This is a genomic window from Nocardioides sp. zg-1308 (assembly GCF_013155375.1).
Taxonomy (GTDB): Bacteria; Actinomycetota; Actinomycetes; order Propionibacteriales; family Nocardioidaceae; genus Nocardioides; species Nocardioides renjunii.
The window spans coordinates 1-57671 of record NZ_JABJQY010000001.1 but is presented as its reverse complement, the minus strand read 5'-3'; the positions used below and the strand labels follow the sequence as shown (position 1 = coordinate 57671).

Genomic DNA, 57671 nt, shown 5'->3' with positions numbered 1-57671 from the left:
CGAGGCGGCGCGCCACGACGCCCTCAAGCGGGTCGACGTGGCCCTCGCCAAGTTGCACGAGTCCGACGCCACCCTGGCCGCGGTGGCCGAGGAGCTCGGCCAGCACGGGTCCCAGGCGCGAGCCGCCAAGGGGGAGGCCGACCGGCTCGAGCGGGCCATCGTGACGGCGCGCGAGGCGCGCGAGGCCGACCTCGCCGGCCTCGCCGAGCTCGAGGCCCGGCTCGCGGCGGCCCAGGACGTGACCGACGAGGAGCCCGACACCTCCGACCGGGAGAAGCTCGCCGACGCCGCCCGCGAGGCCCGTCAGGGCGAGATGGACGCGCGCCTCGCCCTGCGCACCGCCGAGGAGCGCGCCCGCGCGCTGCACGGCCGCGCCGACTCGCTGCTCCGCGCCGCCCAGGCCGAGCGTGAGTCCCGCGCCCGCGCCGCCGAGCGCCGGGAGCGGCTGCTGCGCGAGGGACGTGCCGCCCGGGCGGTCGCCGTCGCCGTCCGCGTGGTGCTGCACCAGCTCGAGCGCTCCGTGATGCTGGCCGCCGACGAGCGCGCCGCGGTGGAGGAGTCGCGCCAGGGGAGCGAGCAGCGCCTGATGACGGTGCGCACCCGGCTGCGCGACCTCGGCCGTGAGCACGACGAGCTGGTCAGCTCCGTGCACCGCGACGAGATGGCCCGCACCCAGCAGCGGATGCGCATCGAGCAGCTGGAGGAGCGCGCGCTCGAGGAGCTGGGGCTCGACCCCGACGGCCTGGTCGCTGACTACGGCCCGGCCAACCCCGTCCCGTTCAGCGGCGAGGTGCCCGAGGGCGAGGAGGCGCCCGAGCCGGCGCCGTTCGTCCGCGAGGAGCAGGTCAAGCGGCTGCGCAGCGCCGAGCGGGCGCTGTCGATGCTCGGTCGGGTCAACCCGCTCGCGCTCGAGGAGTTCTCCGCGATGGAGGAGCGCCACAAGTTCCTCACCGAGCAGCTCGAGGACCTCAAGCGCACCCGCAAGGACCTCCTCGACATCGTCCGCGAGGTCGACGCCCGTGTGGAGCAGGTCTTCACCGAGGCCTACGCCGACGTCGAGAAGGCCTTCGACCAGACCTTCGCCCGGCTGTTCCCCGGCGGCGAGGGACGGCTCGTGCTCACCGACCCCGGCGACATGCTGGCGACCGGTGTCGAGGTCGAGGCCCGCCCGCCCGGCAAGAAGGTCAAGCGCCTCTCGCTGCTCTCCGGTGGCGAGCGCTCGCTGGTCGCGGTCGCCTTCCTGGTCGCCCTCTTCAAGGCGAGGCCGTCGCCGTTCTACATCCTCGACGAGGTCGAGGCCGCGCTCGACGACACCAACCTGGGCCGCCTGCTGCAGATCTACGAGGAGCTGCGCGAGAACTCCCAGCTCCTCGTGATCACGCACCAGAAGCGGACGATGGAGGTCGGCGACGCGCTCTACGGCGTCACGATGCGCGGCGACGGCGTCTCCGCGGTGATCTCGCAGCGGCTGGAGCGCGCCACGACGGCCTGAGCTCTGGCAGCATGGCGCCATGTCCTGGGCCTTCCTCGCCACCGCGCTGGTCATCGTCGCCACGCCCGGCACCGGCGCCGTCTTCACCATCGCGGCCGGTCTCGGCCGCGGACCGAGGGCCGCGGTCGTCGCGGCGCTGGCCTGCACCGTGGGCACGGTTCCGCACCTCGTCGCGGCGCTCACCGGGCTGGCGGCGGTGCTGCACGCCAGCGGCGTGGCCTTCGCGGTGCTGAAGTACCTCGGCGTGGCCTACCTGCTCTGGATGGCGTGGAGCACCTGGCGGCACCGTCGCGAGCCGATCACCGGCACGGACGAGCGCCCCGGCTCCGCCTGGAGCGTGATGGCGTCCGGGATCACCCTCAACCTGCTCAACCCCAAGCTGACGCTGTTCTTCTTCGCGTTCCTGCCCCAGTTCGTCCCGGCGTCCACCCCCCACGCCACCGGCCGGATGCTCGTGCTGAGCCTGGTCTTCATGGCGCTGACGTTCCTCGTCTTCGCGGCCTACGGCGTCTGCGCCGGGCTGCTGCGCGAGCGCGTGCTGGCGCGGCCCCGGCTCGTCGAGCGCATCCAGGGCTTCTTCGCCGCCGCCTTCGCCGCCCTCGGCCTCCGGCTGGCCTTCGAGTCGCGCTGAGCCACCTGCTCGGTGCGGCCGCCTGCTAGGCCGCCTGCTCGGTCCGGCCACCTGCTCGGGCCCGCCGACCCGGCTGGGAGGATGCGCGGCATGCCTCCTGAGCTGCCGACCCGGGCCGACTACGTCGCCTGGCGCACCGCCACCACCCGCTGGCGCGACGACGACGCCTACGGACACCTCAACAACGCCACCTACTACGAGCTGTTCGACACCGCGGTCAACGCCCACCTCTACGAGGCGACCGGCGTCGACGTCCGTGCCCTGCCCCAGATCGGGGTAGTCGCCGAGACCGGGTGCCGCTACTTCCGCGAGATCGGCTTCCCGGAGCCCGTCGAGATGGGCCTGGTCGTGGACAAGGTCGGCACCAGCTCGGTCGTCTACCGGATCGGGTTGTTCCAGGGGTCGTCCGACGAGGCGGCGGCCGAGGGGCGCTTCGTCCACGTCTACGTCGACAACTCCCGCGGCGCCGGGGACCGGCCGGTGGTCCCGATGCCCGACGTCGTCCGCGCGGCCGTCGTACCGCTGCTGCGGGAGGCGTGACGCCCGCCACGGCGACGCGCCGAGGTCCCTCGCCGGTGCCGGTCCGGCGGTCGGGGTGTGTCACGGTGGAGGTCCCTGCTCGAACCACCTGCTCGGACCACCTCGGAGGATCCCCGTGCTCGCGATCGTTGTGATGATGACCATCGGCGTGCTCGTCGCCGCTGCCGTGGCCGTCTACGTCGCCTACCCCCACCGTGGCGAGGAGATGCCCGTCGCGCCGCAGCTCGGCAGCGCGATGCGCAAGGGTGTCGACACGCTCCCGACGCTGGAGGACAGCGAGAGCCGGCAGTGAGCCGTCAGTGAGCCGCTCGTGACGCGGCCTCCGCCTCGTGGCGACCTCGGCGCGGCACCGCCGCTGGAGGGGCGGGGCCACTAGCCTGCCGACGTGACCGGTTCACGACCGGAGGTCCCGGTGAGCTACTGCGCCGCGTGCGACGCGATGGTGCACCGGCCGTTCCGCCCCGGCCCCGACGGGCGTCCCGGGGCGACATGCCCGCGGTGCGGCGGCCTGGAGCGGCACCGGTTCCTCTCCCTCCTGCTCGGGACGCTCGCTCCGCGGCTGCGCGACCTCGACCTGGTGGTCGAGATCGCGCCGTCGAAGCAGTCGACGCACCTGCTCGAGCGGCTGGGGGCGCGGAGGCGGATCAGCCTCGACGCCGGCTACGACGCCCGCGAGGTCGACGCCCTGGCCAGCATCGACCGGCTGCCGCTGCGCGACGGATCCGTCGACCTGCTCGTCTGCTACCACGTCCTCGAGCACGTGCCCGACGACGGCGCGGCGATGCGCGAGGTCGCCCGCGTGCTGAGTCCTCGCGGCATCGCGCTGCTCGAGGTCCCGATCAGGGTCGGTGTCGCGACGGAGGAGGACCTCGGGTGCTCGCCGGAGGAGTGCAAGCGCCGCTTCGGCCAGCGCGACCACGTCCGCTGGTACGGCGACGACTTCGACGACCGGCTCTCGGCCGCCGGACTCTCGTCGGTCCGGGTGACCCCGCCTGCGCTCCTGGGCGAGGCGGCCGTGCGGTGGTTCAGGCTGATGCCGCACGAGGTCGTCTGGATCGCGGGTCCGGGGCGGGGGACGGCCGCCCCGATGGTGGCCGGCGCGACCGCGTCGGGGCTGACCGCGGCCCTCGACGCCCTGCTCGCCGAGCTGGCGCACGTGCAGGACGGGTTCGAGCGGGCCCGCGCCCGCGGTGACCGCCTCGCGGCCACGCGCGACGCCCTGCGAGCCCGGCTCGAGGAGGTCACGCCGCGGCGACGGCACCGGGTGATCACCCGGCTGCAGCGCCTCACGCGCCTCTGAAAGGATGGCGCCATGGGTGACTGGCTCTATCTGATCATCGGCATCGCGGTCGTCGGCGTCATCACGCTCGCCGGGCTGCTGACCTCCGGGCGACGCCGTGGCGTCCAGCCGCCGGCCGGCGGCACGGACGTCATCGTCCCGCCCCCGAGCGACACCGACGTCGCCACCGAGGCGCCACCGGAGCCCGCGGTCGACACCACCGGGACCCTCGTCGAGGAGCCCCCGGCGATCGAGAAGCCGGAGAGCACGGCCTCGCGGCTGGTGCGCCTGCGGCAGCGGCTGTCGCGCTCGCAGGGCGGCCTGGGCAAGGGCCTGCTGGCGCTGCTGAGCCGTGACCGGCTCGACGAGGACACGTGGGAGGCGATCGAGGACACGCTCCTCACCGCCGACGTCGGCGTCGCCCCCACGCAGGCGTTGGTCGAGCGGCTGCGCACCCGGCTGCGGGTGGAGGGCGGCCAGGCGCTGGACACCCGGGCGGTGCTGCGCGAGGAGCTGATCGAGCTCGTCGGCACCGACATGGACCGCCGCGTCCAGGTGACCGGCACCGACGGCCGGCCCGGCGTCGTGCTGGTCGTGGGAGTCAACGGCGCCGGCAAGACCACCACCGTCGGCAAGATCGCCCGCATCCTCGTCGCCGAGGACCTCACGGTGACCCTCGGTGCGGCCGACACCTTCCGCGCCGCGGCCGTCGACCAGCTCGCGACCTGGGGCGAGCGTGTAGGCGTCGAGGTGGTGCGCGGCCCCGAGGGCGGCGACCCCGCCAGCGTCGCGTTCGAGGCGGTCAAGCACGGCACGGAGAACGGCATCGACACCGTCCTGGTCGACACCGCCGGCCGCCTGCAGAACAAGGCAGGCCTGATGGACGAGCTCGGCAAGGTCAAGCGCGTCATCGAGAAGCAGGCACCTGTCACCGAGGTGCTGCTGGTGCTCGACGCCACCACCGGCCAGAACGGCCTGATCCAGGCCCGGGTGTTCAGCGAGATCGTCGACGTCACCGGCATCGTCCTCACCAAGCTCGACGGGTCCGCCAAGGGCGGCATCGTCGTGCAGGTGCAGCGCGAGCTCGGCGTACCCGTCAAGCTCGTCGGACTCGGCGAGGGGCCCGACGACATGGCCCCCTTCGACCCCGCCGCCTTCGTCGACGCGCTCCTGGGCTGAGGGGCTGGGCGCTCGGCTGCTCCGCGGGCCGGACACGTGTCCGAGATGTTGCCCCGGGCGACCTCGGGCGAGGGCCAGAAGTCGGACACGTGTCCGCGACGCGGCCCCGGCCGACCCGGGCGAGGGTCACATCTCGGACACGTGTCCCAGCCGCCGCCCCAGGCGACCCCGGGCGAGGGCCACATCTCGGACACGTGTGAGGCGCCCCGGCCCCCGGCTCAGCGGCGGGCGAGGAGGAGGCGTACGGCGTCGTCGATCAGCGTCTCGGCGCGCTTGTCGAAGCTGTGCTCGGCGATGATCCGCGTCGCGATGCGGCGGCGGGTCTCGTTGTCGGGGAAGGCGTCGTAGGGCGGCTGCACGAGCCGGGCGAGCTCGTGCTCGTTGTCGAAGGGGAGCACCAGCCCGGAGAAGGTCTCCTCCAGGCCGTCGATGCGGTCGCTGAGGATCCGGGCACCGCACGCCGCGGCGTCGAAGAGCCGGTTGGAGGCGAAGCTGTCGCGGCGCATGTCGAGGTGGTGGTCGTTGAGGACGATGCCGGCCGAGGCGTAGAGGACGCCGACCTCCTCGTTGGCGACGCCACCGGACGCGATCTGGTCGCGCTCGACGAACTCGGTCCAGTCGTTGCCGTGGAGGGTGAGGTCCGCACCGATCGCGAGCGCGCTGCGCACGGCGTAGCGGTAGACGCCGCGCGAGTTGCCGACGAAGAGCAGGGCCGGACCGGTGTCGGGCTCCGCGCGGTCGGGGTGGAACCACCGGGTGTCGGTGCACTGCAGCAGCGGCTGGATGGGAGTGCCCCACTCCCTGGTCATCCGCGCCGACCAGGTGGTGCTCGCGGCGTAGACGAGGTCGAACCCGGCGACCTCCTCGGGCGCGAGCATGTCGGGGTGGCTGATGATCCACTCGACGTTGAGGAGCCCCGGACGCGGCGCGACCCGGTCGAGGCCGCGCAGCACGAGGAGCACGTCGTCGAAGTCGCGTGAGTCGCGCTCACGGGCGTCACGGCGGTCGACGGCCACGTGCTGCCCGCGGCGCTCGAGCGCGTCGGCCAGCGAGCGGGCGAAGTAGGTGTCGCCCCACCGGTCACCGCGCTGGGCGGCCGGCGCGGCGATGTCGACAGCCCACCGCAGGCGGGGCGGGGACTCGCGGATGCCGTCGACGGGGCGTACGACCAGCTCGGGCACCAGCACGGAGGGGGCCGTGCGGTCCTCGGGGTCGGCCGAGACCCGGCGGTTGCGCTGGTCGGTCACCTCGAGCCCGGCGCGGAGCAGCAGGTCGGGGGCCCGGTCGTCGTGCGCCCCGGGCACGCCGTCGGGCAGCGACTCGACGGACGCGCGCAGCGAGCCCATCGCCCCGATCAGCTCCTCGTCGCCGGCGTAGGGGGTGCGGGAGGTGATGACCGTGTCGGGCACGACCACCGACCGGCCGAGGCCGGCCCGTTCGGCCCGGAGCCCGAGGTCGGTCTCGGCGAGCACGGAGTGGAATCGCGGGCTGACCCCGCGCAGCGCCACGGCGGTGTCGGTGCGCAGCGCCACCAGGGGTGCGGCGGGGGCGGCCACGGTGCTCTGCCCGATGCGTACGGCGTCGCTGGTGGGCAGGCCGGCCAGGAACAGCTCCGGGTGCGGGTTGCCGCGGCTGAAGCGCGCGCCGGCACTCAGGACGACGCCGTCGAGGTCGACGACCAGCGGCTGCGCCGTCGCGACGTCCGGCTGGCGCACCACCTCGGCGAGGCGCTCGGCGATCGGCTGCCGCGGCGGCATCGCCTCGGGCCGGACCAGCAGCACGGTGCTGCCGGCGGCCTGCGCGATGCCGGCGTTGAGGGCCGCCGACATCGACACGGTGGCGGGGACGGAGACGAAGCGCGCCCCGGCGATGACCGCGGCGACGCTGGCAGCCAGCACGTGGTGCGCGCGGCGCAGCCGGACGCCGACGAGGATCAGCTCCGAGCCGTCCCGGGGCACCGAGCTGAGCCACTCGACGGTGCGTCGCGGCTCGGGACCCACCGGCAGCACGTGGCTGACGAGGTCCTCGGAGGTCTTGCGCGCCGCGACGGCGTCCCAGTCGACGAGCTGGCGCTCGAGGACGGCGGAGCGCCAGTCGTCGCCGAAGCCGTGGGGGACCGGGTCGGGCCGCCGGAGCACGGGTACGTCGACCGGCAGCGGCTCCTGGTCGCGCGTGAGCCGCAGCAGCAGGTCGCGCTCGACCGACGCGCCGAGGGTCTCGTCGAAGCCGCCGACGTCCTTGATGGCCGTCCGCCTCAGCAGGGCGGTGGCCAGGTCGACCGGGCGGCCGCCGACGAGCTCGAGCCGGGAACGGCCCACCGCCCCGACGCCCGCCAGCACGGCGGAGGAGCCGGAGTGGTGCGCGTGGGCGAGGAGCTCCTCGAGCATCTCCGGCAGCCACTCGCGGCCCAGCGGCAGGAAGGCGACGTGCTCGGCGGTGCTGTGCTCGAGGGCGACGTTGAGCGCTTGGGCGTGCCCGCACCGGCCCTCGCGGACCACGGTGACCCGGTCGTCGAAGGCGGCGACGCCCTGGAGGACGGCGGCGGTGTCGTCGAGGGAGCCGCGGTCGACCGCGACGAGGTGCCAGTCGGTGAGGGTCTGCGCCTGCAGCGACGCGACGGTCTGGTGGACCAGGGGGCCGGCGTCCTGGGCCGACATCACGACCGTCACGGCGGGGGAGGTGGTGAGCCGATCCGGCAGGGCGGGGGTGGGGCCGACGAGCTCGGGCCGCTCGAGGACCACCTCCGCGCGCCAGTCGGCGGCCGCGGCGATCGCGGCGGCGCGGTAGGTCGCCCAGGACACCTTCCGCGGCAGGATGCGGGTGGGCAGCGGCGTACCGCCGCCGGAGACCGAGAGCCAGTAGGACAGCGCGCCGTAGGGGTGGTGCCGGGCCTCGGGGTAGGCCGCGAAGATGATCCGCGGGTCGACCAGCGGGTGCGGCGAGATCCGGTTGCGGCGGCGCCGCTCGGAGACGTACCACAGCACCGGGTGCTGGCCCAGGCGCTGCCACGAGCGCCGCCGGCCGATCCACTGCGCCTCGAAGAGCGGGTGCGGGGAGACGTCACCGGCGGCCACGGCGGCACGCGCCGCCTCCTGCACCGTGGCGAACGTCGTGCCGAGCTGGGCGGCCACGTAGTCGGTGTCGACCAGCCCGGACGCGACCAGGACCTCGGTCGCGTCGTCGAGCCTCACCTGGTGGCGACGCTCACCGCGCATCGGAGTACCTCACGCGGGGGAACAGCGGCTCGAGGGCCAGCGGGGTCGGCAGCAGCCGCTCGGTGTCGCGCAGGGGGTAGTACTGCGCGGTCTCCTCGAGGAACTCCCGCACGCCGGCGAAGCGCTCGGGGAAGCGCCGCTCGCACAGCTCGAGCAGCCGCTTGGCGTCGAGGTTGTAGGGGTCGTAGCGCAGGGTGTCGATCTTGACGTAGGGCAGCCGGGCGTTGTCGAGGACCCGGTCGGCCAGGCTCCGCGCCGGGTTCCACGGCTCGTTGGCGCGCTCGCGCCACTCGCGGACCTCGGCGCGGGTGCGGGGGAAGTGCGAGCGGTGCGCCGCCCACCACCGCATCCGCTCCCGGGCGATGCGCCGGTCCTCGCTGGTCTCCACGAAGTAGGTGTCGGAGATGAACCCGGCCTCGTAGAGCCGTCGCGACATGCCGACCTCGTAGCGGCGGATCACCTGGCGCCGCTTGGAGATCGGCTCCATCTCCTCCCAGAAGGTGGTGAAGGCCCGCGAGCCCACCACCCAGGGCCGGAAGGCGATGAAGAACGACTGGATGTGCGGCGCGACGCGCTCGGCGCCCGTGAGCCCCCAGAAGTCGCACGGCCGGGTGTCCATCTCCGCGAACACCGGCGCGTAGGAGTCGAGGGCGAAGACGTAGGTGTCGTTGCACACCACCACCTCGTCGTACGCCGTGAGGTCGCCGGCCGCGTCGAGGCCGACCTTGTAGCTGAAGAAGTCGTAGCCGTAGTTGGCGCGCTCGACCACCACCGCGCGCTCGGACAGCCAGGCGCGGGCGGAGTCCTGCAGCTGGGCGGTCGTGCAGACCAGCAGGGTGTCCACCGAGGCGGCCAGCGCCTCCACCTGCCCACGCACGTGCGGTCGCAGCTCCCCGGCGACGTCGTAGTGCGCCATCACGGCCAGTCTGGACACGGCCGAACCCTAACAAGGCGGGCTCCCGGGCAGACCTGTTCACACACCCGTAACACGACGGCCTATTCCGTTGCCTGCGCGCAACATCCGTCGCGGCCCCGCGAAACCTCCTCGCCGCAGGCTTCCGACGAACGAGTGGACCCCTGCATGACACCGGCGTCATGGCCCAGGCGGACCGCACCCGTACGTTTCCTGGAGGTTCTGTGGACGGCTATTACGCCTTCATGCTGGTGGCGACTGCCTTCGTCCTGATGATGACGGTGCCCGCACTGGCCCTGTTCTACGGCGGCATGTCCCGGTCGAAGTCCGTGCTCAACATGATGATGATGTCGTTCATCGCGGCCGCCATCGTCGGCATCCTGTACGTCGCCGTCGGGTGGTCGATGGGCTTCGGCGGGGACGGCACCTTCTTCGCCAACCCGTTCGAGCTGCTGTGGCTCGACGGCGTCACCACCGACAACTACATCTACGTCATGTTCCAAATGACGTTCGCGATCATCACCGCAGCGCTGATCAGCGGCGCGGTGGCCGACCGGCTCAAGTTCTCCGCCTGGCTGGTCTTCCTCCCGCTGTGGGCGGTCATCGTCTACTTCCCGATGGCCCACATGGTCTTCAGCTGCACCGACGACTCGCTCATCTGCGGCCGCATCGGTGCCCAGGACTACGCGGGCGGCACGGCCGTCCACATCAACGCCGGCGTCGCGGCCCTCGTGCTGGTCCTCCTGCTCGGCAAGCGCATCGGCTGGCCGCGCGAGCAGATGCGCCCGCACAACCTCACCCTCACCATGCTCGGCGCGGGCATGCTCTGGCTCGGCTGGTACGGCTTCAACGTCGGCTCGATCGTCTTCGGCACCACCTTCGACGAGGACCCCGACGCCTTCCTCTCGCAGTTCTACTCCGAGACCGGCCGCACCTTCGCCAACACCACCCTGGCCACCTTCGCCGCGATCCTCGGCTGGCTGCTCATCGAGCGCCTCCTGCACGGCAAGGCCACCTCGCTCGGTGCGGCCTCCGGCATCGTCGCCGGCCTGGTCGCGATCACCCCCGCCGCGGGTGCCGTCGACATCGGCGGCGCGGTGGCCATCGGCGCCGTGGCCGGCGCGGTCTGCGCCTGGGCCGTCGGCCTGAAGTACAAGCTCGGCTACGACGACTCCCTCGACGTGGTCGGCGTGCACCTCGTCGGTGGCGTCATCGGCACCCTGCTCATCGGTGTCTTCTCCACCGCTGAGGGCGCCGGCGGCGTCGACGGGCTCATCAACGGCGGCGGGTTCGGCTCGCTGGGCGACCAGACCCTCGGTGTCCTGGTGGCCGTCGTCTACTCCGGTGTCCTCACCGCCGTCATCGCCCTGGCCATCAAGTACACGATCGGCCTGCGCCTCGACGAGGAGGACGAGGTCAACGGCATCGACCTCGTCGCCCACGGGGAGTCGGCCTACGACCTGCACAGCGGCACCAGCGGCGGCAGCAGCAGCGTCCTCGCTGCCTCCACCGTCCCGGCCGCGACGACCACCAAGACTGAAGGAGCCAGCGCATGAAGCTCGTGACCGCGGTCATCAAGCCGCACAAGTGGGAGGACGTCCGCGAGGCGCTCGAGACCTTCGGCGTCGCCGGGATGACGGTGTCCGAGGTGAGCGGCTACGGCCGTCAGAAGGGCCACACCGAGGTCTACCGCGGTGCCGAGTACGACATCGCGCTCGTGCCCAAGATCCGCATCGAGATCGTCGTCGACGACGCCGACTCCGACGACGTCGTCGGGATCATCGTCAAGACCGCGCAGACCGGTCGCATCGGCGACGGCAAGGTGTGGGTCAGCCCGGTCGAGACCGTCGTGAGGGTCCGCACCGGCGAGCAGGACGCGTCCGCGCTCTGATGGTGCTCGTCTCGGGACCAGCCGCGTGAGCGCAGCAGGACGACAGACCAGGGCCACCTCGGCCGACGAGCTCTGCCGCGAGGCGTACGCCGCCTCCGGCGGGCCCGCCTCCGGGGTGGCCCTGGTCGCCGTCGGCGGCTACGGACGCGGCGAGCTCGCGCCGCACTCCGACCTCGACGTGGTGCTCGTGCACGACGACGACGTCGAGATCGGTGAGCTGGGCAGCTCGCTGTGGTACCCGCTGTGGGACTCCGGGCGCCGCCTCGACCACTCGGTGCGCTCGATGAGCGAGGTGCTCGAGGCCGCGGCCGACCTCCGGGTGGCGCTCGGCCTCCTCGATGCCCGGCACCTCGCCGGCGACCCCGGCCTGAGCCTGCGGCTGCGCACGACCATGCTGGCCGACTGGCGGCGCCAGGCCCGCACCCGGCTGCCGGACCTCCGGGCGATGACCCGCAAGCGCCACGGCGTCACCGGCGAGCTCGCGCACGTGGCGGTGCCCGACGTGAAGGAGGCCGAGGGCGGCCTCCGTGACGCCGGCGTGCTCAAGGCCATCGAGGCCAGCTGGCTGGTGGACGCCTCGACGCCGGCGCTCGAGACCGCGCGCCTGATGCTGCTCGACGTCCGCGACGAGGTGCACGACCTCGCCGGGCGGCCCAGCGACCGGATCGCCCCGGAGATGTGGGGCCCGCTGGCCGAGCGGCTGGACCTGGCCGACGCCGAGGCCGCCCAGCGCCACGTGCGCTCCCTGGGCCGCCGGATCGGCCACCTTTCGCGCCTGGCGTGGCGGCGCACCGACGCGGTGCTGGTCCGCCCGACGGGGGAGAAGGGGCGTCGCACGCCCGCCCTCGAACGCGTCGCCCCCGGCATCGCCCTCTCGCGCGGCGAGGTCGTGCTGGACGCAGGCACCCGGCCGGGTGACGACCCGACCCTGCTGCTGCGGGCCGCCGCGGAGGCGGCCGGGCGAAACGCCGTGCTGGCGCCCACGACCGCCGCCCGGCTGGTCCGCGAGGGCGCGGAGCTCCCGGTGCCTTGGCCGGCGCCCGCGCGCGACGCCCTGGTCCGGCTGCTCGCCAGCGGCCCCGCCCTGCTGCCCGTGTGGGAGACCCTCGACGAGGTGGAGGGCATCGCCACCTTCCTCCCCGAGTGGGAGCAGATCCGCCTGCTGCCCCACGCCTCGGCCATCCACCGCTTCACCGTCGACCGCCACGTGGTCGAGACCTGCGCCGAGGCGGGCGCGCTGATCCGGGGCGTCCGGCGGCCCGACCTCCTGCTGGTCGCGGCACTGCTCCACGACATCGGCAAGGGCTCGCTCCACGACCACTCGGTCGCCGGGGAGCCGGTAGCCCGCAAGGTCGTCGCCCGGATGGGCTTCACCGACCTCGACTCCGAGGTGGTGGCGTCCCTCGTGCGCTGGCACCTCCTGCTGGCCGACCTCGCGACCACGCGCGACCCGGACGACCCGGCGACCACCGCGGAGCTGCTCACGCACGTGCCCGACGCCGCGAGCCTGGAGCTCCTGCGCGCCCTCACCGAGGCCGACGCGCGGGCGGCGTCGCCCGCCGCGTGGACCTCCTGGCGCGCCTCGCTGGTCGACCGTCTCGTGTCGCGCGCCGCGCACGCGCTCGGCGCCGAGATCGCCCACGTCGTCCCCGTCGAGTCGCTGCCGGTGCCGGACGTCGTACGCCGCGAGGCCGGGGCGGTGTCGGTCGAGATCACCCCGCACGAGGTGGGCGCGACCGTCACGGTCATCGCCGCCGACCGCGTGGGGCTGCTCGCCGCCGTTGCGGGCGGGCTCGCCGCCATGCGGGTGCCGGTGCACGCCGCCCGCGCCTGGTCGCAGGTCGACGGCGAGGGGGAGTGGGGCGTCAGCGCCTGGGAGGTTCCCGACGCCTACCTCGACCCCGCCGTGGTGCGCGAGCGGATCCGCCGGGTCGTCGAGGGCACCCAGCAGCTGCCCGACCTCCCGCCCCGGCGGGAGGACGAGCTGCCGCCGATCGTGGAGGTCCGACCGGACGCCTCGCGCGCCTCGCTCGTGCTCGAGATCCGCACCTCCGACCGTCCCGGCGTCGTCCACCGGGTGCTCACCACCCTGGCCGGGCTCGGGCTCACCGTCGCCTCCGCGCACGTCTCCACGCTGGGCCCGCAGGCGGTCGACGTGTTCTACGTCCAGGAGGTGGGCGGGGTGCGCCCCTCGGAGGAGAGGGCGGCGGCCGCGGCCCACGCCGTCCGCACCGCGCTCGGCGGCTGAGCCGCGCTCCGCCCCGTGTGGCCGTCGAGGCTGTCCGGGCGGGGTCGGGCCGTTAGTCTTGGTCGTCGTACCACCCCTGACTCCACCTCTGACGACAGCCCTGACTCAGCCACCGATGCGAGGGACAGACCCACACCGTGTTCGCCACACTCTCCGACCGCCTTGCCGACACCTTCAAGAACCTCCGCGGCAAGGGCCGGCTCTCCGAGGCCGACATCGACGCCACCGCGCGCGAGATCCGCATCGCGCTGCTCGAGGCCGACGTCGCGCTGCCGGTCGTCAAGGAGTTCGTCGGTGCGGTGAAGGAGCGGGCCCGCTCCGAGGAGGTCAGCGGCGCCCTCAACCCCGCGCAGCAGATCATCAAGATCGTCCACGACGAGCTCGTCACCATCCTCGGCGGCGAGACCCGGCGGCTGCGCTACGCCAAGTCCGGCCCCACCGTGATCATGCTGGCCGGCCTCCAGGGCGCCGGCAAGACGACCCTCGCCGCCAAGCTCGCGCTGTGGCTGAAGGACCAGGACAAGACGCCGCTGCTCGTCGCGGCCGACCTGCAGCGGCCCAACGCCGTCCAGCAGCTCCAGGTCAACGGTGAGCGCGTCGGCGTCCCCGTCTTCGCCCCCGAGCCGGGCAACGGCACCGGCAACCCGGTGGACGTCGCGCGGGCCTCCATCGAGGAGGCCAGGCGCCGGCTCCACGACGTGGTGATCATCGACACCGCCGGCCGGCTCGGTGTCGACGAGACGCTCATGCAGCAGGCCGCCGACATCCGCGACGCCGTGCAGCCCGACGAGGTGCTCTTCGTCGTCGACGCGATGATCGGCCAGGACGCGGTCACCACCGCGCAGGCCTTCCTCGACGGCGTCGGCTACGACGGCGTCGTGCTCACCAAGCTCGACGGCGACGCCCGCGGCGGTGCGGCGCTCTCGATCCGCTCGATCACCGGCAAGCCGGTCATGTTCGCCTCGAGCGGCGAGAAGATGACCGACTTCGACCTCTTCCACCCCGACCGGATGGCCTCGCGCATCCTCGACATGGGCGACATGCTCACCCTGATCGAGCAGGCGGAGAAGGCCTTCGACTCCGAGCAGGCCATGAAGGCCGCGGAGAAGCTCGGCACCAAGGGCGGCTTCACGCTGGAGGACTTCCTCCAGCAGATGATGCAGATCCGCAAGCTCGGCTCGATGACCAAGATCATGGGGATGCTGCCGGGCATGGGGCAGTTCCGCGACCAGCTCGAGAACTTCGACGAGCGCGAGATCGACCGCATCCAGGCGATCATCCAGTCGATGACCCCCGCCGAGCGGGAGAACCCCAAGATCATCGACGGCTCGCGCCGCGCCCGCATCGCCAAGGGCTCGGGCCGCCAGGTCAGCGACGTCAACCAGCTCGTCGACCGCTTCTTCGAGGCGCGCAAGATGATGGAGCAGATGGCCCGCGGCGGCGGCGTGCCCGGGATGCCCGGGATGCCCGGGATGCCGGGCCTCGGCGGCGGCAAGCGCTCCGGCGGTCGTCAGCCGGCGCAGGCCAAGGCCAAGAAGGGCAAGAAGCGGGTCTCCGGCAACCCGGCGAAGGCGGCCCAGCAGAAGGCGGCCGAGAAGGCCGCCGCGAGCGAGAAGGCGGCCAACCCGTTCGGCAACCCCGACGGCGCGGACATCGACTACGAGAAGGCCGCCGAGCAGCTCAACCTCCCGAAGGACTTCTCCCAGTTCCTCAAGTGAGCTCGGTCCTGGTCGTCGACGGCGCCAACGTCGTCGGCTCCGTTCCCGACGGCTGGTGGAAGGACCGCGCCGGCGCGGCCCGTCGCCTGCACGAGCGGCTGCTGGTGGGCGACACGTCGTACGACGAGGTGGTGCTGGTCCTCGAGGGCCAGGCCAAGGCGGGCGTGAGGGCCGGCCGCGACGCCCACGTCACCACCGTGCACGCGGCGCGCGACGGTGACGCCGAGATCCGGTCGCAGGCGAGCCGCGCGGCCGGGCGAGGTGCCCACGTGGTCGTGGTGACCGCGGACCGCGCGCTGGCCGCCAACGTGTCCCCGGCGCAGGTGCTCAGCCCCTCCTGGCTGCTGGACCGGATCTGAGCGGAGCCGGTCAGTCGCCGGCGGTGACCATCGCGACGGCCATCGTCACGGCACCGACCACCTCCGCGCGCTCACCCAGGCGGCCGGGGCACACCTGCAGGGCCGCGGCGGTGGCGGGCTGCGCGTAGCGGTCCACCGCGCGGCGTACGCCCTCGACGACCGAGGCGGCACCGCCGAGCGGCCCGCCGATGACGACCATCGAGGGGTTGAGGTGGTTGCTGAGGTCGGCCAGCGCCCGGCCGATCGTGGCGCCCGCGTCGGACAGCACGCGGCGTACGCCGGCGTCGCCGGTCGCCTCGAGCTCCAGCACGCGGGCGATGGTGAGGTCCTCGTCGTGGGCCGGCTGCAGGACGTGCAGGAGGCGCCGGGCCGAGACCCGTGTCTCCAGGCACCCCCGGTTGCCGCAGCGGCACACCTCCCCGTCCTCGCCGATCTGCACGTGGCCGAGCTCGCCCGCCATGCCGGTGGCACCGCGGTGCACCCGTCCCCCGAGGACCAGCCCGGAGCCCACGCCGCTGGCGAGCTTGACGTAGACCACGTCGTGGTGGCCGCGGGCCGCCCCGTGGCGGACCTCGGCCAGGGCGCCGAGGTTGGCGTCGTTGTCGACGATGACCGGCGCCTCGATCCGGCGCCCGAGCTCGGCGGCGGGGTTGATGCCGCGCCAGCCCGGGAGGATGCCGGTGCTCACCATGCTGGTCTCCCGGTCGATCGGTGCCGGCACGCACATGCCGGCGGCGTGCACCTGGCTCGGGTCCAGTCCGGCGTCGGCCAGCGTGGAGCGGATCATCGCGGCCGCCAGGTCGAGCGTCGCGGGTCCGGCGGCATCGACGTCGACGCGGCGCACGGACTCGGCCAGGACGTCCCCCGTCGGCCCGGCGGCGGCGACCCGGACGTGCCCGTGGCCGATGTCGACGCCCACCACGCCGCCGGGGGGAGTGGCGAGCTCGACCAGCAGGGGCGGCCGGCCGGAGCCGCCCTTGTGGGCGCGGCCGACGGTGGTCTCGCGGACGTGACCGGCCTCGAGCAGCTCGGTGACCAGGCTGGAGACGGTGGAGGCGGACAGGCCGCTCGCGCGGGCCAGCTGCGCGCGGCTCTGCGGGCCCTCCGTCACGAGGTGGCCGAGGACGGTCCGGCGGTTGGCCCGGCGGAGGTCGTCGAGCGAGCCGCCGCGGGTGCGGACCGGGTGTGCGGGCACGGCCACCTCTTCCTGCGGGCTCCGGACGAAAGAGGGCCGGGACGCCGTCTTTTCGGCATTGACGCGCACTTTAGCGGCTTCCTACGTTCCGATGTGACGGGCGTCACCTCGACGCTCTCGACTCGGGCAAGGGAGCACCCCATGGCACAGCACCGTCCACGTCCATCCGGACGACCTCGTCGTACACCTCACGGCCGCGGCGTCGTCGCCGCGCTCGCGACGGTGACGCTCGCCGCCGGCCTGCTCGGCAGCGTCCCCTCCGGCGCCACCGCACCACCGACCGGCGCGTCCGCCGGGGCCATCGGCGTCCGGCTCGCCGAGGCGGGCGCCGAGCTGCTGCCCTACCAGGACGCGACCCTGCCGACCCGCCGGCGGGTGCGCGACCTCCTCGGGCGGATGACCCTCGCCGAGAAGATCGGCCAGATGGCGCAGGCCGAGCGGGCCGACGTCGCCGCCGACCCCGCGATCATCACCGAGCTCGGGCTCGGCAGCGTCCTGTCGGGTGGCGGCTCCGTGCCGACACCCAACACCGCCGAGGCATGGGCCGACACCGTGGACAGGTTCCAGCAGGCGGCGCTCGAGACGCGTCTCGGCATCCCCCTGATCTACGGCGTCGACGCGGTGCACGGGCACGGCAACCTCCTCGGCGCCACCGTCTTCCCGCACAACATCGGGCTCGGCGCCACCCGCAACCCGGCGCTGCTCGAGGAGATCGGGCACATCACCGCGATCGAGACCCGGGCCTCCGGCCCGCAGTGGAACTTCGCGCCCTGCCTGTGCGTGGCCCGCGACGACCGCTGGGGCCGCACCTACGAGTCGTTCGGCGAGGACCCGCGCCTGGTCGAGAGCCTGGCGACCGTGATCGACGGCCTCCAGGGCGAGCCCGGACAGCTCGACCAGCCGGACCGGGTGCTGGCCACCGCCAAGCACTTCGCCGGGGACGGGCTCACCGACTGGGACACCGGGGAGGGTGACTACACCCTGGACCAGGGCATCAGCCGGGTCAGCAGGCGCGAGTTCCGGCGCCTGGCCCTGTCGCCCTACCCGGCGGCGATCGACCGGCACCACGTCGGCAGCGTGATGCCGTCCTTCTCCAGCGTCGACTGGACCGAGGACGGGATCGGCAACCCGCTGAAGATGCACGCGCACGAGGAGCTCCTCACCGACGTCCTCAAGGGCGAGATGGGCTTCGAGGGCTTCGTGATCTCCGACTGGCGCGCCATCCACCAGATCCCCGGCGACCTGGCCACCCAGGTCACCGCGTCGGTCAACGCCGGCGTCGACATGTTCATGGAGCCCGGCTCGGGCACCGAGCCGGCGTTCCGCGAGCTCATCACCACGCTGACGCAGGTCGTCGAGGACGGCCGGGTCACCGAGGAGCGCATCGACGACGCCGTCTCCCGCATCCTGACCGCCAAGTTCGAGCTCGGCCTCTTCGAGAAGCCGCTGACCGACCGCTCGCTCATCGACACGATCGGCAGCCCGGCCCACCGCGCGGTCGCCCGCGACGCCGTCGCCCAGTCCCAGGTCCTGCTCCGCAACGAGGGCCGTACGCTCCCGCTGTCGTCGCGCGAGTCGCGCGTCTACGTCGCCGGGAGCAACGCCGACAACATCGGCAACCAGGCCGGCGGCTGGACGCTGACCTGGCAGGGCGGCTCGAGCAACGTCATCCCCGGCGACACGGTGCTCGACGCGATCGAGGCGCAGGCCACCCGGCCGGTGACCTTCAGCGAGGACGCCTCCGCCCGGGTGCCGCGCGGCGCCGACGGCGTCGTCGTCGTGGGGGAGACGCCCTACGCCGAGGGGTTCGGCGACGTCGGTGGACCGGAGTGGGCCTACGACCCGGCCGACAACGGCGTCCCGCGTCCCGAGCAGACGATGCGGCTCTCCGCGGCCGACCAGGAGGCCGTCCGCACCGTCTGCGACCGCGCCGCCACCTGCACGGTGCTCGTGGTCTCCGGCCGTCCGATGGTGATCGAGCCCGACCTGCTCCGCCGCATCGACGCGCTGGTGGCCTCCTGGCTGCCGGGCAGCGAGGGCAGGGGCGTCAGCGACGTGCTCTTCGGTCGCAAGCCGTTCACCGGCCGCCTCCCGGTGTCGTGGCCCCGGTCGGTGCACCAGGAGCCGATCAACGTCGGCGACGCCGACTACGACCCGCTGTTCCGCTACGGCTTCGGCAGGCGCACCCGCCCCTGACCGCTGTCGCGCCCACGTCCGTGGCCCGACCCGTGCGGGGTCGGGCCACGGTCCTGTCCGCCCTCGCCCGTCCGACCCGACCGTCCACGGCCCACCGTCGCTAGGGTCGGATCCATGCCCCACGAGCCCGCCCAGCGCTTCCGCGGACCGGTCCTGCCCGACGGCGAGGCCCGCGACCTCTACGTCGTCGAGGGCAGGATCACCCACGAGCCGCAGCCCGGCGCCGAGACGGTGGCGGAGGGCTGGATCGTGCCCGGGCTCGTCGACGCGCACTGCCACCTCGGCCTCGACGACTTCGGAGCCACCGACGACGCGGCCACCGAGCAGCAGGCCATCGCCGACCGCGACGGAGGGGCCCTGCTCATCCGCGACGCCGGCTCGGCGGCCGACACGCGGTGGATCCAGGACCGCGACGACCTGCCCCGGCTGATCCGGTGCGGCCGCCACATCGCCGCCACCCGGCGCTACATCCGCGGCTACGCCCACGAGGTCGAGCCCGCCGAGCTGGCGACGTACGCGGCGCAGGAGGCGCGCAACGGCGACGGCTGGATCAAGCTGGTCGGCGACTGGATCTCCCGCGACGAGGGCGACCTGGCCCCGTCCTTCCCCGCCGAGGCCTTCGCCGACGCCATCGCGGCGGCCCACGCGGAGGGCGCACAAGTCACCGCCCACTGCTTCGGCCACGGCGTGCTGCCCGGGCTGATCGAGGCCGGCATCGACTGCATCGAGCACGGCACCGGCCTCACCGAGAACCTGATCGACGCCATGGTGGAGCACGGCACCCGGCTGGTGCCCACGGTGATGCAGCTGGACAAGTTTCCCGAGCACGCGGCGGCCGGTGCCGAGCGGTTCCCGGCCTACGCCGCGACGATGACCGACCTCTACGCCCGGATGCCCGCCACGATCATGGCCGCCCACGAGGCCGGGGTGCCGATCTACGCCGGCTCCGACGGTGGCGGCATCAGCCGCCACGGCAACATCGCCGGGGAGGTCGAGGCCCTGGTCCGGATCGGGATGCCGGCCCACGACGCGCTGGGTGCCGCCAGCTGGCGAGCGCGGGAGTGGCTCGGGGTGGACGGCCTCGAGGAGGGCGCGTCGGCGGACTTCGTCGTCTACGACCGCAACCCGGTCGAGGACCTGTCCGTGCTCCGGACCCCCGCGTGCACCGTGCTGCGCGGTGTGGTGCGGGGCGTGGTGGGGGGCCGGTGAGCCGGGCTCAGTCCAGCTCGAGGACCTCGACGCCCGGTCCGGGCTCGTAGACGACCAGCGCGCAGTTGCGCTTCACCAGCTCCTCGCCGACCTGCTCGCCGGTGCGGCGGTCGATCACCCGTCGCCACACCTGGTTGCGCCGGAAGACCCGGCCGTCGCGGCGCAGGAACTGCTCGTCGCGCGCCTCCACCGTGTAGCGGAGCCCGGGGGGCTCGTCGGTGCGCAGCTGGCCGTGCAGGTAGCGATCGCCCACCCACGCGCGGAGCTGGAAGGGGCGGTCGGTGTCGTTGCGCACGACCAGGTCGATGTAGTTGTAGACGATCGAGCAGCCCACGCCCCACGGCAGCACCCGGCCCTGGTCCGGGAACAGGTCGAAGGAGTGCTCCGAGCGCTCCACGACGGTGAGCGGCGAGTGCAGCACCATCCAGTGCACGAGGTTGGCGAGCTGGCAGATGCCGCCGCCGACGCCTGCGTCGGCCGAGCCGTCCGAGAGCCTCATCCCGTCGAGGTAGCCCTTGCGCCGCGTGCAGTTGCCGACCACCTTGTTGAACGAGAAGGTCTGGCCGGGCGCGACGACGAGGCCGTCCACCCGCGCGGCCGCCAGGCGCAGGTTCGTGACCTTGTTGTGCTGCAGGTGCATCCGGTCCGGGTCGAGCTCGCGCAGGAGCAGCGAGCCGTGCTGCTTCACCCGCACCGGCAGGTCGGAGCCGGTGTGCTGCGTCGCCCACACGACCCGGCCCGACCACGCGTCGCGCACCCAGCGCGTACGTCTCCGCGCCCGGTGCGTGGCCACGGCGACGGGGAGCAGCCACGGGTGGCGCTGCGTCAGGCGCGGGGGAGCGGTGAGCCGCGCGGGCAGCTCCAGCGGCTCGACGGACGGCGTGGTCATGACCGGGAGACGTCGTGGACCCCCGTTCGGTTGCGGGAGATTTGTGGTCGAGCGCCGGACCGGCTGGGATGGGCCGGTGTCCACCGTCGCCGACCTGTTCCCGCCCCTGGGCCTCACCATCGAGGCCGGACCGCTGGTGCTGCGCGGCATCACCGACGAGGTGCTGCCCGACCTGTGCGACCTCGCGGTGCGCGGCATCCACGACCCGGGCGCGATGCCGTTCTACGTCCCGTGGACCGACGCCCCGCCCGACCAGCTGGCCCGCAACACCGCCGCCTACCACTGGCGGACCCGCGCCGAGTTCGGCCCGGACGCCTGGGGCCTGCACCTCGCGGTGTTCCACGACGACCGCCTGGTCGGGACGCAGGCCTTCGAGACGTCCGACTACCTCGTCACCCGCACCGGCGAGACCGGCTCGTGGCTGGGACGCGAGTTCCAGGGCCGTGGCATCGGCACCGCGATGCGGCAGGTGATCTGCGCGTTCGCCTTCGACCACCTCGACGCGGCCGTCATCACCTCGGGGGCCTTCCTCGACAACCCGGCCTCGCTGGCGGTCTCCCGCAAGCTGGGCTACCGGCCCAACGGCGTGCGGCGGCTCAGGCGCCGGCCGGGGGAGCTGGCGCTCAACCAGGCGCTCGTGCTGACCCCCGGGGACCTCGTCCGCGGGCCGCACCCGCTGCGGGTCGAGGGGCTCGAGGCGCTCCGGTCGTGCATCGGGCTGGACGCCGTCCGGGCGTGACGGGTCGGGCGATTGGTGGCGCGCCGCCCGCGTCTGGCAGAATCATCGCTCGTGTCCTGCGCGCCCGGACCCTCTCATCCAAGCACGCAGCGCCCATCGAGTGGCTGGACCCGGTGACCCCACCTGGGGCAAGGCCTCTCACCCACGACAATTCTGAGGAGACACCACAAACGTGGCCGTCAAGATTCGTTTGAAGCGCCTGGGCAAGATCCGGGTGCCGCAGTACCGCATCGTCGTCGTCGACTCGCGCAAGAAGCGCGACGGTCGGGTGCTCGAGGAGATCGGCAAGTACCACCCGAAGGAGGAGCCCTCCTTCATCGAGGTGACCTCCGACCGGGCGCAGTACTGGCTCGGTGTCGGCGCGCAGCCCTCCGAGGCCGTCGAGGCGATCCTCAAGGTCACCGGTGACTGGCAGAAGTTCAAGGGTCTCCCCGGCACCGAGGGCACCCTCAAGGTCAAGGAGCCCAAGCGCTCCAAGGTCGACATCTTCAACGAGGCCCTCAAGGAGGTCAGCGCCGAGCCCCGTGGCGGCGCGACCACCACCCGCAAGAAGGCCGACAAGCCGGCCGCCGAGGAGCCCGCCGCCGAGGCGCCCGCCGCGGTCGAGGTCCCGGCTTCGGAGACGCCCGAGGGTGCCGCCGAGGCCAACGCCGACCTGGAGAACGTCACCGCCGAGGAGGCCGGCAAGAACACGTCCGGCGTCGACGCGGACAAGCAGGCCTGATCGTGCTGGCCGAGGCGCTCGAGCACCTGGTGCGCGGGATCGTCGACCACCCCGACGACGTCGTGGTCCGCGACAAGCAGCTGCGTCGTGGCTCGATCCTCGAGGTCCGCGTCCACCCCGACGACCTCGGCAAGGTGATCGGCCGCAACGGTCGCACCGCGACCGCCTTCCGCACCGTCGTCTCGGCCCTCGCGGGCCGCGGCGGGGCGCGGGTGGACTTCGTGGACACCGACCGCCGCCGCTGAGCGACGTGCACGCCTGACGACGGGCGCCACCCCCACCGGGGTGGCGCCCGTCGTCGTTCCGCGACCTCTACGCTGGCCGCGTGAGTGATCAGCAAGCGGGCGAGATCGAGGTCGTCGTCGGCCGCATCGGCAAGCCCCACGGCATCCGCGGCGAGGTCACCCTCGACGTCCGCACCGACGAGCCCGACCGCCGCTTCGCCCCCGGCACGACGCTGCGGGCCGAGGCCCCCGCGGGCGCCGACCGCCGGCCCTCCAGCCTCACCGTCGCGCGGGCGCGCTGGCACCAGACGACGCTGCTCGTCACCTTCGAGGAGCTGACCGACCGCAACGCGGCGGAGGCCGTCCGCGGCACCATCCTCCACGCCACGATCGGCCCCGACGAGACGCCCGAGGACCCCGACGAGTTCTACGACCACCAGCTCGTCGGGCTCGACGTCGTCGACCTCGACGGCACGCACCTCGGGACGGTGAAGGGCCTCGTGCACGGCTCGGCCCAGGACCTGCTGGGCGTGCGCACCACCGACGGCCGCGACGCCCTCGTGCCGTTCGTGACGGCGCTCGTGCCGGAGGTCGACCTCGACGCCCGCCGCGTGGTGGTGGCCGACCGTCCCGGGCTCGTGTCGCCGTTCCCCGACGACGCACCGGACGCGCCCGCTGCGTCCGACCCTGGGGTTGGCGACGCGTCCGACGGCGGGTCGGGCGACGCATGAGGATCGACGTCGTCACGATCTTCCCCGACTACCTCGCCCCGCTCGACCTGAGCCTGCCCGGCAAGGCCCGGGACAAGGGCCTGCTCGAGGTGGCGGTCCACGACCTGCGCCAGTGGACGACCGACCGCCACCACACCGTCGACGACACCCCCTACGGCGGGGGAGCCGGGATGGTGATGAAGCCGGAGCCGTGGGGGCGAGCGCTCGACGCCGTCGCGACGGGGGCGACGATCGTCTTCACGACGCCGAGCGGGGAGCCGTTCACCCAGGCGCTCGCGCATGAGCTGAGCGGCCACGAGCACCTGGTCTTCGCCTGCGGGCGCTACGAGGGCATCGACCAGCGCGTGGTCGAGCACGCCGCCACGATCGGCACCGTGCGCGAGGTCTCGCTCGGCGACTACGTCCTCAACGGCGGGGAGGTCGCCGCGCTCGCCATCACCGAGGCGGTGGTGCGGCTCCTGCCCGGCTTCATGGGCAACGCGGAGTCGCTCGTCGAGGAGTCGCACGCCGACGGCCTGCTCGAGTACCCCGTCTACACCAAGCCGGCGTCGTGGCAGGGCCGCGAGGTCCCGGACGTGCTCCTCTCCGGCGACCACGCGCGGATCGCCGCCTGGCGGCGCGAGCAGGCCCAGCGCCGGACCGCCGCGCGCCGCCCGGACCTCCTCCCGGCGACCGGCGCCGTCCGCGGCCTCGCCGACCTCGACGTACGCCCGGCCGTTCCCGCCGACGCCGGCGAGATCTACACCCTGCAGCGCGCCTGCTGGCTGCAGGAGATGGAGGCCAACCCCGGCGTCGAGATCCCGGCCCTGCGCGAGTCGCTCGACGACGTACGCCGCGGCCTGGGGGAGTGGACCGTGATGGTCGCGCGCGAGCCGTCCTCGGGCCGCCTCGTCGGCGCCGTGCGCGGTCGGGTCGACGGCCATGGCGAGTGGGACATCGGTCGGATCATGGTCGCCCCCGACCTCCAGGGCCGCGGTCTCGGCCGCGCGCTCCTCGAGCTCGTCGAGGGACTCGCGCCGCCGGAGGTCGAGACCTACGTCCTCTTCACCGGCGCCGGGTCACTGGACAACCTGCGGATGTACAAGAAGGCCGGGTTCCGGGTGCGCGGCGACCGGGTCGCCCCGCCGGGAGCCGTCGTGCTCACCAAGCGGATTTCCCGCTGACGCCGACGCTCTGGCAGACTTCACCCCTGGTCCGCTCGAGGCCAGGGTCGCCCGGACGCATCCCACCAGATGCACCGCCCCGGGGTCCCGCCGTACCGCACCTGCCACAGGGGGCGCGCCGGCCGGCCAGCTCGGGCACGGACCGACCCGATCACCACCTCTCACACCGCGGCTGACCTGTGGCACTCGCGAGGAGCAGTCATGACCAACGTCATCGCCGACCTCGGCACCTCCCTCAAGCGCGACGACGTCCCGGCCTTCCGTGCCGGCGACAACGTCAAGGTCCACGTCAAGGTCATCGAGGGCAGCCGCTCGCGCGTCCAGGTGTTCCAGGGCGTCGTGATCCGCGTCCACGGCTCGGGCATCGGCCGCACCTTCACCGTCCGCAAGGTCTCCTTCGGCGTCGGCGTCGAGCGCACCTTCCCGCTGAACTCCCCGATCTTCGACAAGATCGAGGTCGTCACCCGCGGTGACGTGCGTCGCGCCAAGCTCTACTACCTGCGCAACCTGCGCGGCAAGGCTGCCAAGATCAAGGAGCGCCGCGAGGCCTGATCCCGCCACCCCGCCCTGCTGGGCGGGGAGCGACCAGCGACTCGTTAGTCTCTGCGAGTGACTTCCGACGACCGCGGTTCTGCGTCCCTCTCCACGGACGAGGAACCGCGGTCGTCGCGTTCCACGGGCAGCTCGGCGAGCGGCCGCAAGGGATCGGGACAGGGCAAGCCGAAGCGCAAGCAGCTGCCGCTGTGGCAGGAGACGATCCTCCTGCTCGGGGTCGCCCTGGTCCTCGCCGTGGTCATCAAGACGTTCTTCGTCCAGGCCTTCTACATCCCGTCGGAGTCGATGGAGCCGGGCCTGATCCTCAACGACCGGATCCTCATCCAGAAGGTCTCCTACTGGGGCGGCGGGGAGCCCGAGCGCGGCGACGTCGTCGTGTTCAAGGACCCGGGCGGCTGGCTGCCCCCCATCGACAGCGCCGGGCCCACCAACCCGGTGGCCAAGGCGATGGCCAAGATCGGGCTCTACCCGACCGGTGGGCACCTGGTGAAGCGCGTCATCGGCGTCGCGGGCGACACCATCGAGTGCTGCGACGACCAGGGCCGGCTCGTCGTCAACGGCCAGCCGCTCGCCGAGAGCGCCTACGTCAAGCGCGGCACCGGCAAGTGCAACGGCCCCATGCCCACCAACGGCACCTGCGACGAGGACTGGCAGGTCGGCCCGATCCCGGAGGGCCACATCTTCGTGATGGGTGACAACCGGTCGCGCTCGGCCGACTCCTCGCAGAAGATGTGTCGCACCGACGAGACCGAGTGCGTGCCCGGCGACGAGTTCGTCCCCGTCGACCTGGTCGTCGGCAAGGTCTTCGTCCTGCTGTGGCCCGCCGACCGCTTCCGCTGGAACACCCGTCCGGACACGTTCGAGGACGTGCCCGCACCGACCTCGTGACCCAGCCGCCCCAGCCCCTGCCGGGCGGCACGACCGTACGTCGTGACGCCGGGATCTACGGCTACGAGCGCGCCCTGCGGCGGGCCGGGCTCGACCCGATCGCCGGGGTCGACGAGGCCGGTCGCGGAGCCTGCGCCGGCCCGCTCGTCGCCGGGGCCGTCGTGCTGCCGGCCGGCAAGGCCGGCGTCGTCCCGGGGCTCGCCGACAGCAAGCTGCTGACCGAGGCCGCCCGCGAGCGCGTCTACGCCCAGGTCGTGCGCCGTGCCCTCGCGTGGTCGGTCGTGGTGGTCGACGCCGAGGAGTGCGACCGCCTCGGGATGCACGTGGCCAACGTCGAGGCGCTGCGCCGTGCCGTCGCCCGCCTCGAGGCTCGGCCGTCCTACGTCCTCACCGACGGCTTCCCGGTCGACGGGCTGGGGGTGCCCGGCCTCGCGGTGTGGAAGGGCGACCGGGTCGCGGCCTGCATCGCCGCGGCCTCCGTCATCGCCAAGGTGACCCGCGACCGGCTGATGGTCCAGATGCACGACTCGTGGCCGCACTACGACTTCCGCACCCACAAGGGCTACTGCACCGCGGAGCACGACGCGGCCCTCGCCGCCCACGGGCCGTGCCCCCAGCACCGGATGCGCTTCGTCAACGTGCGCCGCGCCGCCGGCCTCGAGCCGCTGCCGGAGACGTCGCCGCCCGAGCCGTCGTCGTCCGAGGCGTCCCCGCCCGAGGTGCTGGAGCGGGCCACTAGTGTCGGTCGGGAGCAGCCGGGCAGCACGGGGCCGGACCCGACGGAGGAGGACGCATGAGCGCCGAGGACCTCGAGAAGTACGAGACCGAGATGGAGCTCACCCTCTATCGCGAGTACCGCGACGTCGTGGGCATCTTCAAGTACGTCGTGGAGACCGACCGCCGCTTCTACCTCTGCAACCAGGTCGACGTGAAGGCGCGCTCCGAGAGCGGCGACGTGTTCTTCGAGGTCTCGATGAGCGACGCGTGGGTGTGGGACATGTACCGACCCGCGCGCTTCGCCAAGAACGTGAAGGTCCTGACGTTCAAGGACGTCAACGTGGAGGAGCTGGCTCCGCAGGAGATCGACCCGCCCAAGGACTGAGCCACCGGGCGTCCACAGCCGTCCTCGTCCGCCACTTCTCCACAGCCGCCGCCGCGCACCCGCCCGCCCTGTCGGCGGGCCGCGGTGTGCTGGTGCCTCCCCGATCTGCCCGACCGGAAGGCACCCACGATGGCCCGACCCGCCGCCACCTCACCCTTCGTCCCCGACCCGGCCGCCCAGCGCAAGCGCCTGCTCGGCGAGCGCGGCGAGACGATCGCAGCGCGTCACCTGACCGGTCGCGGGATGGTGCTGCTCGACCGCAACTGGAGGTGCGAGGCCGGCGAGATCGACCTCGTGCTCCGCGACGGGCAGGTCCTGGTGATCTGCGAGGTGAAGACCCGCACCTCCACCGACTACGGCGCACCGCTGGAGGCGGTCGACCGGCGCAAGGTCGACCGGCTGCGCCGCCTCGCCGCGAGGTGGCTGCGCGTCCACGACTGCCACCCCGAGGACGTCCGGATCGACATGGTGGGTGTCCTGGCGCCGCCGGGTCGGCCGGTCGAGGTCGAGCACGTCGAGGCGATCGGCTGATGGCCTTCGCGACGGCCCGCTCCCTGGCCCTGAAGGGCGCGGACGGGCACGTGATCGACGTCCAGGTCGACGTGTCGCCGGGCGTGGTCGGGACGACGCTGGTCGGCCGGGTCGACAAGAGCCTGTCCGAGGCGCGTGACCGGGTGCGGATGGCCATCAACAACGACTGCGGCCGCTGGCCGGCCACCAAGCGCGTCACGGTCCTGCTGTCGCCGGCCGACCTGCCCAAGGGCGGAACCCACTACGACCTCGCGATCGCCGTGGCGGTGATGGCGGCCGACAAGAAGCACGGCGAGCTCGCTCCCGAGCACCTCGAGGGCTGGGCGTTCGTCGGGGAGCTGTCCGTGTCGGGCGGACTGCGCCCGGTGCCGGGGGTGCTGCCGATGGTGATCGCCGCCGCGGCACACGGGATCACGCGGGTCTTCGTGCCGGAGCCGCAGGCGGCCGAGGCCGGTCTCGTCCCGGGGATGACGGTGTTCGGCGTGCGCTCGCTGTCCCAGGTCGTCGCCGTGCTGTGCGACGTCGAGGTCCCGGAGGCGCCACCCGTCGTGGCGCCGTCCGCCAGCCCGCTCACCTCGTGGCGTGGTGCCGACCGGCTCGACGACGTCGACCTGCGCGACCTCGACGGCCTCGACGACGTCCGCTACGCCGTGGAGGTCGCGGCGGCCGGCGCCCACCCGCTGATGCTCGTCGGACCGCGCGGGACGGGCAAGACGTCGATCGCCGAGCGGATCCCCACGATCCTCCCCGACCTGACGATCGAGCAGTCGCTCGAGGTGACGGCCCTGCACTCGGTGGCCGGGACGCTCCCCGAGGGCGCGGGCCTGCTCCGGCGACCGCCGTGGTTCGCGCCCCACCACAGCGCGAGCGCGGCGAGCGTGCTCGGCGGTGGCACCGGTCGCGTCCGACCGGGCCAGGTCAGCCTGGCCCACCACGGCGTGCTGTTCCTCGACGAGTTCCCGCACTTCCGCTCCGACGTCATCGAGGCGATGCGCCAGCCGCTGGAGTCCGGGGAGGTGACGATCGCCCGGGGCGAGGAGTCGGCCACCTATCCCGCCCGCTCCCTCGTCGTGCTGGCGGCCAATCCCTGCCCGTGCGGCAACTTCCACGGCCTGACCGGGGGAGGCTGTGAGTGCTCGGAGGTGCAGCGCGCCCACTACCAGCGCAAGCTGTCCGGCCCCATCGTCGACCGGGTCGACATCTGGATGCAGGTCCGCCCACACGGTCCGAGGAGCGGGCGGAGCTTCGCCCCGCCCCCGGAGTCGTCGGCCGACGTCCGGGCCCGCGTCGAGAGCGCTCGGCTGCGCCAGCACCGTCGCTACCGCGACTGCCCGTGGCTGCTCAACTCGGCCGTCCCGGGGCCCGCCCTGGCCGAGCGGTGGCCCCTCCACCCCGCGGCCCAGCGCCTCGTCGAGGCGGAGCTCGCCGCGGGGCGGCTGACCCGACGGGGCCTCACCCGGGTCCAGCGGCTGGCGTGGACGGTCGCCGACTGCGCCGACGTCGACCGTCCGGGTGAGGCCCAGGCCCGGGTCGCTCTCGTCCTGCGGTCGCCCGACCCGTCGCGCGTCCTGCCCGCCGAGGTCGTGCGGACGGTGGCGTCATGAGCGTCCGGGCGATCCGCCCGGCCGGCGGACCCACGGAGGCCGACCGGCTCGCCCGGGTGGTGCTGAGCCGTGCCGTCGAGCCCGGCGACCGCACCACCTCCTCGCTCGTGCGGCAGCTCGGCCCCCAGGGCGCACTGCGCACGCAGCTCGAGCCCAAGCCGGGCAGCGGCCTGCCGGACCGGCTCCTGCAGGTCGACCCCGTCCGCGAGCTGGATCAGGCCCGACGGTGCGGCATCCGCTTCGTGGTGCCCGGTGATCCCGAGTGGCCCCCCGGCCTCGACGACCTCGACCACGTCGAGGACGTCCAGGCGCTCGGCGGCACCCCGCCGGGGATCTGGGTGAAGGGCCCGATGCCGCTGACGGAGCTGGCCACGTCGGTGGCCGTGGTCGGGTCCCGGTCCTGCTCGGTCTACGGCGACGAGGTGGCCCGCTGGATCTCGGGCACCGTCGCCGCAGCCGGGACGCCGGTGGTCTCGGGGGGAGCCAAGGGCATCGACTTCGCGGCGCACGACGCGGCGCTCCTGGCCGGCGGCGCGACGGTGGCCGTTCTCGCGTGCGGCGTCGACCGGGCCTATCCCGTGCAGCACCGCCGACTCCTGGCCCACCTCGCCGCCGAGTTCGCGGTGGTCTCCGAGCAGCCGCCGGGGTCCGCCCCCACGCGGATCCGGTTCCTGGCGCGCAACCGGCTCATCGCCGCGCTGACCAGCGGGACGGTCCTCGTCGAGGCCGCCCTGCGCAGCGGCGCCCTCAACACCGCCAGCTGGGCCGAGCAGCTCAGCCGACCCGTCATGTGCGTGCCCGGCCCCGTCACCAGCTACACGTCGGAGGGCGTGCACGAGTGGTTCCGGCGCGGCGGCGCCTCCCTGGTCACCCGCGGCGCGGAGGTCCTCGAGATCGTCGGTGCCGCGGGTCAGCACCTCCCGGAGGTCCGTCGCGGCGAGGAGCGGCCACGCGACAGCCTGAGCCGCACCGACCAGCTGGTGCTCGAGGCCGTTCCGGTGAGCGCCCCGGCCGACGTGGAGTCGATCGCCGGGATGTGCGCGCTCCACGTCCGCGAGGCGGCCAACGCGCTGGGCCGCCTCGAGCGGGGCGGCTTCGTCCGGGAGGTCCCCGGCGGGTGGCGACTCGCGGGTGCCGGGTGAGAGGCGTCCCGACGCCTACGATCGTGGCGTGGCCGACGAGGAAGCAGGTGCGCCGGGGCTGCCCGAACCCATGATGCGCGTGCTCGCCGACTACGAGCGCCACCTGGTCTCCGAGCGCGACCTCGCCCCGCACACCGTCCGTGCCTACCTCGGTGACGTCTCCGGCCTGCTCGACCACTGCCTGCGGCTCGGCCACGACGACGTCACGGACCTCGACCTCCGCACGCTGCGGAGCTGGCTGGCCCGGCTCCAGACCACCGGCCGCAGCCGGACGACCATCGCGCGCCGGGCCACGGCGGCCCGCGTCTTCACCGCGTGGCTGCACCGGACCGGGCGCCTGCCCACCGACCCGGGGGCTGCGCTCGGATCGCCGAAGAAGCACAAGACGCTTCCCCCGGTCCTCCGGGCCGACGAGGCCGAGGCCCTGATCCGCTCGGCCGCCGAGCTGGCCGACGACGGCACCCCGGTCGGGGTCCGCGACGTGGCGATGCTCGAGCTGCTCTACGCCACCGGCATCCGGGTGGGCGAGCTGGTCGGGCTCGACGTCGACGACGTGGACGACGAGCGACGGGTGGTCCGGGTCCTCGGCAAGGGCCGCAAGGAGCGTTCGGTGCCCTACGGCACCCCGGCGGGCCGCGCGCTGGACCGGTGGCTGCGCTCCGGACGCGCCGCGCTGCGCGTCGAGGGGTCCGGGCCGGCGCTGTTCCTGGGCGTGCGCGGGCGACGCATCGACCAGCGGGCCGTCCGGGACCTCGTCCACCGACGCATCGCGGACGTCCCCGGCGCCCCCGACATCGGCCCGCACGGCCTGCGGCACTCCGCCGCCACCCACCTGCTCGAAGGGGGCGCGGACCTGCGCTCGGTGCAGGAGCTGCTCGGCCACGCCTCGCTGGCCACGACGCAGCTCTACACGCACGTCACCACCGACCGGCTGCGTCGCGCCTACCAGCAGGCGCACCCCCGGGCGTAGGCAGACCGGCGTCGTCAGACGGCGTGGTCGACCGGGCGCCGCCAGCGCTGGAGCGGGGGAGTCCACGGCAACCGCGTCGTGGCCGGCGCGTCGCGCCAGAGGGGGAGCAGCCGCACCGGGCCCCCGCCGACGAGCGACAGCGGGTCGAGGTAGGTCTCGCCCTCGATCAGCCCCCAGTGCAGGCAGGCCGCGGGGAAGCAGTGGCTGTCGGTGACCACGAGCCTGCCCAGCACCGTGCCGGCGGCCACCTCGTCGCCCCGCTCGACCGTCGCCACGACCGGCTCGTAGGTCGTACGCCGCCCCCCGTGCAGCACCGTGACGACCGGCTTGCCGCCGATGGAGCCGGCGAAGCCGACGGTGCCGGGCAGGGCGGCCCGCACCGCCTGGCCGGGCGCGCCGGCCAGGTCGACGCCGCGGTGCCCGGAGGCGTACGGGTGCGGCGGGGGCTCGAAGCCGCGGACCACGTCGGGCTCGGGGTCGAGGGGCCACACCCCGTCGACCTCGGGCTCCGCCGGCGGGGTGGGCCAGGCGTGGGTGGCGGGGGAGAGCGGCACGGAGGACGCCGCGAGCAGGAGGGCCGTGAGGACGGCGACGAGGTGGGTGCGCACCCTGCGAGGCTGCCCGGCAGGGGCCCCGGGGGCGACGGCCGACGGGCGCGGCTGTGGAGTGCGACGGTGCCGGGCCGGTTGTGGACGGTTGCCGGTGCGTGCCCAGCGGGAAGACGCCGCTCCGCCGCAGCGTTCCGCCATTTCGCCCGGCGTGAGTCCCTGGCCTACGATGTGCGGAGCAGTCCACCCGGACTGACTTCGCACGCTCGCAGACCGCGTCGGGATGCTCCTCGGTCCCGGACCGCCCGTGGGCGTCGGTCCTCAGTTCCGCCAGCCCCACCGGTGCGGATCGGACCGGCGTGTGAGCGTCAGGGCACCCGGCACCCGCCGGGGGCAGCAACTGAAACCAACAGGAGTCACGCTCCCGGTCCGGCCTGCGCAAGGTCGGGCACATCGGTCAGCGCCTCCGCCACCACAGGAGAACCCATGGCAGTCGTCACCATGCGCCAGCTGCTCGAGAGCGGCGTCCACTTCGGTCACCAGACCCGTCGTTGGAACCCCAAGATGAAGCGCTTCATCATGACCGAGCGCAACGGCATCTACATCATCGACCTGCAGCAGTCGCTGTCCTACATCGACCGCTCCTTCGCCTTCGTCAAGGAGACCGTGGCGCGCGGCGGTGTCGTGATGTTCGTCGGCACCAAGAAGCAGGCGCAGGAGGCCATCGCCGAGCAGGCCACCCGCGTCGGCATGCCCTACGTCAACCAGCGCTGGCTCGGCGGCATGCTCACCAACTTCCAGACCGTCCACCAGCGGATCAACCGCCTCAAGGAGCTCGACGACGTCGACTTCGAGACGGTCGCCGGCTCGGGTCGCACCAAGAAGGAGCTCCTGCAGATGAAGCGGGAGCACACCAAGCTCGAGAAGACCCTCGGCGGCATCCGCGAGATGACCAAGGTCCCCTCGGCCGTGTGGATCGTCGACACCAACAAGGAGCACCTGGCCGTCGAGGAGGCCCGCAAGCTGCGGATCCCGATCATCGGCATCCTCGACTCCAACTGCGACCCCGACCTCGTCGACTTCCCGATCCCGGGCAACGACGACGCCATCCGCGCGGTCGGCCTGCTGACCCGCGTGGTCGCGGACGCCGTCGCCGAGGGCCTCATGGCCCGTTCGGGCGTCAAGGGCGGCGACGCCGACGAGACCGTCGGTGCCGAGGAGCCCCTCGCCGAGTGGGAGCGCGAGCTCCTCGCCGGTGACGCCGAGAAGGCCGCTGCCGCCGCCACGGGCGACGCCGCCGCCGAGACCCCGGCCTCCGAGTCCACCGGTGCCGCTGCCGAGGCGCCCCAGGCCGACGCCGCCGCCGACGCCGCTGTCGAGGCACCGGCCGACGCCGCGACCTCGGACGAGGCGCCTGCTCCCGTCGCCGGCAGCGACGCGTCGGCCGACGAGGTCGCCGCCGACGTCGACGCCGCCGTCGCCGAGGCTGCCTCCGTCGACACCGCCACGGCCGTCACGGACGCCGAGCCGGCGACCGACGAGCCCACCGCCTGAGACGTCCCGACCGCGGCGGCGCGCAGGACCTGCGCGCCGCCGCGCCGTACCCACCGAACCTGAAGGAAGAAGGACCATGGCCAACTTCACCGCCGCCGACGTCAAGAAGCTCCGTGAGCAGACCCAGGCCGGGATGATGGACTGCAAGAAGGCGCTGACCGAGGCGGACGGCGACTTCGACAAGGCCGTCGAGCTGCTCCGGGTCAAGGGCGCCGCCAAGGCCGCCGCCCGCGGCGCCGAGCGCGAGACCGCCGCCGGCCTCGTCGCCACCTCCGGCAACGCCCTGGTCGAGCTCAAGAGCGAGACCGACTTCGTCGCCAAGAACGAGGACTTCATCAAGAAGGCCCAGCAGATCGCCGACGTAGCCAACAAGGTCAAGGCCGCCGACACCGCCGCCCTCAAGGCCGCCGAGCTGGACGGCAAGACCGTCGGCGAGGTCGTGGAGGACCTGGCCATCACCATCGGCGAGAAGATCGAGCTGGGCGAGGTCGCCTACTTCGACGGCACCACCGTCACCTACATGCACAAGCGTGCCGCCGACCTCCCGCCGGCCGTCGGCGTGCTGGTCGAGTTCGAGGGTGACGAGGCCGCCGCCCGCGGCGCCGCGATGCAGATCGCCGCGATGAAGGCGCAGTACCTCACCCGCGACGAGGTGCCGGCCGACGTCGTCGAGTCCGAGCGCTCGATCGCCGAGCAGAAGACCCGCGAGGAGGGCAAGCCCGAGCAGGCGATCGCCAAGATCGTCGAGGGTCGCCTCGGTGGCTTCTACAAGGAGATCGTCCTGCTCGAGCAGGAGTCGGTCACCGAGTCCAAGAAGAGCGTCAAGGCCGTCCTCGACGCGGCCGGCACGACCGTGAAGCGGTTCGCCCGCTTCGAGGTCGGCGCCTGAGCCACGCACCACCCGATCACCGACGAGGGGCCGTACGCCAGTGGCGTACGGCCCCTCGTCGCTCGGGTTCGACCCCCGGGCCTGCCGGCCGGTAGGTTTCCGGTGACCCACCCAGCCGTGTGAAGGGATCCCAGTGACGGCCTACAACCGTGTCCTGCTCAAGCTCTCGGGCGAAGTCTTCGGCGGGGGCGAGGTGGGACTGGACCTCGACGTCATCAACGCCACGGCGAGCGAGGTGGCCGAGGTCGCGAAGTCGGGCGTGCAGATCGCCATCGTGGTCGGCGGCGGCAACTTCTTCCGCGGCGCCGAGCTGCAGCAGCGCGGCATGGAGCGGGCCCGCGCCGACTACATGGGCATGCTCGGCACGGTGATGAACTGCCTGGCGCTCCAGGACTTCATCGAGAAGCACGGCGTCGAGACCCGCGTGCAGACCGCCATCACGATGGGCCAGGTCGCCGAGCCCTACATCCCGCGCCGCGCCATCCGGCACATGGAGAAGGGTCGCGTCGTGATCTTCGGCGCGGGGGCCGGCATGCCGTTCTTCTCGACCGACACCGTGGCCGCCCAGCGCGCCCTCGAGACCCGGTGCGAGGTCATCCTCATGGGCAAGCAGGGCGTCGACGGGGTCTACGACTCCGATCCCAAGCAGAACCCCGACGCGGTCAAGTTCGACCACCTCACCTATGACGAGTACCTCGCCCGCGACCTCAAGGTCGCCGACGCGACCGGGATCGCGATGGCGCGCGACAACGCGATGGACATGGTGTTCTTCAACCTCTCGACCCCAGGCACGATCGTGCGGGCGGTGCGGGGTGAGAGGATTGGCACGCTGGTGAGCAGCGCGCCCGAGCCGACCGCCTGACCGCCGCACCGAGACGTACGACGAGAGAGAGCAACCCGTGATCAACGACGTCATGAACGATGCCGACGCCAAGATGGACAAGTCCGTCGAGGCCACCCGCGAGGAGTTCGCCGCGATCCGCGCCGGCCGGGCCAACCCGGCGATGTTCGCCAAGATCACGGCCGACTACTACGGCTCCCCGACCCCGCTGCAGCAGCTGGCGAGCTTCACCTCCCAGGACGCCCGCACCATCTTGATCCAGCCGTTCGACGTCGGCGCGATGGGCGCCATCGAGAAGGCCATCCGCGACTCCGACCTCGGCGTCAACCCGGCCAACGACGGCAAGGTGCTGCGCTGCGTCTTCCCCGAGCTCACCGAGGAGCGCCGCAAGGAGTTCATCAAGCTCGCCAAGGCCAAGGCCGAGGACGGCCGGGTGTCGGTCCGCAACATCCGCCGCACCGCCAAGCAGGCGCTCGAGAAGCTCGAGAAGGACGGCGAGGTCGGCAAGGACGACGTCACCGGGGCCGAGAAGCGCCTCGAGGGCATGACCAAGACCCACACCGACAAGATCGACGAGCTCCTCAAGCACAAGGAAGCCGAGCTGCTCGAGGTCTGAGCGCCCCTCCATGACGACTCCTGACAGTCCACCGGCGCCGGGGACGCCCCAGCCACCGCAGAAGGACCACGGCCGCGCCGGCCGGGACCTGCCTGCCGCCGTCGGCTCGGCGGTGGTGCTGGTCGGCGCGATCCTGCTCTCGCTCTTCTTCTGGAAGACCGCGTTCATGGGGATCGTGGCGGTCGCCGTGGCGGTGGCCGTGTGGGAGCTGCACCGCGGGCTGTCGGCCAAGGACATCGACCTCCCCGAGCAGCCGCTGATGCTGGGCGGCGTCGTGATGGTGGTCGTCGCCTACTTCTGGGGGGCGCCGGCGCTCGTGACGGCCACCGCCGTCACCGCCCTGGTCGTGATGCTGTGGCTGCTGCGGCGTGGCGTCGACGGCTACGTCAAGAACGCCACCGCATCGGTCTTCACGCTCGTCTACGTGCCCTTCCTCGCCTCCTTCGTGGCGCTGCTCCTCGCCGAGGGCGGTCACGACCCGGCGTTCGGCTTCGACGTCGACGACGACGGCGTGCGCGGCGTCATCACGTTCATCGCGATCGTGATCGCCTCCGACACCGGCGGCTACGTCGCCGGCGTGCTGTTCGGCAAGCACCCGATGGCCCGCGTGATCTCGCCCAAGAAGTCCTGGGAGGGGTTCGCCGGGTCGATGGTCGCCACCATCGCGGTCGGCGTCTGGCTGGTGACGTCCTTCCTCGGCGGCGACTGGTGGGTCGGCGTCATCCTCGGTGTCATCACCGCCGTGATGGCCACCCTCGGCGACCTCTGCGAGTCCGTGATCAAGCGCGACCTCGGCATCAAGGACATGAGCCAGGTCATCCCCGGCCACGGCGGCCTCATGGACCGGCTCGACTCGCTCCTCGCGACGGTCGCGCCGATCTGGCTGGTGCTCTACTACCTCGTCTTCTGATGCGGATCCTGGTCACCGGCGGCCGCACCGGCTACCTCGGTCGGCGGGTCGTGGCAGCGGCCGAGGCCACGCACGACGTCGTCGCGGTCGGCTCGGCGGACGCCGACGTCCGCGACGAGGCCGCCGTACGGGCGCTGATGGAGCGGCACCGCCCCGCGGCGATCGTGCACACCGCCTACGTGCAGGACGACTGGGAGGTGACCGCGACCGGCGCCGCCCACGTCGCCCGTGCCGCCGCCGGCGCGGGTGCGCGGCTGGTGCTGGTCTCCTCCGACGTGGTCTTCGGCGGGTCCGATCGCCCCTACACCGAGGCCGCGCCGACCGACCCCGTGTCGTCGTACGGCCGGGCGAAGGTCGCCGCCGAGACCGAGGCGCTGGCCGCCTGCCCCGGCGCCGTGGCCGCCTGCCCCGGCGCCGTGGTCGCCCGCACCTCCCTCATCCTCGGCGACGGCGCCTCGAAGCACGAGCAGCTCGTGCGCGCGCTGGCCACGGGCGCCGAGGGCGTCCTCTTCGAGGACGAGCGCCGCTGCCCGGTCCACGTCGACGACCTCGCCACCGCCCTCGTCGAGCTCGCCGGCAACGACGTCCGGGGACTGCTCCACGTCGGAGGCGGGGAGACGACCAGCCGGCTCGAGCTCGGCCGGCTGATCGCCCGCCGCGACGGCCTCGACGCCGGCGCGCTCCGCCCGGGTCGGCGGGCAGACCTCGCCGACCCCGGCCCGATCGACGTACGCCTCGACTCGGCGCTCGCCGCGACCCTCCTCGCCACCCGGCTCCGCGGCGCGTCCGAGTTCCTGGCGCCGAGGCCGCGATGACGCTCCACCTGGTCCGGCACGGGCGGCCGCTCGTCGTCCCCGGTGTGCCCGCGTCCGCGTGGGACCTCGACCCCGCGGCGTACGACGACGTCTGGGCGCTGCGGGCCTCGGGTCGCCTGCCGGGACGCGCCGCCTGGCTGACCTCGCCCGAGCCCAAGGCGGTCCAGACGGCGCAGCTGCTCACCGACGCCGAGGTCGGCGTGCTCCCCGACCTGCGCGAGCACGAGCGGGGAGGGGAGTGGGTCGAGGACTTCGCCGGGGCGGTCCGCCGCGCCTTCGAGCGGCCCGACGAGCCGGCCGTCGACGGCTGGGAGCCGCTCGCCGCCTGCCGGGACCGTGTCGTCCCCGCGGTCCGGCGGCTGCTGGAGGTGCACGGACAGGAGGACGTGGTGCTGGTCGGCCACGGCACCGCCTGGACCCTGGTCGTCGCCGACCTCACCGCTCGCCCGCCCGACCTCGACCGGTGGGCGGGGCTCGGGATGCCCGACGTCATCACCGTCGACCGCTGAGCCGGCGCCGCGCGCCGGTGCCACGAATTGCCTGTCACCGCGTGCCCACCGGCGCCGGACGGACGCGACCACCTACTCTGGGCGCGTGGAGACGCAGCCGGTGCAGGAGGTCGGGACGACGCAGGAGGGGCGCTTCGCGTGGTGGCACTCCAGCCACCCGACGTTCGCCGGGATCACGGGCTTCTTCGCCGGCATGTTGTTCGTCACCGCCCTGCCCGGCGCCTTCGCCGGCATCCTGCGGCTGCTGTTCCCCTACGAGACGGCCGAGCGGCTGTTCCCGTTCGTGCTCGTCTTCCTGGCGCTGCCGATCTTCCTGCTGGTCAAGCGCAAGACCCGCCGCTTCGGGCAGTTCATGTTCGTCGGCATGATCGTCACCGCGATGGTCGTGCTGGGTGTCGCCTCACTGGTGCTCTACTTCATGGTCGACGCCTGATCCGCTGAATCGTCGCCCCGACCGCCGGGGTGGGACACTGGTCCAGATGTCCGAATCCACCCAGCAGCCGATCAAGACCCTGCCGCTCGTCTTCGACGAGCCCCGCGGGCGCCGCAAGCCGCCGCGGCACCTCGCCGACCTCGACGAGGCCGGCCGCAAGGCGCTGCTCGAGGAGATGGGCCTGCCCGGCTTCCGCGCCAAGCAGCTGTCCACCCACTACTTCGGCCGCCTCGTCGACGACCCGGCGGAGATGACCGACCTGCCGTCGGGCCAGCGCGACGAGCTCGTCGCGGCGCTGCTGCCGCACCTGATGACGCCGCTGCGCACCATGGAGGCCGACCGGGGCACCACCCGCAAGACCCTGTGGAAGCTCTTCGACGGCGCGCTCGTGGAGTCGGTGCTGATGCGCTACCCCGACCGCGCGACGATCTGCGTCTCCAGCCAGGCCGGCTGCGGCATGGCCTGCCCGTTCTGCGCGACCGGCATGGGCGGGCTGCAGCGCAACATGTCGACCGCCGAGATCGTCGAGCAGGTCGTCGCCGGCGCGCGCTCCCTCGCCCGCGGTGAGGTCCCCGGCGGACCGGGCCGCGTCTCCAACGTCGTGTTCATGGGCATGGGCGAGCCGCTGGCCAACTACAAGGCCGTCATCGGCGCCGTGCGCCGCCTCACCGACCCCTCGCCCGCCGGCCTCGGCATGAGCGCCCGCGGCGTCACCGTGTCCACCGTCGGCCTGGTGCCGCGGATCAACCAGCTCGCCGACGAGGGCATCCCCGTCACGCTGGCGCTCAGCCTCCACGCGCCCGACGACGAGCTGCGCAACGAGCTGGTGCCGATCAACTCCCGCTTCTCGGTCGCCCAGACCGTCGAGGCGGCGTGGAACTACGCCGCCAAGACCAAGCGCCGGGTCTCGATCGAGTACGCCATGATGCGCGGCATCAACGACCAGGCCGAGCGGGCCGACCTGCTGGGCGACGTCCTGAACTCGTACGGCGACTGGGGCTGGGTGCACGTCAACCTGATTCCTCTCAACCCGATCGAGGGCTCGAAGTGGACCGCGTCCGACCCCGCCGACGAGCGCGAGTTCGTCCGCCGGCTCGAGGCCAAGGGCATCCCCACCACCGTCCGCGACACCCGCGGCCGGGAGATCGACGGCGCCTGCGGCCAGCTGGCCGCCAAGGAGTAGCTCCTCCGGGGGCATGCTCGGCCTCGGTGTGACTGGCCCGGCGGTCCCCGGATATCCGGTGACCGCCGTGCCTACAGGTAGAGATCTGCACCTCGAAGCACGCAACTCGGGTGCGAAGCTCGGCCACACCGCCCCGCCGCACCCCCGAGCGTCGGGGACCGTTCACGTGTCGTCCTCCCGGATCGGGGCGTCCGTTGCGAGGCGCTTCCTAGCGTCCGGGGCATGGACCTGCTCGAGAGGCGGCGTCGCAGCCGCACCGTCCCGGCCAACCTCGTCACCCTCCCGACCTTCACTCCGCGCGACCTGCACCCGCACGACCCGGGCCCGCGCCTGCGGGTGCTCGTCGTCACCGAGTCGTTCCTGCCCCAGGTCAACGGCGTCACCAACTCCGTGCGCCGGGTGCTGGAGCACCTGGCCGCCGAGGGCCACGAGGCGGAGCTGATCGCACCGACCGGCCCCGCGACGTACGCCGGGTTCCCCGTCACCCGGGCCCGCGGGGCGAACCTGCCGTTCTACGCCGACTTCCGGATCGGGCTCGAGACCCGCCGCCGGCTCGGGGCGGCGATGGAGCGGTTCCGCCCCGACGTGGTGCACATCGCCTCGCCGGCGACGCTCGGCTACCAGGCGGCGCGCGCCGCGCGGTCGCTCGGCATCCCGACCGTCGCGATCTACCAGACCGACCTCGTGGGGTTCGCCGACCGGTACGCCGTCCCCGGCGGCGCGCGCGCCATGGAGTCGCTCACCCGCCGGATCCACCTCGGCGTCGACCGCACCCTCGCGCCGTCGACGGCGAGCATCGACCAGCTGGCCCGCCTCGGTGTGGACGCCGTGGCGCGGTGGCCGCGGGGCGTCGACCAGGTCCTCTTCGACCCGGCCCGGCGCGACGAGGACCTGCACGCCGCGCTCGCGCCGGCTGGCGAGCTGCTCGTGGGGTACGTCGGCCGGCTGGCGCCCGAGAAGGAGCTCGAGCTCCTGGCGCAGGTCGACCGGCTCCCCGGTGTACGCCTCGTCCTGGTGGGCGGCGGGCCGGAGGAGGGCCGCCTCCGGGCGCTGCTCCCGGACGCCGCCTTCCTCGGCGTCCTGCACGGCGAGGAGCTGGCCCGGGCCTACGCGACCCTCGACGTCTTCGTGCACACCGGCCGTCACGAGACCTACTGCCAGTCCGCCCAGGAGGCGCTCGCCAGCGGCGTCCCGGTGGTGGCCCCGCGTGCCGGTGGCCCGGTCGACGTCGTCGACGACACCGTCGCGGGCTTCCTCTACGAGCCGGGCGACGCCGAGGAGCTGGCGGCGCACGTCGAGCGGCTCGTCACCCAGCCCGTGCTGCGGCTGCGGATGTCACGTGCGGCGCGCGCCAGCGTCCGCGGGCGGACGTGGCAGGCGGTCAACGAGCTGCTGGTCAGCCACTACCGCGAGGTGGGCGCGGCCCCGGCGCTCAGCCGCCGACGCGCCGGCTGACCTCCGCCACGACCACCGCCACGGCCTCCTCGACGCTGTCGACGAGGTGCACGTGGGGCTCCATCGACCGTCCGCGCGCCAGCGCCTGCAGCAGCGGCCACACGGGGAGGTCCTCGGTCCAGTGGCGGCGGCCGACCAGCACCATGGGCGCCACGGAGGTCCGGTCGGCGTAGTAGTTCTCGCAGGCGTCCTGGAAGACCTCCTGCACCGTGCCGCCCGCTCCCGGCAGGAACACGATGCCGGCCGTGCAGACCTCGAGCAGCAGCGCCTCGCGCGGGGCGTTGCGGAAGAACTTCGCGATCGCCGTGGCGAAGGGGTTCGGCGGCTCGTGGCCGTAGTGCCAGGTCGGGATGCCGAGCGACTCCCGCCCGCCGGCCGTCGCCTCGACGACGTCCAGCGCCACCCGGGCCCAGGCGCCGATGTCGGGTCGGAAGGACGGCACCTGCGCGACCGCCGCCAGCGCGGCGTCGAGCGCGGCGGACTCCTGACCCGATCCGTCCCCCGGCACGAACGCGCCGAGGTTGGCGGCCTCCATCGCTCCGGGTCCGCCGCCCGTGGCGACCGTCAGCCGCGCGGCCAGGGCGTGGCCCAGCCGTGCCGCGTCGGCGTACGCCTCGCTTCCGCGCTCGAGCGCGTGACCGCCCATGACGCCGACGACCTCCCGTCCGGCGACCCACTCGCCGAGGGCGGCGTCGACGTGGTGGTCGTGCAGCGCCATGGCGAGCGCGTCCTCGGGGCCGGCACCGCGCCGGGACCAGGCGTACGCCCGGGCGTCGAGGGTGTCCTCGTAGCGGGGTGCGTCGTAGAGCTCGGCGGGGGAGTAGAGGCCCGCCCGGTAGGGGTCGACCGGGACGTCGGGGATCGCGTGCAGCACCACCCCGCCGGCGCGACGTACGGCGTCGTCCTCGCCCTCGGCGAACTCGCAGCCGAGGAACAGCGACTGCGCCAGCGACCGCTTGAGCAGGGCGGGGCCGCGCTCGGTGAGGTCGAGGCGCAGCACTCGCCAGCCGGCCAGCGACCGCACGCCCTCGGCCAGGCGGCGGTCGAGGTCGTCGAGGGAAGTGACGTCGAGGACGCGTCCACGGGAGTGCAGCACGCGCCCCAACCTATGCGCTCTCAGGCGTGAGTCCCTGAGAGACTCAAGGCGGACTTGCCGAGCGTGTTGCGAACTTCTGGGGGTGTGCACGCCCCCAGAAGTTCGGGTTTCCCCGCCTGTGCGGGGAAACCCGAAACCCGAGGACCCACCCGACGACCCCCGCTCAGAAGGCGTGGGCCATCAGCTCCCCGAACAGCTCCTGCTGGTCGACCTCGAGCCCGCGGGAGCGGAACCAGGCGCACATGTTGGCGCAGTCGCGCAGCAGGAAGTCCATCCCGCGCGGGTTGCCGACGAGATCCACCATCTGCGGCAGGTCGATGATGACCAGCCGCTCACCGGCGGCGAGGGTGTTGTAGGGAGACAGGTCCCCGTGCACGAGCCCGGCCTGGACGAGCGTCATCAGCGCGTCGCGGAGCTGCTCGTAGTAGCCCTCGACCACGGTCCGCTCGGGGCGGACCTGGGCCACCCGGGGCGCGGTCTCGACCTCGCCGTCGACGGTGTGGGTGATCCACTCCATCAGGATCTCGGTGTCGTCGATCTGGACCGGGTAGGGGACCGGGAGGCCGAGCTCCCAGCACCGCCGCAGGGCGTTCCACTCCGAGATCGCCCACTCGCCCGCGGCGACCTGGCGGCCCCAGGTCGACTTGCGCTTGAGGGCGCGCTCGTCCCGGGAGCGCTTCATGGAGCGGCCCTCGGTGTAGGCGGCTGCACGGTGGAAGGTGCGGTGGTCGGTGTCGCGGTAGCGCTTCGCGGCCATCACGACCGCGTCCTCGGGCCGGTGCGGGTCGCCGCGCTCCAGCAGGAAGACGTCGGCCTCCTTGCCGGTCTTGAGGATGCCCAGGTCGGCGTCGATGGCGCCGCTGGAGGTCACGACCCAGTCGGGGCGCGGCTCGGGGCCCCGCATGAGGGCCTCGAGGTCCTCCCAGCGGGACCAGCGCTGACCCTCGCCGAGCTCGTCGGCGTAGGTGTGGAACGAGAAGACGAACGACTCGTCGATGCCCTCGGTGGGCGAACGGTCGTCAGTGCGGAGGAAGTCCTCCGGGAATGCGTGCGTCAAGGTGGGTGCTCCGTGCGTGAGAGAGGTGGTCGGCGGGCAGGCCGAGGACAGTGATGGACATGTCACGGCTCCTCTCACAACACGGGCGACGCGGGTCGTCGCCGGGGCGTACGCCGACCAGTCTGGCGCAGCCGTCGGCGGTCCGCACCCGAATTACGGAGTGGGCTAGGTTCGGAGGGTGACCACACGACCGATCCCTCGACCCCTGCTCGCCGTCGTCCTCGCCGGCGCCATGACCGTCGGGCTGGCCAGCGCCACCGCCACGGCCGGAGTGCGGGCGGACGCCCCGGTCGACGGCGCGTCGGGGATCGGCGACCCCTACTGGCCGCTCGACGGCAACGGCGGCATCGACGTGTCGTCCTACGCCATCGACAACCGCTACTCGCTCGAGGACAGGCGGCTGAGCGGTCGCACCCGCGTCGAGCTCACCGCCCTGGCCGAGCTCAGGAGCTTCTCCCTCGACTTCCTGCTGAAGGTGTCGAAGGTGACCGTCGACGGCGCGAAGGCCGACGTCGCCAGGACCGGCGGCGGGCACGAGCTCCGGATCACGCCGAAGCGACCGCTGGCCGCCGGCACCGAGCACACCGTCGTCGTGTCGTACGCCGACCGCCCCGGCAGGCACTCCTACGCCGGCGAGGACAACTGGCTCGCGAGCCGGCGCGAGGTCGTCACGATGAACGAGCCGCACATGGCCCCGTGGTGGTTCCCCGCCAACGACCACCCGCTCGACAAGGCGGTCGTCGACGTCAAGGTGCGCGTGCCCAACGGTCGCGAGGTGATCTCCAACGGCGAGCTCAAGGGCAGGAAGGTCGGCCGCACCTCCACGACGTGGCACTGGCGCGCCGACGAGCCGATGGTGCCCTACCTCGCCTTCTTCGCCGCCGGCGACTTCACCATCGCCAAGGGCAGGCACCGCGGACTGCCGTGGCTCGTGGCGGTCTCGAAGGGCCTCAGCGACGCCGAGCACGACGCCAGCATGCGGCTGATGAAGAAGACCCCGGAGGTCGTCGCCGGACTCGAGGAGGACCTCGGCGACTACCCGTTCTCGGTGGTCGGCGGCATCACGACGTCGCTCGACCCGGGCTTCGCCCTGGAGAACCAGACCCGGCCGACCTACCCCTCGGTGGGCGCCGGCTACACCAGCCTCGTGGTGCACGAGCTCGCCCACCAGTGGTTCGGCGACGACATCGCCGTCCAGCACTGGCGCGACATCTGGCTCAACGAGGGGTTCGCGACGTTCATGGAGTGGCGCTGGACCGAGAACCACGGCGGTCGCTCGGCCGCTGCGACCCTGCGCGACTACTACACCGACGTCGACGGCTCCTCCGACTTCTGGAAGCTCACCATCGGCGACCCGGGCGCCGAGCGCGTCTTCGACGGGGCCGTCTACGGCCGCGGCGCGATGACCCTGCAGGCCCTGCGCAACCGCGTCGGCGACGAGGCGTTCTGGCGGGTGCTGCGCACCTGGATCAGCGAGCAGCGCGGCGGCAACGGCTCGTCCGCCGAGTTCGAGGAGGTGGCCGCGCGGGTCAGCGGGCAGGACCTCACCGGCTTCTTCGACGCCTGGCTGCGCACCCCGTCGCGGCCGGCCGAGACGGCGGACAACGGGCTGGCCTGACCCGATGGCCGACGTCACCTGGTTCCGGGCGCCCGCCGACGGCGACCCCGGCACCCTCAACGCCTGCTACAACGCCCTCGACATCCACGTGATCCGTGGTCGCGCCGATGACGTCGCCCTGACGCTCGCCGGCAAGGAGCGGACCTTCGCCTGGCTGCTCACCGAGGTGGCCGCCTGCGCCGGCGTGCTGCGCGCCTTCGGCGTCGGGATCGGTGACCGGGTGGTGCTCGGCTCGCTGCCTCCCGAGGAGGGGGTGCTGGTGGCGCTGGCCGTGGCACGCGTCGGCGCCGAGGCGGCGTACGACGACTCGCCCGGCGCCGAGGGCCGGGTGCGGCTCGGCTCCACCGACGCCGGCGTGGTCCTCACGGTCGACGGCGAGGACGTCCCCTGGGACGTCGCGATGCGCGCGGGCCGCACGGACCCGGCGCCCTGCGCCGACGTGCCCGGCGACGCCGTGCTCGCGCGGCACCGCGACGACGTGCTGACCGTGCGCGCCGCGCTCGGCGCGTCGGACGACCAGAAGGTGCCGGTCACCGCCGGCGCCACGCTGGTGGAGGTCGGCGGGGTGGGGATCTGGTCGTTCGGCGCGCCGGAGGAGCAGGCGGGCTAGCGCTGCTTGCGCAGCCACTTCGCCAGGTCGTCGTACTCGCCCGAGGCGTTGGCGTAGAGCGCCACGTTGCGCGCGGTCTCCAACCACGGCCCGATCGAGGGGCGGACCTCGGACAGGGCCTGGTCGAAGTCGGCCATCCCGATCATCCGGACCTGCCCCGAGCCGACGGACTCCATCAGCGCGTTCTCCGACGCCGACTCGCACAGGTGGGCGAGGTCGGCGCCGCTGAAGCCGTCGGTCGCCCTGGCCAGCCTGCGCGTGTCGATGCGCTCGACCGGCCGGTCGCGCAGGTGGGTGCGCAGGATCGCCTCCCGCGCCTCGCGGTCGGGCGGCAGCACCAGCAGCGTGCGGTCGAGGCGACCGGGGCGGCGCAGCGCCGGGTCGACGTCCCACGGGTGGTTGGTGGCCGCGAGCACGAAGACGCCCTCGTTGTCCGAGCCGACACCGTCGAGCTCGGTCAGGAGCTGGTTGACGGTGGTGCGCGCGCCGCTGTTGCGCGACAGGGAGCGCTTCTGCCCGATGGCGTCGAGCTCGTCGAGGAACAGCACGCACGGCGCGGAGGTCCGGGCGACCTCGAAGAGCTCCTTGACGTTGCGCTCGCTCTGCCCGACGTACATGTCGAGCACGTCGGCCAGCGAGACGTGGATGAAGGAGGCGCCGAGCTCCCCGGCGACGGCCTTGGCGAGGAAGGTCTTGCCGCACCCCGGCGGGCCGTAGAGCAGCAGGCCACCTCGCAGCGACTTGCCGTAGAGCCGGCGCAGCTCCGGGTTGCGCAGCGGCGCGAGGAAGCCGGCCTCGAGGCGCTTCTTGACCTCGGTGAGCCCGCCCACGTCCGCGAGCCGTACGCCGACCCGCTCGGCGTCGAACGCGGCCGGGCCGGGGTCCTCGGTGGCGCCGTCGACGAACATCGGTCCGACCGGGTCGCCGAGGTCGGACTCGGCGGCACGCCAGTCGAAGTCGGTCGGCGCACCCGCAGGGGGCACGTCAGTGGGCGCGTCAGTGGGAGCGTCGGTGGGCGCGTCGGCGGGAGCCTGGTCGGCGGGCGCGGGCGCCGACGGGGGAGCCACGGCCTGAGCCATCAGCTCGCGGGCCCGCGCCGACGTGGGCTCGGTGGCCAGGACGGTCGCGACGTGCTCGACGGCCTCGCCGCCGCGCCCGGCGTCGACGAGCAGCCCGGCGAGGTGCAGCCGGAGGGTGAGGTCGTCCGGGGCGGAGCGCACCGCGGCCGCCAGGCTGTCGATCAGTCGCTCGTCCACGGCGCCCACCCTAGGAGGGCCGTCACCGACCGCGCGCGAGGTTGACCGCGGCGGCGCCGATCCAGCCGATGACGCACAGCACGCCGAGCACCCGCAGGATGCCGCCGAGCACGAGCCCGGCTCCGGCCGCCACCGGGTAGGGGGCGAAGGCCAGCAGCAGCACCGCGACGGACAGGAGCACCAGCAGGCCGATGAGGTAGCGCCCCTGCCACCGCGTCCGGCCCCAGATGCCCCGGCCCCAGCGGCTCACGCCGCGCGGGAGCTGGACGCGGACCCGGTGCAGCAGCGTGGCGAGCACGGCGACGTAGGCCGTGCCGCTCAGCGCTCGGGCCCACCAGGGCGCCTCCGTCACCAGCAGCACGCCGAGCACGATCGCCACCCCGCACAGGGACCACACCACGCGCCGGACGAGCAGCAGGAGCACGACGTCGAGGTTCTGGTGCAGCTGCTTCTCCTGCGGGTCGTTGCCGACCGCCGAGCGCAGCAGGCCGGCCGCGCGGCGGAGCCGGCCGCGGTCGAGCTCGGTCGCGGCGAGGTTGTTCTGCGCCATCGTGTGCAGCGGGTCGAGGGCCAGCGCGTTGCGGAAGGCGGCCTGCGCGCCGGCGTGGTCGCCGAGGCCGTCGAGGCACAGGCCGACGAGGTTGTGGGCGTCGGGACTGTGCGGAGCGAGCCCCACGGCCCGCACCGCGGCGTCGTACGCGTCGCGGACCCGCGGTCGCCGCTGGCTCAGCAGGGCGCGGGCGTGCTGGTAGTGCGAGGTGAAGGCGTGCGGCGCGAGCGCCAGGCCGCTCTCGGCGGCACTCAGCGCGCCGGCGCCGTCGCGGCGGTCGCAGAGGACGTCGGTGAGCTGGTGGTAGCCCGCCGCGTGCTCCGGCGCGAGCGCCAGCGCGCTGCGGACCGCCCGCTCGGCCTCCTCGTGCCGGTCCTGGCGGTTGAGGGCGCGACCGAGCCCCAGCAGGGCGGGGACCGACTCCGGGTCGGCGGCGAGGACGTCGCGGAAGCGCTGCTCGGCCTCGGCGTCGCGGCGCAGGTCGAGCAGCGTCTCGGCACGCATGAGTGCCTGCCAGTCCTCGGTCACGGCGCCCATCCTGACAAACTGGGGCGGTGACTGTGCGCGACATCGTGATCCTCGGCTCGACCGGGTCGATCGGCACCCAGGCCCTCGAGCTCGTCCGCGCCCACCCCGACCGCTTCCGCGTCGTCGCGCTCACCGCCGGCGGCTCGAACCGCGAGCTCTTCGACGCCCAGGTGGCGGAGTTCGCCCCCGCCTGGTCCGGCCTGGGCGAGGAGGCGTCGACGGAGGCCGCGGCCCGGGAGTGCGACGTCGTGCTCAACGGCATCACCGGCGCTGTCGGCCTGCGGCCCACCCTGGCCGCCCTCGACGCCGGCAACACCCTCGCGCTGGCCAACAAGGAGTCGCTCATCATGGGCGGTGCCCTGGTCACCGGCCGGGCGCAGCCGGGCCAGATCGTGCCGGTCGACTCCGAGCACTCCGCGCTGGCCCAGTGCCTGCGCTCCGGCACCCGCGCGGAGGTACGACGCCTCGTGCTGACCGCGTCCGGCGGACCCTTCCGCGGCCGCACCCGCGAGGACCTCGCCACCGTCACCGTCGACGAGGCGCTCCAGCACCCCACCTGGTCGATGGGACCGGTCATCACCATCAACTCCGCCACCCTGGTCAACAAGGGCCTGGAGGTCATCGAGGCACACCTGCTCTTCGACATCCCCTTCGACCGGATCGACGTGGTGGTGCACCCCACCAGCGACGTCCACTCGATGGTCGAGTTCGTCGACGGCTCCACGATCCTCCAGGCCAGCCCGCCGACCATGATGATCCCCATCGCGCTCGGCCTCGCCTGGCCCGACCGGGTGCCCGACGCGGCGCCCGCCTTCGACTGGACCACCCCCGGCACGTGGGAGTTCCTCCCGCTCGACGACGACGCCTTCCCGGCCGTCTCCCTCGCGCGGGCGGCGGGGGAGCAGGGCGGCACCGCGCCGGCGGTCTACAACGCCGCCAACGAGGCCTGCGTCGAGGCGTTCCGCGCCGGGCGCCTCCGCTTCGTCGACATCATCCCCACGGTTGCCGACGTCCTCGCCGCCCACGACGTACGCTCGTCGGAGAACCTGACGGTGGACGACGTCCTCGCGGCCGACGCGTGGGCGCGGGAGCGCGCCACCGCCGTCATCGCGCCTGCCTGACCTGACAAGGAACCCTCGTGACCCCGATCCTCTATACCCTGGGTGTCGTCACCTTCGTGGTGGCCATCCTGGTCTCCATCGGGCTGCACGAGTTCGGTCACCTCATCCCGGCGAAGAAGTTCGGGTGCAAGGTGCCGCAGTGGTTCATCGGCTTCGGCCCGACCGTGTGGAGCCGGCAGATCGGTGAGACCGAGTACGGCATCAAGGCGATCCCGCTCGGCGGCTACGTCAAGATCGTCGGGATGCTGCCCCCGGGTGCCGAGGGCCTCGTCGAGGAGACGACCTACGACGAGGACGGCGAGCCGGTGCACAAGGTGCGCCGCTCCAACACCGGCATGTTCACCCAGCTCATCTCCGACGCGCGCGCCGCGGAGTGGGAGTACGTCAAGCAGCACGACACCGACCGGCTGTTCTACCGGCTCACCTGGTGGAAGAAGGTGATCGTGATGGCGGGCGGGCCGATGGTCAACATCGCCATCGCGTTCTCGATCTTCGCGGTGCTCTTCGCGACCTACGGCAACCCCCGCGACGAGGTCGTCGAGCCCACCGTCGCCGCCGTGCCCGCGTGCGTCATCCCGGTCGAGGAGCTGCCGCGCGACTGCACCGCCGACGACCCGGTCACGCCCGCGAAGGAGGCCGGGATCCGGCCCGGCGACGAGATCGTCAGCTTCAACGGCACCCGGTTCAGCGACTGGGACAGCCTCCAGGCGGCGATCCGCGACAACGCCGACGGCAACGCCGTCATCGAGGTGCGGCGCAGTGACACGATGCTGACCCTCACGACCAACACCACGGTGACCCTGCGCCAGACCTCGCTCGAGGACGACACCCTCACCGAGGTCGGCTTCCTCGGCGTCCAGCCGGAGACGAGCCTGCGGACCGGTGGCCTGCTCTACACGACCGAGCAGATGGGGACGATGACCGTCGAGACGGTCCAGGCCCTCGGCCAGCTCCCGGTCAAGGTCTACGAGGTGGGCCGCGCGATCGTCGGGCTCGAGGAGCGCGCCGCCGACAGCCCCGTCTCGATCGTGGGCGGCGGCCGGTTCGCCGGCGAGGCCGCCTCCAACGAGGCGTTCCCGCTCACCGACAAGCTCGTGACGCTGCTGTTCCTCATCGCGAGCTTCAACTTCTTCATCGGCATGTTCAACTTCGTGCCGCTGCTCCCGCTCGACGGCGGCCACATCGCCGGGGCCCTCTACGAAGGCCTCAAGCGCGGCGTCGCACGCCTCCGCGGCCGGCCGGACCCCGGGCACGTCGACGTCGCCAAGCTGCTGCCGGTGGCCTACGTCGTCGGGCTCGCCATGCTCGTGATGGGCGTGGTCCTGATCGTGGCCGACATCGTCGTGCCGCTGCACCTGAGCTGACCCGGGTCCCGGGTCCGCCGAGTCGGGGCGAGGAGGTCCGCCGACCTAGACTGGCGCCATGACCGCTGTCAGCCCGTCCGTCTCGCTCGGCATGCCCGCCCTGCCGCCCCCCGTCCTGGCGCCCCGCCGCCAGACCCGCCAGATCAAGGTGGGCTCCGTGGGTGTCGGCAGCGAGTCGCCGATCTCGGTCCAGTCGATGACGACCACGCTGACCTCCGACGTCAACGCCACCCTCCAGCAGATCGCCGAGCTCACCGCCACCGGCTGCGACATCGTCCGGGTGGCCTGCCCGAGCCAGGACGACGCCGACGCGCTGCCCGAGATCGCGCAGCACTCGCAGATCCCGGTGATCGCCGACATCCACTTCCAGCCCAAGTACGTCTTCGCGGCCATCGACGCCGGCTGCGCCGCCGTCCGGGTCAACCCCGGCAACATCCGCAAGTTCGACGACCAGGTCAAGGAGATCGCGCGCGCTGCCAAGGACCGCGGCACCTCCATCCGCATCGGCGTCAACGCCGGCTCGCTCGACAAGCGGATCCTCGACAAGTACGGCAAGGCGACGCCCGAGGCGCTCGTCGAGTCGGCCGTGTGGGAGGCCAGCCTCTTCGAGGAGCACGATTTCCACGACTTCAAGATCTCGGTCAAGCACAACGACCCGGTCGTCATGGTGCGCGCCTACGAGCTCCTCGCCGAGGCCGGCGACTGGCCGCTGCACCTCGGCGTCACCGAGGCCGGGCCGGCGTTCCAGGGCACCATCAAGTCGGCCGTCGCCTTCGGCCACCTGCTCAGCAAGGGCATCGGTGACACCATCCGGGTCTCGCTGTCGGCCCCGCCGGTCGAGGAGGTGAAGGTCGGCCTGCAGATCCTGGAGTCGCTCAACCTCAAGCCGCGGCGTCTCGAGATCGTGTCCTGCCCCTCCTGCGGTCGCGCGCAGGTCGACGTCTACAAGCTGGCCGAGGAGGTCACCGCGGGGCTCGACGGCCTCGAGGTGCCGCTCCGCGTCGCGGTGATGGGCTGCGTCGTCAACGGTCCGGGCGAGGCCCGCGAGGCCGACCTGGGCGTCGCCTCCGGCAACGGCAAGGGCCAGATCTTCGTCAAGGGCGAGGTCGTCAAGACCGTGCCGGAGTCGCAGATCGTGGAGACCCTCATCGAGGAGGCCATGCGCATCGCCGAGGGCATGGAGGCGGTCGAGGGCGCCGAGGCGACCGTCAGCGTCAGCTGACCTACCCCGCCTCACCCCTGACCTGACCGGTGGTCGGCGCTCACGTTGGTGGCCGGCCCTCCACCGCCCTAGGCTCGGGAGCGTGCTGAGGACCCGCGAGCAGGTGCGTGTGCTGGGCCCGGGAGACCGGGACCGCTTCGTCGCGCTCGCCGAGCAGGACCCGGTGGTCAACGTGTTCGCCGACTACCGCGCCCGCCTGACCAACCTCGACGAGCGGTGGCTCGGCGGCCAGGTCTGGGGCCGGTTCGAGGACGGCGAGCTCGTCGCCGGCTGCCACCTCGGCGCCAACCTGGTGCCGGTGCAGTGCACGCCCGCCGACGTGGGCGCCTTCGCCGACGCGGCGCTGCGGCGCCGCAGCAGCGTCGGGACGATCGTCGGCCCGAGCGAGGTGGTCGCCGCGCTGTGGGACGAGATCCAGCCCCGGTGGTCGCGACCGCGCGAGGTCCGCCCGGAGCAGCCCCACCTGCAGATCAGCCGGGCGCCGGCCGTGGCGCCCGCCCCCGACGTGCGCCTGACCACGCAGCGCGACCTCGACGTCCTCTACCCGGCCTGCGTCGCGATGTACACCGAGGAGGTCGGCGTCTCGCCGGAGAACGACGCCGGCGGCGGCGACCTCTACCGGGCGCGCGTCCAGCAGCTCATCGGCCGCGGCTGGTCGCTGGCGAGCTTCGACGACCACGGCGTGGTGTTCAAGGCCGAGATCGCCTGCGCGACGCCGTACGCCGCCCAGGTGCAGGGCGTGTGGGTGCGTCCGGACCGCCGGGGCGAGGGCCTCGCCGCGCGGGGCATGTCCGCCGTGGTCAGCCACGTCCTGGAGTCCGGCCTCGCGCCGGTGGTCTCCCTCTACGTCAACGAGTGGAACGCCCCGGCGCGTGCGGCGTACGCCCGCGTCGGCTTCGAGCAGACGGCGACGTTCGCGACACTGATGTTCTGAGAAAGAAGTCTCGCTCGCGGTGTATCAGCACGGCGGGTGCTCCCTCCTCTACTGACATGGGGACAATGGTCACCATGTCAGAGGACCGAAGAGCTGAGGGGCAGCTCGACCAGTCACCGTGGGACTTGGCCAGTGGGGCGTTCATCGCCTGGCGTTCGGGGGACGCCAGCGCGGTGGACGATCTGGTCTCCACGATGACACCGGTGCTCTGGCACGTGGTGAGGGCCTACGGGCACGACCGCCAGTCGGCTGAGGACGTGATTCAGGCGACCTGGCTGGGGTTCGTACGCCTGCACCAGACCATCGACGACCCCAAGGCGGTCGCGTCCTGGCTGATCACCTCAGCCAGGCGCGGCGCAGCCGCACACGCCCGGACCGCACGTCGGGCGACACCGGTGCAGGACGAGACGCTGCACGCCGTGCTCCCGGACGCGGAGTCGGCCGAGGCGCTCGCCGTGCTCGGCGACGAGGGATCACGGCTGTGGAAGGCGGTGGCATCGGTCGACGAGCGGTGCCGCAAGCTGCTGCGGGTCGTGGCCTTCATGGACCGACCCGACTACCAATCCTTGAGCCAGGACCTCGACATGCCCGTCGGGAGCATCGGACCCACTCGGGCCCGCTGCCTGGCCAAGGTCCGAACCGCACTGGAGAGAGGAGGCGAGCGATGACTACTGGGGACGCCGCTCTCCTCGAGGAACTGCGTGACATGTGGCTGACGTACGACCCGCCGCCGCCCGGACTCGTGGCGACCATGATCGCGGCCGTGGCCGCCGCCGGCCTCGACGACGAGTGGGAGATGCTCGTCCTGGTCCGTGACTCGCGCGACGAGCCGGCCGCACAGGTGAGGGGGCTCGCCACGTCGCGGATGCTCCACTTCACCGCGGGGGAGGGCTGGTCGCTCGAGGTCGAGCTCGACGAGGGCCAGGTGCGCGGTCAGCTGCTCGACCTCGACGGCGACATGGGGGCCGTCGAGGTCGTGCTCGAGACGTCCGACGGGCAGAGCTGGGCCACCGCCCTCGACGAGGTGGGGTTCCTCGCGATCGCGGCGGAGCCGACCGGTTCGGTCCGTTTCACGGTGCGCCACGCGGGCGGGTCGGCGACCAGCCGCTGGGTCGAGCTCTGAGGGCTCGGCCCGGCAACGTCGACGCTACGGGCCCGGGTAGGGCTGGCGAAGCTCGACGTGGGGTCCGACCTGGGGGTCGGAGTCGTACGTCGCACGCGCCAGGACCGCGTCCCGTGCGTCTGCGGCCGATGCCCCGGTCTCGCTGATCTCGCGGGCGATGAGGCCCGCCACGATCGGCGCGGCGAAGGAGGTCCCGCTCCACCGGGCCATCCCGGTGCTGAAGACCCGGACGTCGCCCTTGTCGGGCGACTCGTGGCACATGAAGGTGCCGTCGGGGAAGGCGTTGACCACGTTGCGGCCGAGGGCGTAGACGTCGGCGGAGACGCCGTAGTTGGAGAAGGCCGACACGCGTCCGTCGCGGTCGAGCGATCCCACGCCGACGGCCCAGTCGTAGGCCGCGGGCCAGAAGGGTGCCGCCCACGAGTCGTTGCCGGCGGCGGCCACGAGCACGCAGTCCGTGCCCTCGAGGTGCCTGCGGTGGAACCGCGAGAAGGCGATCGACGGCAGGTCGTGGCGGGTGCGGCAGCCGGCGGACAGGTTGATCACCTGCGGCTTGCGGACGATGGCCTCCTCGAGCCGGCGCACGATCTCGGACTCGAGGATGCCGCCGCCGCCCACGCCGCCGACGGCGAAGCCCTCGACGAAGATCGTCGTGAGGGGGGCGATGCAACGCACGACCCCGGCGATGAACGTGCCGTGCCCGGCATAGGGCCGCAGGTCAGGACCGTTGAGCTCGTCGTCGCCCTCGACCCCGTCGAGCCAGGGCGTGCGGGGGTCGTTGCCGGACGGTGGGTTCCAGCCGGTGTCGACGACCACGACGCGCACGTCGTGGCCCTTCTCCTGCGGTGCGACGGGGGGCCACGGCTCGGTGAGCCCGGTCTCCTCGGGCTCGACGGCCGGGCAGGCGCTGCCGCTGCCCCCACCGGGGGAGACGTGCACCCAGTGGTCGGGTGACGCGGCGCCCCGTCGGAGGCCGCCATCCTCGAGCAGGTCGAGGATGTCGGGGACGGACTGCCCTCCGGGCCGCTCGGCCAGCACGTAGCGCACGAGGTCGCCCCCGAGCAGTCGTACGTCGTCACGGCGAGGCGCCTCGTCGAGGACACCCTTGTCGAGGCGCGCCACGGCGGCCTCGAAGTCGCCGGCGTCCTCGGCCCCGACCAGCACGTGGTGGGGGTGGAACAGGTAGGTGAAGTCGGCGGGTGCCTCGGTGTCCCAGGCCACCTGTCGGTCGTTGGCCGCGCGGAGGTCGCGGAGCTGGTCGGTGCTGCGTCGTCGCCGGTCGTCGCCGATCTTCCAGTCGCTCATGATGCGACGCTAGCGACGCGCCGTCGCCGCCGGAATGGTTTCGTGCCAACTCGGCGGCCGGATCGGCAAGGATGGCCGGACCATGGTGACCAGGGTCGAGGCCGAGGAGCTGCTGCGCACGCTCTTCGCCGACCCGGCGGCCGCACGTGCGACAGCGATGGCCGACCTGGTCCCCGACCCCGACCCCGCCGTGTCCTCGGTCGGTCACCAGGTGGTGGGGATCGTGCTGCGCGACCTGGGCGAGACCGACGAGGCCCTGGCCCACATCCGCGAGGCACTGAGGCTCGCGCGGCGCGTGGACGCCGAGCGCGAGGCCGACGTGCGGGCGACCCTCGGCGGCTCCCTGGTCCACGCCGGCCGCACCCGTGAGGGCCTGGCGCAGCTCGACCTGGCCGCTGCCGGGCTGGGCGGTGTTCCGCTGGCCCGGGTGCTCGTCCGACGTGCCCGGGTCCGCGCCTACTACTTCGCCCAGCTCGAGGAGGGGGCGGCCGACCTCCGGCGGGCGCTCGCCCTGCTGGACGGGTCGGGCGACGACGTGTGGCAGGCCCGGGCACTCAACCTGGTCGGATGGACGAGCATCGGTCTGGGCGACCTCGCCGCGGCCCGCCGCGCGTTCGACCGGTCCATCCAGCTCCACGAGGCGCTGGGCCAGCCGGGGGCCGTCGCCGTGGGAGTGCACAACCAGGGTTGGCTGGCCTACCTGCAGGGCGACCTTCCCCGTGCCTTCGAGCTCTATGCCGACGCCCACGCCCGCTTCGAGGCGGTGGGCCAGACCAACACCGAGCTGGTCTACGACCGGTGCGCCGCCTACCTCGCCGGAGGCCTTGCCGCCGATGCCCTCGACGTCGTCGAGCGTGCAATCGTCGCCCGCCCCCTGCTCGCGGTCGAGCGGGCCGACCTCCTGCTGGCGCTGGCCGGCGCCGCGCTCGAGGCGAGGGACCACGCTCGTGCCCGGTCGGCGGCGGACGAGGCCCGCGGCCTGCTCCGCGCGCAGGGGAGGCTGCAGCCCTGGGTGACCGCCGAGCTGCTCGCCCTCACAGCACGGGCAGGGTCGGCCGACCGACCGGGTCGGTTGCTCCACCGCGTCGAGGTCCTCATCGACGTGGCACGTGGGTCCGGGGCCCCCGAGCTGCCCCAGGCGCTGGTGCTGGGCGCCGAGCTGGCCGCTCGGTCACGATCGCCGCGCGCTGCAGGACTCGCGGGCCGCTGGTTGGACGAGGCGTCGCGGTTCCGCAACGCGGCCACCGCCACGACCCGGGCCCTCGGCTGGCTCGCCCTGGCACAGCGCCGCGACGCCGGACGTGACCTCGGCGGGGTCCTCCGGGCGTGCGAGCGCGGGCTGACGGCGCTCGACGAGCACCGCGCCAGCCTCGGGAGCCAGGAGCTGCGGGCGTTCTCCTCCGCCCACGGCGCGGAGCTCGCGGAGCTCGGCACACGCACCGCGCTCGCCGCGGGTGGGGCCCGTCGCCTGCTCCGGTGGTCAGAGCGCTGGCGGGCCACCGCTCTCACGGTCCCCTCGGCCCGCTCCGACGCCGGGACCGAGACGGACATCGCCGCGGACCTCGCGGCGCTGCGCGCCCAGCACCGTCGCCTGGCGGACGCCCGGGCGTCCGGGGAGCCGACCGAGCGCCTCCAGGCGCGCGCGACGAGGCTCGAGCAGTCGGTGCGACAGCGTCTGCTCCACGCGCGCGGCTCGGGGGAGACGGGGGCGTCGCTCGACGTGGACGAGCTCCTCGCCGCCCTCGCGGCGGACGACGCCGTCCTCGTCGAGCTCGTCGAGATCCGCGGTCACCTGCACGCCGTGGTGGCGGGACGCGGACGTGTGCGCCGCCTCGAGGTGGGTGGCGCCGCCGGCGCCACGAAGGCCGTCGACTTCGCCCTCTTCACCCTCCGCCAGGCCGCCCGGGGGCGCCGGGCCCAGCTGGACGTGGCCGGTGCCCGGCTGCAGCAGGCCCTCCTCGGTCCCGCCCTCGGCCGGGCGGGGGACGCCCGGGTCGTCGTGTCCGGCACGAGTGCCTTGCAGGGCGTGCCCTGGGGGCTGCTCCCGTCGTTGGCGCACCGGCCCGTCACGAGCACCCCGTCGGCGCGGCTGTGGCTGCGCGCGCGCACCGCTGCACCCGCCGATCGGGACCGTCGGGTGATGCTCGTCGGGCCCGGCCTCGGCAGTGGTGGCGCCGAGGTGCCCGCCGTCGCCGCCCAGGACCCGGGTGCCGAGGTGATCGACGGTGACGCGGCCACGGTGGCGGCGTCCCTCGCCGCGCTCGACGGCGCGGCGCTGGCGCACGTGGCGGCGCACGGACACTTCCGTGAGGACAGCCCGCTGTTCTCCTCGCTCACGCTCGCCGACGGTCCGCTGCTCGTGCACGACCTCCAGCGCCTCCACCGACCTCCGCACCGGGTGGTGCTCTCGGCCTGCGAGTCCGGCGTCATGGCCCCCGTCGGCGACCAGGAGCTGCTGGGGCTGGCGGCCGCCCTGCTCTCGATGGGGACGGCCGGCGTGGTCTCCAGCCTCGCCGAGGTCGACGACGCGGCCACGGTCGATGTGATGGTCGCGCTGCACGCGAGGCTGCGGCAGAGCGGCGGCCTGGGCGACGCGATGCTCGCCGCCCGCGAGGCGGCGGCCGGCGACCCCGTGCTGACGGCGACCGCCGCCTCGTTCACGGTCCTCGGCATCTGAGGGCGCGCGCCCCGGCCCCGGTTGGTGGTGGCGGCACATCGCGCACGGGCGGGCGGGGGTGGCGGCACATCGCACGCGACGGCCGTGTTCGGCTGCGATGTGCCGCCACCATCGGGATCGGGTGGGCGGG

General features: G+C 73.3%; 54 protein-coding genes and 1 pseudogene (1 of these 55 running past the window's edge). 45 read left to right on the top strand and 10 right to left on the bottom strand.

Annotation, left to right across the window (positions count from 1 at the left end; genetic code table 11):
* From smc to ftsY, 6 genes are all read left to right on the top strand, one after another.
* A protein-coding gene (gene smc / locus HN031_RS00275) for a chromosome segregation protein SMC (RefSeq protein WP_172264701.1) crosses the window boundary here: on the top strand, positions 1-1492 show its end. Its footprint begins 2063 nt before the window's first position; only the last 1492 of its 3555 coding nucleotides appear in the window; its start codon lies off the left edge, out of view; the stop codon is at positions 1490-1492.
* A gap of 19 nt (positions 1493-1511) precedes the next feature.
* Positions 1512-2123 carry a LysE family translocator gene (locus HN031_RS00270; protein WP_172264698.1) on the top strand — a complete coding sequence of 204 codons (612 nt, stop codon included), beginning with the start codon at positions 1512-1514 and terminating at the stop codon, positions 2121-2123.
* A gap of 90 nt (positions 2124-2213) precedes the next feature.
* Positions 2214-2663, top strand: a complete 450-nt coding sequence (locus HN031_RS00265; protein WP_172264695.1) for a thioesterase family protein — start codon at positions 2214-2216, stop codon at positions 2661-2663.
* Positions 2664-2778: 115 nt separating this feature from the next.
* On the top strand, positions 2779-2955 hold the full coding sequence (locus tag HN031_RS00260; protein ID WP_172264693.1) for a hypothetical protein: 177 nt from the start codon (positions 2779-2781) through the stop codon (positions 2953-2955).
* A gap of 93 nt (positions 2956-3048) precedes the next feature.
* A complete protein-coding gene (locus tag HN031_RS00255; RefSeq protein WP_172264691.1) occupies positions 3049-3963 on the top strand; it encodes a class I SAM-dependent methyltransferase in 915 nt (304 codons plus the stop codon).
* 12 nt (positions 3964-3975) lie between these two features.
* Entirely contained in the window at positions 3976-5121 is a 1146-nt protein-coding gene (gene ftsY / locus HN031_RS00250; protein WP_172264689.1) for a signal recognition particle-docking protein FtsY, read from the top strand.
* A gap of 218 nt (positions 5122-5339) precedes the next feature.
* Here the strand turns inward: ftsY and HN031_RS00245 are convergent, their stop codons facing one another.
* Complete coding sequence (locus HN031_RS00245; protein ID WP_172264687.1) at positions 5340-8336, bottom strand: glycosyltransferase; 2997 nt, start codon at positions 8334-8336, stop codon at positions 5340-5342.
* The gene (locus HN031_RS00240; protein WP_172264684.1) at positions 8326-9270 is read right to left on the bottom strand and encodes a rhamnan synthesis F family protein; all 945 of its coding nucleotides are present in this window, start codon (positions 9268-9270) and stop codon (positions 8326-8328) included. The genes HN031_RS00245 and HN031_RS00240 overlap by 11 nt, the downstream gene beginning before the upstream one ends.
* A gap of 203 nt (positions 9271-9473) precedes the next feature.
* On the opposite strand from HN031_RS00240, the gene HN031_RS00235 reads away from it, so the two are divergent.
* The 5 genes from HN031_RS00235 to HN031_RS00215 all read left to right on the top strand — a co-directional run bounded on the left by HN031_RS00235 (position 9474) and on the right by HN031_RS00215 (position 15465).
* Complete coding sequence (locus HN031_RS00235) at positions 9474-10805, top strand: ammonium transporter (protein ID WP_322425563.1); 1332 nt, start codon at positions 9474-9476, stop codon at positions 10803-10805.
* Positions 10802-11140: a P-II family nitrogen regulator gene (locus HN031_RS00230; protein ID WP_135840769.1), complete on the top strand. Its 339-nt coding sequence runs from the start codon at positions 10802-10804 to the stop codon at positions 11138-11140. Before HN031_RS00235 ends, HN031_RS00230 begins: the two co-directional genes overlap by 4 nt.
* A 25-nt stretch (positions 11141-11165) precedes the next feature.
* On the top strand, positions 11166-13388 hold the full coding sequence (locus tag HN031_RS00225) for a [protein-PII] uridylyltransferase (protein WP_172264679.1): 2223 nt from the start codon (positions 11166-11168) through the stop codon (positions 13386-13388).
* Between the two features lie 137 nt (positions 13389-13525).
* Positions 13526-15106, top strand: a complete 1581-nt coding sequence (ffh, locus tag HN031_RS00220) for a signal recognition particle protein (protein ID WP_172264677.1) — start codon at positions 13526-13528, stop codon at positions 15104-15106.
* A complete protein-coding gene (locus tag HN031_RS00215) occupies positions 15103-15465 on the top strand; it encodes a hypothetical protein (RefSeq protein ID WP_172264674.1) in 363 nt (120 codons plus the stop codon). Before ffh ends, HN031_RS00215 begins: the two co-directional genes overlap by 4 nt.
* A gap of 10 nt (positions 15466-15475) precedes the next feature.
* Here HN031_RS00215 and HN031_RS00210 read toward each other — a convergent pair whose 3' ends face one another.
* Positions 15476-16660, bottom strand: coding sequence for an ROK family transcriptional regulator (locus HN031_RS00210; RefSeq protein ID WP_172264671.1), 1185 nt, complete (start codon positions 16658-16660; stop codon positions 15476-15478).
* Positions 16661-16882: 222 nt separating this feature from the next.
* Between HN031_RS00210 and HN031_RS00205 the strand changes: the two genes are divergently transcribed.
* Positions 16883-18856, top strand: coding sequence for a glycoside hydrolase family 3 protein (locus HN031_RS00205; RefSeq protein WP_367650606.1), 1974 nt, complete (start codon positions 16883-16885; stop codon positions 18854-18856).
* A 114-nt stretch (positions 18857-18970) separates the two neighbouring features.
* Entirely contained in the window at positions 18971-20065 is a 1095-nt protein-coding gene (locus tag HN031_RS00200; protein WP_172264665.1) for an amidohydrolase family protein, read from the top strand.
* A gap of 7 nt (positions 20066-20072) precedes the next feature.
* Here HN031_RS00200 and HN031_RS00195 read toward each other — a convergent pair whose 3' ends face one another.
* Complete coding sequence (locus tag HN031_RS00195; RefSeq protein WP_172264660.1) at positions 20073-20954, bottom strand: VanW family protein; 882 nt, start codon at positions 20952-20954, stop codon at positions 20073-20075.
* A gap of 76 nt (positions 20955-21030) precedes the next feature.
* Here HN031_RS00195 and HN031_RS00190 point away from each other — a divergent pair, with 76 nt between their 5' ends.
* From HN031_RS00190 to HN031_RS00130, 13 genes and pseudogenes are all read left to right on the top strand, one after another.
* On the top strand, positions 21031-21693 hold the full coding sequence (locus HN031_RS00190) for a GNAT family N-acetyltransferase (protein ID WP_367650605.1): 663 nt from the start codon (positions 21031-21033) through the stop codon (positions 21691-21693).
* A 172-nt stretch (positions 21694-21865) separates the two neighbouring features.
* Positions 21866-22417 carry a 30S ribosomal protein S16 gene (gene rpsP, locus HN031_RS00185; RefSeq protein ID WP_172264654.1) on the top strand — a complete coding sequence of 184 codons (552 nt, stop codon included), beginning with the start codon at positions 21866-21868 and terminating at the stop codon, positions 22415-22417.
* Positions 22418-22419: 2 nt separating this feature from the next.
* On the top strand, positions 22420-22662 hold the full coding sequence (locus HN031_RS00180; protein ID WP_091196877.1) for an RNA-binding protein: 243 nt from the start codon (positions 22420-22422) through the stop codon (positions 22660-22662).
* Positions 22663-22742: 80 nt separating this feature from the next.
* On the top strand, positions 22743-23372 hold the full coding sequence (gene rimM / locus HN031_RS00175; RefSeq protein WP_367650604.1) for a ribosome maturation factor RimM: 630 nt from the start codon (positions 22743-22745) through the stop codon (positions 23370-23372).
* Positions 23369-24535 carry a tRNA (guanosine(37)-N1)-methyltransferase TrmD gene (gene trmD, locus HN031_RS00170; RefSeq protein WP_172264651.1) on the top strand — a complete coding sequence of 389 codons (1167 nt, stop codon included), beginning with the start codon at positions 23369-23371 and terminating at the stop codon, positions 24533-24535. The genes rimM and trmD overlap by 4 nt, the downstream gene beginning before the upstream one ends.
* Positions 24536-24736: 201 nt before the next feature.
* A complete protein-coding gene (gene rplS / locus HN031_RS00165) occupies positions 24737-25087 on the top strand; it encodes a 50S ribosomal protein L19 (RefSeq protein ID WP_172264648.1) in 351 nt (116 codons plus the stop codon).
* Between the two features lie 57 nt (positions 25088-25144).
* Complete coding sequence (lepB, locus tag HN031_RS00160) at positions 25145-25978, top strand: signal peptidase I (protein ID WP_172264645.1); 834 nt, start codon at positions 25145-25147, stop codon at positions 25976-25978.
* Positions 25979-25995: 17 nt separating this feature from the next.
* Positions 25996-26637, top strand: a pseudogene (locus HN031_RS00155) (ribonuclease HII); the annotation flags it as partial.
* A 134-nt stretch (positions 26638-26771) separates the two neighbouring features.
* Entirely contained in the window at positions 26772-27080 is a 309-nt protein-coding gene (locus HN031_RS00150; protein WP_056906529.1) for a DUF2469 domain-containing protein, read from the top strand.
* A 129-nt stretch (positions 27081-27209) separates the two neighbouring features.
* Complete coding sequence (locus HN031_RS00145) at positions 27210-27611, top strand: YraN family protein (RefSeq protein ID WP_172264642.1); 402 nt, start codon at positions 27210-27212, stop codon at positions 27609-27611.
* Positions 27611-29215 carry a YifB family Mg chelatase-like AAA ATPase gene (locus HN031_RS00140; protein WP_172264638.1) on the top strand — a complete coding sequence of 535 codons (1605 nt, stop codon included), beginning with the start codon at positions 27611-27613 and terminating at the stop codon, positions 29213-29215. Before HN031_RS00145 ends, HN031_RS00140 begins: the two co-directional genes overlap by 1 nt.
* Positions 29212-30357, top strand: a complete 1146-nt coding sequence (dprA, locus tag HN031_RS00135; protein ID WP_172264634.1) for a DNA-processing protein DprA — start codon at positions 29212-29214, stop codon at positions 30355-30357. Before HN031_RS00140 ends, dprA begins: the two co-directional genes overlap by 4 nt.
* 70 nt (positions 30358-30427) lie before the next feature.
* Entirely contained in the window at positions 30428-31327 is a 900-nt protein-coding gene (locus HN031_RS00130) for a tyrosine recombinase XerC (RefSeq protein WP_172265387.1), read from the top strand.
* Between the two features lie 14 nt (positions 31328-31341).
* Here HN031_RS00130 and HN031_RS00125 read toward each other — a convergent pair whose 3' ends face one another.
* Entirely contained in the window at positions 31342-31935 is a 594-nt protein-coding gene (locus HN031_RS00125) for a M23 family metallopeptidase (protein WP_367650603.1), read from the bottom strand.
* Between the two features lie 426 nt (positions 31936-32361).
* Here HN031_RS00125 and rpsB point away from each other — a divergent pair, with 426 nt between their 5' ends.
* The 10 genes from rpsB to HN031_RS00075 all read left to right on the top strand — a co-directional run bounded on the left by rpsB (position 32362) and on the right by HN031_RS00075 (position 41080).
* Positions 32362-33429, top strand: coding sequence for a 30S ribosomal protein S2 (rpsB, locus tag HN031_RS00120; RefSeq protein WP_172264628.1), 1068 nt, complete (start codon positions 32362-32364; stop codon positions 33427-33429).
* A 76-nt stretch (positions 33430-33505) separates the two neighbouring features.
* Positions 33506-34318, top strand: a complete 813-nt coding sequence (gene tsf, locus HN031_RS00115) for a translation elongation factor Ts (protein WP_172264625.1) — start codon at positions 33506-33508, stop codon at positions 34316-34318.
* Between the two features lie 133 nt (positions 34319-34451).
* Positions 34452-35180, top strand: a complete 729-nt coding sequence (gene pyrH / locus HN031_RS00110; protein WP_172264622.1) for a UMP kinase — start codon at positions 34452-34454, stop codon at positions 35178-35180.
* Positions 35181-35220: 40 nt separating this feature from the next.
* Positions 35221-35775: a ribosome recycling factor gene (gene frr, locus HN031_RS00105; RefSeq protein WP_322425673.1), complete on the top strand. Its 555-nt coding sequence runs from the start codon at positions 35221-35223 to the stop codon at positions 35773-35775.
* Between the two features lie 10 nt (positions 35776-35785).
* Entirely contained in the window at positions 35786-36685 is a 900-nt protein-coding gene (locus HN031_RS00100) for a phosphatidate cytidylyltransferase (RefSeq protein WP_172264616.1), read from the top strand.
* Positions 36685-37500 (top strand): sugar nucleotide-binding protein, encoded by an 816-nt coding sequence (locus tag HN031_RS00095; RefSeq protein ID WP_172264613.1) that lies wholly within the window; start codon positions 36685-36687, stop codon positions 37498-37500. Before HN031_RS00100 ends, HN031_RS00095 begins: the two co-directional genes overlap by 1 nt.
* Complete coding sequence (locus tag HN031_RS00090) at positions 37497-38009, top strand: histidine phosphatase family protein (RefSeq protein WP_172264610.1); 513 nt, start codon at positions 37497-37499, stop codon at positions 38007-38009. The genes HN031_RS00095 and HN031_RS00090 overlap by 4 nt, the downstream gene beginning before the upstream one ends.
* Positions 38010-38094: 85 nt before the next feature.
* Positions 38095-38442, top strand: a complete 348-nt coding sequence (locus tag HN031_RS00085; protein ID WP_216651952.1) for a hypothetical protein — start codon at positions 38095-38097, stop codon at positions 38440-38442.
* 46 nt (positions 38443-38488) lie between these two features.
* Positions 38489-39625, top strand: coding sequence for a 23S rRNA (adenine(2503)-C(2))-methyltransferase RlmN (gene rlmN / locus HN031_RS00080; RefSeq protein WP_172264607.1), 1137 nt, complete (start codon positions 38489-38491; stop codon positions 39623-39625).
* Positions 39626-39847: 222 nt separating this feature from the next.
* Positions 39848-41080: a glycosyltransferase family 1 protein gene (locus HN031_RS00075; protein WP_172264604.1), complete on the top strand. Its 1233-nt coding sequence runs from the start codon at positions 39848-39850 to the stop codon at positions 41078-41080.
* Here HN031_RS00075 and HN031_RS00070 read toward each other — a convergent pair.
* Positions 41058-42176, bottom strand: a complete 1119-nt coding sequence (locus tag HN031_RS00070) for an LOG family protein (RefSeq protein ID WP_172264601.1) — start codon at positions 42174-42176, stop codon at positions 41058-41060. The two genes, HN031_RS00075 and HN031_RS00070, sit on opposite strands and share 23 nt — an antisense overlap.
* Positions 42177-42339: 163 nt before the next feature.
* Positions 42340-43233, bottom strand: coding sequence for a serine protein kinase RIO (locus tag HN031_RS00065; RefSeq protein WP_172264598.1), 894 nt, complete (start codon positions 43231-43233; stop codon positions 42340-42342).
* Positions 43234-43411: 178 nt separating this feature from the next.
* Here HN031_RS00065 and HN031_RS00060 point away from each other — a divergent pair, with 178 nt between their 5' ends.
* Together HN031_RS00060 and HN031_RS00055 are read left to right on the top strand one after the other, a co-directional pair.
* Positions 43412-44851: a M1 family metallopeptidase gene (locus tag HN031_RS00060; RefSeq protein WP_172264595.1), complete on the top strand. Its 1440-nt coding sequence runs from the start codon at positions 43412-43414 to the stop codon at positions 44849-44851.
* A gap of 4 nt (positions 44852-44855) precedes the next feature.
* Positions 44856-45461 carry an AMP-binding protein gene (locus HN031_RS00055; RefSeq protein ID WP_172264592.1) on the top strand — a complete coding sequence of 202 codons (606 nt, stop codon included), beginning with the start codon at positions 44856-44858 and terminating at the stop codon, positions 45459-45461.
* Here HN031_RS00055 and HN031_RS00050 read toward each other — a convergent pair.
* Both HN031_RS00050 and HN031_RS00045 read right to left on the bottom strand, forming a co-directional pair.
* On the bottom strand, positions 45458-46717 hold the full coding sequence (locus HN031_RS00050; RefSeq protein WP_172264589.1) for an AAA family ATPase: 1260 nt from the start codon (positions 46715-46717) through the stop codon (positions 45458-45460). The genes HN031_RS00055 and HN031_RS00050 overlap by 4 nt on opposite strands.
* A gap of 22 nt (positions 46718-46739) precedes the next feature.
* Positions 46740-47795, bottom strand: a complete 1056-nt coding sequence (locus HN031_RS00045) for a tetratricopeptide repeat protein (RefSeq protein WP_172264586.1) — start codon at positions 47793-47795, stop codon at positions 46740-46742.
* Between the two features lie 32 nt (positions 47796-47827).
* Between HN031_RS00045 and dxr the strand changes: the two genes are divergently transcribed.
* The 6 genes from dxr to HN031_RS00015 all read left to right on the top strand — a co-directional run bounded on the left by dxr (position 47828) and on the right by HN031_RS00015 (position 53559).
* The gene (gene dxr / locus HN031_RS00040; protein ID WP_322922034.1) at positions 47828-48916 is read left to right on the top strand and encodes a 1-deoxy-D-xylulose-5-phosphate reductoisomerase; all 1089 of its coding nucleotides are present in this window, start codon (positions 47828-47830) and stop codon (positions 48914-48916) included.
* A gap of 17 nt (positions 48917-48933) precedes the next feature.
* Positions 48934-50280, top strand: coding sequence for a site-2 protease family protein (locus tag HN031_RS00035; protein ID WP_172264581.1), 1347 nt, complete (start codon positions 48934-48936; stop codon positions 50278-50280).
* Positions 50281-50338: 58 nt separating this feature from the next.
* The gene (gene ispG / locus HN031_RS00030; protein ID WP_172264579.1) at positions 50339-51502 is read left to right on the top strand and encodes a flavodoxin-dependent (E)-4-hydroxy-3-methylbut-2-enyl-diphosphate synthase; all 1164 of its coding nucleotides are present in this window, start codon (positions 50339-50341) and stop codon (positions 51500-51502) included.
* Positions 51503-51584: 82 nt separating this feature from the next.
* Positions 51585-52436 (top strand): GNAT family N-acetyltransferase, encoded by an 852-nt coding sequence (locus HN031_RS00025; RefSeq protein WP_172264576.1) that lies wholly within the window; start codon positions 51585-51587, stop codon positions 52434-52436.
* Between the two features lie 74 nt (positions 52437-52510).
* Positions 52511-53104, top strand: a complete 594-nt coding sequence (locus HN031_RS00020; RefSeq protein WP_216651950.1) for an RNA polymerase sigma factor — start codon at positions 52511-52513, stop codon at positions 53102-53104.
* A complete protein-coding gene (locus tag HN031_RS00015) occupies positions 53101-53559 on the top strand; it encodes a hypothetical protein (RefSeq protein WP_172264570.1) in 459 nt (152 codons plus the stop codon). Before HN031_RS00020 ends, HN031_RS00015 begins: the two co-directional genes overlap by 4 nt.
* 24 nt (positions 53560-53583) lie before the next feature.
* Here HN031_RS00015 and HN031_RS00010 read toward each other — a convergent pair whose 3' ends face one another.
* Positions 53584-54864: a S8/S53 family peptidase gene (locus HN031_RS00010; protein ID WP_172264567.1), complete on the bottom strand. Its 1281-nt coding sequence runs from the start codon at positions 54862-54864 to the stop codon at positions 53584-53586.
* Between the two features lie 82 nt (positions 54865-54946).
* Here HN031_RS00010 and HN031_RS00005 point away from each other — a divergent pair, with 82 nt between their 5' ends.
* Positions 54947-57541, top strand: coding sequence for a CHAT domain-containing protein (locus HN031_RS00005; protein ID WP_172264564.1), 2595 nt, complete (start codon positions 54947-54949; stop codon positions 57539-57541).
* Positions 57542-57671: the final 130 nt, after the last annotated feature.

Excerpts from the sequence above, each read along its gene's own strand:
- HN031_RS00270 (WP_172264698.1), top strand. The coding sequence starts at position 1,512 with ATGTCCTGGGCCTTCCTCGCCACCGCGCTGGTCATCGTCGCCACGCCC.
- HN031_RS00265 (WP_172264695.1), top strand. The coding sequence starts at position 2,214 with ATGCCTCCTGAGCTGCCGACCCGGGCCGACTACGTCGCCTGGCGCACC.
- ftsY (WP_172264689.1), top strand. The coding sequence starts at position 3,976 with ATGGGTGACTGGCTCTATCTGATCATCGGCATCGCGGTCGTCGGCGTC.
- HN031_RS00245 (WP_172264687.1), bottom strand. The coding sequence starts at position 8,336 with ATGCGCGGTGAGCGTCGCCACCAGGTGAGGCTCGACGACGCGACCGAG.
- HN031_RS00230 (WP_135840769.1), top strand. The coding sequence starts at position 10,802 with ATGAAGCTCGTGACCGCGGTCATCAAGCCGCACAAGTGGGAGGACGTC.
- HN031_RS00200 (WP_172264665.1), top strand. The coding sequence starts at position 18,971 with ATGCCCCACGAGCCCGCCCAGCGCTTCCGCGGACCGGTCCTGCCCGAC.
- HN031_RS00195 (WP_172264660.1), bottom strand. The coding sequence starts at position 20,954 with ATGACCACGCCGTCCGTCGAGCCGCTGGAGCTGCCCGCGCGGCTCACC.
- trmD (WP_172264651.1), top strand. The coding sequence starts at position 23,369 with ATGAGGATCGACGTCGTCACGATCTTCCCCGACTACCTCGCCCCGCTC.
- rplS (WP_172264648.1), top strand. The coding sequence starts at position 24,737 with ATGACCAACGTCATCGCCGACCTCGGCACCTCCCTCAAGCGCGACGAC.
- HN031_RS00150 (WP_056906529.1), top strand. The coding sequence starts at position 26,772 with ATGAGCGCCGAGGACCTCGAGAAGTACGAGACCGAGATGGAGCTCACC.
- HN031_RS00145 (WP_172264642.1), top strand. The coding sequence starts at position 27,210 with ATGGCCCGACCCGCCGCCACCTCACCCTTCGTCCCCGACCCGGCCGCC.
- HN031_RS00140 (WP_172264638.1), top strand. The coding sequence starts at position 27,611 with ATGGCCTTCGCGACGGCCCGCTCCCTGGCCCTGAAGGGCGCGGACGGG.
- dprA (WP_172264634.1), top strand. The coding sequence starts at position 29,212 with ATGAGCGTCCGGGCGATCCGCCCGGCCGGCGGACCCACGGAGGCCGAC.
- HN031_RS00130 (WP_172265387.1), top strand. The coding sequence starts at position 30,428 with ATGATGCGCGTGCTCGCCGACTACGAGCGCCACCTGGTCTCCGAGCGC.
- rpsB (WP_172264628.1), top strand. The coding sequence starts at position 32,362 with ATGGCAGTCGTCACCATGCGCCAGCTGCTCGAGAGCGGCGTCCACTTC.
- tsf (WP_172264625.1), top strand. The coding sequence starts at position 33,506 with ATGGCCAACTTCACCGCCGCCGACGTCAAGAAGCTCCGTGAGCAGACC.
- HN031_RS00100 (WP_172264616.1), top strand. The coding sequence starts at position 35,786 with ATGACGACTCCTGACAGTCCACCGGCGCCGGGGACGCCCCAGCCACCG.
- HN031_RS00095 (WP_172264613.1), top strand. The coding sequence starts at position 36,685 with ATGCGGATCCTGGTCACCGGCGGCCGCACCGGCTACCTCGGTCGGCGG.
- HN031_RS00090 (WP_172264610.1), top strand. The coding sequence starts at position 37,497 with ATGACGCTCCACCTGGTCCGGCACGGGCGGCCGCTCGTCGTCCCCGGT.
- rlmN (WP_172264607.1), top strand. The coding sequence starts at position 38,489 with ATGTCCGAATCCACCCAGCAGCCGATCAAGACCCTGCCGCTCGTCTTC.
- HN031_RS00075 (WP_172264604.1), top strand. The coding sequence starts at position 39,848 with ATGGACCTGCTCGAGAGGCGGCGTCGCAGCCGCACCGTCCCGGCCAAC.
- HN031_RS00055 (WP_172264592.1), top strand. The coding sequence starts at position 44,856 with ATGGCCGACGTCACCTGGTTCCGGGCGCCCGCCGACGGCGACCCCGGC.
- ispG (WP_172264579.1), top strand. The coding sequence starts at position 50,339 with ATGACCGCTGTCAGCCCGTCCGTCTCGCTCGGCATGCCCGCCCTGCCG.
- HN031_RS00020 (WP_216651950.1), top strand. The coding sequence starts at position 52,511 with ATGTCAGAGGACCGAAGAGCTGAGGGGCAGCTCGACCAGTCACCGTGG.
- HN031_RS00015 (WP_172264570.1), top strand. The coding sequence starts at position 53,101 with ATGACTACTGGGGACGCCGCTCTCCTCGAGGAACTGCGTGACATGTGG.
- HN031_RS00010 (WP_172264567.1), bottom strand. The coding sequence starts at position 54,864 with ATGAGCGACTGGAAGATCGGCGACGACCGGCGACGACGCAGCACCGAC.
- HN031_RS00005 (WP_172264564.1), top strand. The coding sequence starts at position 54,947 with ATGGTGACCAGGGTCGAGGCCGAGGAGCTGCTGCGCACGCTCTTCGCC.